This window comes from Candidatus Chloroploca asiatica, from assembly GCF_002532075.1.
Taxonomy (GTDB): Bacteria; Chloroflexota; Chloroflexia; order Chloroflexales; family Chloroflexaceae; genus Chloroploca; species Chloroploca asiatica.
This window is the reverse complement of record NZ_LYXE01000182.1, coordinates 57672-115342: the sequence shown is the minus strand read 5'-3', so window position 1 is coordinate 115342 and position 57671 is coordinate 57672. Positions and strand designations below refer to the sequence as shown.

Here is a 57671-nt window from a genome sequence, read left to right as displayed (position 1 = left end):
CTTGATGAGCCGACCAATGGCCTCGATCCGGCGGGAACGGCCGAGATCCGGCAGTTGATCAGGAGCCTCGCCGCACGCGGGCGGACGATCTTCCTCTGTAGCCACCAACTCCACGAGGTCGAACAGGTCTGCGAGCGCGTGGCGATCCTCAAGGCTGGGCGCTTGCTCGCCGAGGGCCAGGTGGCTGCGTTGCTCCAGCGCGATCAACGCCTCAGGGTACGCATCGAGGGCGACGCAAGCAAGGCGATCGCTCTGCTCAAGGCGCTACCCTGGGTGACGGATGTTGAAACTGCCGCTAACCATCTGATCGTGGTGACGCCCACCAGTCGGGCCGCTGAACTCAATGCCTATCTTGCCTCCGCCGGAGTGCCGGTCGCCGAACTCGCCCCGGAGCTCAGTTCACTCGAGGACTTTTTCCTTGAGGTGACTGGCGAAACATGATGGTACACTATGTTCACTCGTCTCTTTGCTGCTGAATGGCTCAAGCTCTGGCGTCGCCCCCTGGCCTGGGCCATGCTGGCGATCTTTCTCGGGTTGCTTGCGCTTTCGTTGATCCTCTGGACCCTCGTGGTGGCGCTGCACGAGGGGGTGCTTGGCATAAACCTGACGGTGCTGCGTGATGAACAGGTGGCCGAGATCCGGCGACAACTGAGTCTCCCTGGCATCTTTGGCATGGTGCTTGGGCAGGTCAATAGCACCGGTGGCATCCTGGCGATTCTGCTCGCTGCCGGGTCGCTCGGCGGCGATTATAGCTGGGGGACGCTGCGGAGTTTGCTGAGTCGCGCCCCTGATCGCCGGGCCTATCTGCTCGCCAAAACAATGGCCCTGCTACTCGGTCTGCTCATCGGGATCGTGCTCGGTCTGCTCGTCGGCGTGCTGATCGCGCTCATTGCCAGCGCCTGGCTCGGGCTGCCACATACACTGAGCGTACGTGATCTGCTTGTTTTGCCGATCGGCATCGCACGAGCGCTGCTGATCATCCTGCCCTACCTGTTGCTTACCCTTGCCAGTGCCGCGCTGGGGCGCTCCACACTCGCCGGGATTGCGGGCGGCATCGTCTTCCTCATCTTCGACATCGGGGCCGGCTCGCTCACCTCACTCGGTCTTGTCAACCCACTGATCCGCCAGGTCATCAACCTGCTGCTCCAACCCAACATCAACAGCCTGGTGATGCAAAACGGTCAACTCTTTGGCCTCGACCAGTCGTTACTTACGAATGCCCTCGACCCAACCGTGCTCCCTGCCCCCTTCCAGGCCACCCTCGTCGTCATCATCTACAGCCTCCTCTTTGGCTACACGGCCTGGCGCACCATTGCCCGCCGCGACATCACCGGAGCACAATAAGCGACGTATGGATGGGGCGAAGGAGCACGTAGGGCAAAGCTCACCTTCCGAAGTAGACGACCAACAGGGTCACAGCAAAAAAGCTCAACGAGACGCCAAAAAGTTGGTACCAGCGGCGATAAGTCGCCGGGGTACAAGGGTAGGTGATCGGGCGGATGCGCAGGAAGACGAAGCCCATTGTAGCGGCAAATTGCGCAATGAAAAGACCGATCTTGAGAAAAACCCAGGTGTTCCAACCAAGATAGAACTGAGCCAGGGCAAGCCCTGAGATCATCAAACTAAGAAAGACAACATCAACCAGCTTCACCTCGTGGCGAATATAGGCACGCAGGAGTTCGCCATCAGAGGTCAGGCCATCTGGCTTGGTCAGGCGTGGCTCAAAAGTTCGGACGACCAGCAAGGATGCCACAATCGCGCCCATCCAGATGGCAAAGCAGGCGACATGGATCAAGAGCAAAGCGTGATACGCAAAAACGAACATTTGAGCTTATCCTGCCGTATCCATCGCCAGCGCGGCACTAATATCAGATCGCGTCAGGCCTTTGAACTCCTGAATACTAATGCTGCGCAAGAGGCCAATGGCAAGTAGCATCGCAACGGCTTCGAAGCCAAAGATAACCGCATAGCCCATCGCCTCAGAAAGTAGGCCCGTCTCGATGAGTCCGGTATGCAACGCCCCACTGAGGATATTGGCAAAACCGGTTCCGAGGCCTTGCGCCATCCCCCAGAGGCCCATATACAGCCCAGCCTGACCCTCGATGGTCATATCCATCATCATCGAGAGGGCACCGACATCAAAGAAGCCGACGCCAAGACCAATCACCAGCAACGCCGGGGTGATCAGCGCAGCCTGGTGCGTTAGACCAGCGCCAGCAACCGCCAGCAAGCCGATCGCCACCATCAGCCCACCCAGCGTCGCAATGGTCTTTTTGCTGAGCGATGTGTAGGATGAAATGATCCCCATAAGGAAGATGCCAAGCAAGGCCCCACCTCCCCAGGACTGCTGGAAGGCGGCGGTTTCCTTCTGGTTCATCCCAAAGACTTCCGCGCCGAAGGGTTCAAGGATTGCGTCCTGAAGGAAGATGCCCATCACCGCAAGCAGCACGAAAAAGAAGAAGGCCCGCACATGCGGATTCGAACTCATCAGATTACGTGCGATCCGGAAGGTGCTCAGCGGTGAGGCCGACATGTCAGGCTGCGTAGCAAGCAATGTGGCTTGCTCCTCCGGTGTAATGCGGCGCTCCATCCCAATGATACCGAGAAAGGTTGTGATGAAGACCACCGCAGGCGTGAGGTTGTAAAGGCGCTGCATCGCCTCGGGGTCATAGTTGGGCATCATCTGTCCCGCTACCACTGCCGTGATGATTCCGCTCAGGATGATGGCGGCCCAGACCACGGCAACAACCCCGCCACGCTCTTTTTCTGTAGTAACTTCGGCCATCAGGGCATTCGAGGCACTACCATTCATTGCCATCGCAACCCCAAAAAAACCAATCAAGAGGAGGGCCTCGAAGGTCGCCGCCAGGCTCCGCTCGCCAAGACCAACCGCAATTGAGGGAAGCAAGAGAAAGATGAGCGAAGCGCCCATGCCGCTGAGGAAGATGTAGGGCGTGCGCCGATAGCCAAAAAGTGCATAGCGATCAGCAAAACGACCCCAGTAGACCTGAAAGAAGGAGATGAAGTGATGCAAGCCGATCAGTGACGTAACGACAACCGCAAGCGCACCGAGATCGGCAATAGAAACGCGGTTGAAGTTAAACGTCAGCAGGGCGAACATCCAACCTGCTCCAATACGGGCGATCGAGAGGCGGATTGTCTTGAACCAGAAGCGTAGAAACCCCACGGAACCCCTCCATTTCTTGGAGTTTGGGCCGGTGTCCATCCGACCCATGTATGGTAGGTACCCAGCGAAGAACAAGGCATCAGGCAGCCGATGAGTGACTCTTCGGGCATGATGCACTGTTCCTCAATGATAGATTGCAAATAGATCGGAAAAAACCGGTCTCTTGCGAGAACCGGGGCTAGACAACACCCTACAGCCCAAGCGACTACGGGTGCTCAGAGGCATGCACTTTACGCCCTGACATCCAGGCCAGCGGGTCACCGCGAGACTATCGGGGCTGAATAAGTACAGATGACAATAGCGTGGATTATAGCATACTTTTTGCAATGTCCAGTCTGTGTGCTTCGTACGCATTTCCCAGGGCTACGCTGAAAATGGGGGAACCAAGTTCCCCCATTTTCAGCGTAGCCCTGACGCAATTCCCAGGTGCGGTACAATGCTCTAGAGTCAATACCTTGAGTCGTGTGTCATGCTGAGTGCAGCGAAGCATCTCTGCCATCTAAACGCATGAGACCCTTCGCTGCGCTCAGGGTGACAAACTATCGGGAAACTTCCTTGACAGACTATATCAGGAGCCACTTGATGTTTGAGCCTAATGCCGAGCGCTTTACCGCAGAGGAGATCGCGCTGCTCCAGCCCTTTGTAACCAATACCGAGCGTCCCATCTTTTGCTTGCGCAATCTTCCCGAGGTGGTCAAGGGCGCGCTCTTCTCACGCTATAGTCGGAGTACCAAAAGTCTGCGCCGTCTCTTGCTTGATGAGTTTATCAGCGCGCCCGAGTCGGGTTTCCATTTGATCGTCGCCGGGGCCGACAATGACCCCGCGGCGCAACTAGTGGCCGTCAAGCAGGCCGAGGCTTTCTACGAGCGGGTGCTGGTCGGCTACGGTGACGATTCGGTCGCTGAACTCGGTGGTGCCCACCTTGCCTGCGAGGGCGTGAGCAATATCGCTGCGAAGGTGCTTGAAGATAGTCGGCTTGGCCTCTCGCCGCTCGAAAAGTCGACCCGTTATGTCCGCTTCGATCAGCAGGGGCCTGAGGGTTACGCCTACCTGCGCGAGCCAGCCCTGATGGCCTCACCCTATGCCGCACGCTTCACCGACGCGATGGATCATCTGTTCCGCACCTACAGTGCGCTGCTTGCCCCGGTGCAGGCGTGGGTGCAGACCCAGTTTCCTCGTGACCCGGCGACGTCGCAGCGTGCCTACGCCAGCGCGACGCAGGCGAAAGCCTTCGACCTGCTGCGTGGCCTGCTGCCGATGGCGACCCGCACCAATGTGGGGCTCTTTGGCAATGGCCGCGCCTTCGAGTATCTGCTCACCAAGCTTGCCGCCACCCCGTTCGCCGAGACGCAGCAACTCGGCCAGGCGATGCAGGCCGAGCTGGATCTGGTGATTCCGGCCTTTGTGAAGCGCTCTAAAGGCGACCGTGGTCGCGCCTATGCAGACTACATGGCGGCGATCCGCGAGCGCGTCGGCGCCATCGCCGCTCGCATCGATCTCCCTCAAGCATCCCAGGGCGATGTGGCGGTTCGGCTCGTTGACTATGACCCCCAGGCTGAAGCGAAGACCGTGGCGGCGATCCTCTATCCTCACCTGGATCTGCCACTCACGGCCATACAGGAACGAGTTGAGGCAATGCCCGAGGCCGAGCGGGTTGCCCTGATTGAGGCCGCTCTCGGCGAGCGTGCGAGCCGCTTTCATCGTCCCGGACGGGCGTTTGAAGAGCCGTACTACAGCTTTGATATCCTGGCGGACATCGGTGCGTACCGCGATCTTCAGCGCCACCGGGTGCTGACCCAGGAACGCCAGCGCTTCACGGTAGCGCATGGGTTTGTCGTGCCGTCCGAGCTTGAAGCGGTTGGGGTGGCCGCTACGTACCGGGCCGCCTTGCAACAGGCCGCCGAGGTCTGCGTCGCCATGCAAGCCGAGTTTCCGCACGAAGCCCAGTATGCGGTTCCTTTCAGCTTTCGCGTGCGCTGGCGGATCAAATTGAATGTGCGCGAGGCCTATCACCTGATCGAACTGCGGAGCGCACGCCAGGGGCATCCCTCCTATCGGCAGGTCGCCCAGGCGATGTTTCGCGAAATCAGCGCTGTCCACCCGGCGCTTGCCCAAGGCATGCACTTTGTCGATCAGAACGACTATGGCCTAGAGCGGCTCACCGCCGAGCAGCGCCTCGATCAGAAACGCCAGGCGCAGGAGGGGTAGGGTGTTCTTGTCGTCGATACAGGCAGACGTTCGTCAGCCGAGGTTTGATTCTTGGAGAATGTAAACATGAACGAGATTCATGACCACTCTGACCCGCACAACATGAATCGGGACAAGGAGCTATGGGGAGCGTCAAGGAAGCGCTACATTTCCACCTGGCGCAATAAATGGCTAACCGCTGACGCGAAAACCATTGAGGACATGATTAACATGTTGCGAGCCGCAGCCGATGAGCTCGATCAAATGCGAAGGGATGGAGTTGTCCTTGAGGACGAAGGTGGCATCGGCGACGACTACGCACAGCTGGTGACCACAGACCCAAAGGTCGCTGAAAAGTACAATATGGTAGATGAGTCCGAGTATTGGGGCGACGAGGACGACGACGAGGACGACGAGGGCGACGAGGGCGACGAGGACGACGAGGGCGACGAGGACGACGAGGACAAGCGTTAAGCATATACCTACCCAACCTTGTCATGCTGAGCGAAGCATCGCTGCGGATTTATGTTGGCCCACTAATCATGCGGATGAGGCCAGCCCCCCATGCTATAATCTTATGCACAAGAAAGAAGTCGTAGCCATTGTGGGGAGGGATAGTGTTGTGCGTCATTTTCTTCGGCTAGGAGCAGTACTTGCCTTGCTTCTGCTCCTTGCTGTTCCAGCTTTTGCCCAAGGACGCGTGCTCATTACCGATCCAGGCGGGCGCCTGAATCGTGGCGAGGTTGAGCAGGCAGCGCGTCCATTGCTGAATCGCGGGGCTACCGTTGCGGTCTATATTGTGCCCAATGGTGACGCCGACGATTTTACCGAACGCATGATCGATGATGGTGTTGGGCGTCCCGATGGGACGATGCTCAATGCGTTGATCGCGATCTATGTGGCCGAGAACCCACCGTATAGCGAGATCGCCTATGGCGATGATTGGGCCCGTGCGCTTGGGATCAATGAGAATGCTGATGCGATCCGCAGAACTGAACTAAACCCTGGTCTCTCGGCCGGCGATTTTACCGGTGGCGTGGTGAGTGCGCTCGGGGCGATCGAGAATGCGATCGTGAATCCGCCGACACCCGGTGGTGGCACAACCGTCAATTTTGATCCAACGCCAGTTGTGCTCGGTGTTGGTGGTCTCGCCGCTGCTGGGGCCGGGGCTTTTGCGTTTACGCGCCGCCGTCGTACTGCGCAGGCCCGTGCTGCTGCTCAGCAACGGCTGAAGGACGCCCGCGAGGCCGCTAGTCTCAAGATCACCGATCTCGGCCAGCGCTTCCGTAACGCTGACGATAAGGCGAAGTTTGATGCGGTCTCCTATGCCAAAGCGGATGTCAACCGCCTTGCGACGCTCCAAAAAGCCGTGGTAGCCAATTTTGTCAAGGCGCAGCAAACCTTCAAAGAAACCGGTGAACAACTCGATCGTCACGAAAAACCAAGCAATGCGCAGCTTGAAGAGGCTGCCGTGCAATACGATCAGGTGAGTGTCGCCTGCGATACGGTTAGCGATGAACTAGCTGTCGTTGAACAGCTCCGCCGTGACCTCGATGAACAGGCGCGTCTGGCGCAGGAGGAACTCGACCGCGCAAAAAAAGCCTGACCGACGCTACCAACCGTCTTGCGATTCTGGGCGATGCGATTGCCGATCCTGAGGCCGCCCTCGCCCCGATTAGGACAGAGGTTGCACGGGCAACCGCCGCAATGAAGTCGTATCAGGCTCCAGAAGCGACGGCAGCCGCTAGGGTAGCGTCGGAACAAGCGCACGTTTTAATCGCGCTGGTGAACCAGTTCGCCGGTATTCTGGCCGATATGGCCGCTGAACGTACTGCCGCCGAGGCGGTGCTCGCCGCGGGCTATCGCCTCGATCTGATGCACGAGGCGCTCGCGTTGACCGAAACGGCGCTCGGTTCAGCTGCCGATGCGCTCCAATCTCAGCAGTACGATACTGCACGCGATCAATTGGGCATGGCTCAGGCGAAACTCACCCAGGCCGTTGCCTCGGGCAGCGGCGCACCCGCGCTCCGGGCCGCCAATGCTGCCCGTCTCACGGCGATCCAGGCCCGTGGTGAGGCGACCGCCCGCAAGATTGTCGAGGGCCACGAGGCGTTTGATCAGGTGGACGAATTCGCCGAAAGTAGCTGGAGCGATATTCGGGGCAATGGCAGCGAGGCCGAGGCGGCTGCCGACCGCGCCCACGAACACTGGGAACGCGCCCAAGAGCAGAATGCGATGGAGGTGCAGGCGTTTGTGGCGGCTAGCGAGCAACTTGATGCCGCCGATCAGGAACTCACCTATGTCGATCAGTTGATTGAGGCGATCATGACTCGCCTGCAGGATCTCGAAACGGCCCGTGCTTCAGCGCGTGAGTTGCTGGAAGAGGCCGAACGCAGCATCGAGGCGGGCCTCGCCTTTGTCAAGGCCAACGATCCCGATGTTAGCAAAGCCCCCGAGCAACAGTTGCACGAGGCTTCGCAGCACTTTGCCGTGGCGCAGCAAGAGGCTGCCCAGGCGAAACCAGATTGGTTGCGCCTCGCGACCGCCGCCACCACGGCCGATCGCCTGGCTGATGCAGCGCTCGCCGCCGCACGCGGCGAGGCCGAGTCGATGGAGAAACTCCGTCAACAGGTCGAGAAACTCGGGCCACTCGTCAGTGGCGAGATCAATAAGATCGCTCGCTTTATCAATCTGCATGGCAATGATATTCAGCCTGCTACCACCGCGTCTGTCAAAGGCCTGGTGCAACGCTTTGAAAAGGCCCAGCAGGCCCATAAGCAGGCCGGAACCTGGGAAGAAGAACGACGTCGCCAAGCCTTCAAAGAGGCCCTTGAAGCCTATAGTTATGTCCAGTCCGAGAGTGGCGTGGTCTATCAAGCGGCGCTCGCCGATACCGAACGCCTCGAACAGTTGCGTACCGATCTCAATAGCGCCCTGACTGAGGCGCGCACCGCGTTGGAAGAAGCCGAACGCCTGGCGCAACAGGCTGGCAAGCGTGCGCCATCGGGGGCAAAAAAGCAAGTCACGCAGGCCCGTGCCCGTTTTGATAAAATCCGCCTGCCGATTACCGGCGAGGAAGAACTGAAACGAACGATCGAGGAGGCCAAGGCGATTGCCCAAGAAGCCCGGGAAGCTGCCAATGAGATCCGTAAACATACCTCACGCCCCTCGGGTGGCGGTGGTGGTCTTGGCCCTGTGATCATCATGGGCACCGGCCGACGCGGTGGCTGGGGTGGCTCGGGGAGTTGGAGCAGTAGCTCGAGTCGCGGGAGTAGCGGCTGGGGAAGCGGCGGGCGTTCGGGTGGCAGCTTTGGTGGCGGGCGTTCCGGCGGTAGCTTTGGTGGTGGGCGTTCCGGCGGCGGTTGGTAAACACAAGTCGAACGCGGCTGATGAGGGGCAGGGTTGCCCGTATACGTCAGAAGAGCCAAGCAGAGGAGCTTATGGAGACAACGCAGGGGAGCTATGTCAGTGGGACGAGTTCACAGCCGCTGCTCGGTGAGACGATTGGGGCGTGTTTTGATCGCATTGCGGCGCGGTTTCCCGCGAACGAAGCCCTGGTCTGCTGTGCGCAGGGGTTACGGTATACCTATGCTGAGCTCAAAACCGAGGTTGATCGTTGTGCGCGTGGCTTGATGGCGCTCGGCCTGGTCAAAGGTGATCGGGTCGGGATCTGGGCCCCGAATCGCGCCGAATGGGCGATTACCCAGTTTGCGACGGCCAAAGCTGGCCTGATTCTGGTCAATATCAACCCGTCCTACCGTCTCCACGAGCTCGAATATGCCCTGAGTCAGTCCGGGTGTCGGATGATCATCATTGCGCCTCAGTTTCGCACCAGTGACTATGCTGCGATAATGTATGAACTGGTGCCTGAATTGAATGAGGCTTCACCAGGGCAGGTGCAAGCGGCCCGCCTCCCCGAGCTTCAGATGGTCGTGCGCCTCGGTGACCAACGCTCACCTGGGATGCTGACCTGGGCCGATCTGCTGGCTGCCGCTGAGCAGGTTAGGCCCGAAGACCTGCAGATCCGTCAGGGCGAACAGCAGTTTGACGATCCGATCAATATCCAGTACACCTCGGGGACAACTGGCTACCCCAAAGGGGCCACGCTGAGCCATCACAATATCCTCAATAACGGCTATTTTGTCGCCGAATTGATGGGCTTCACCGAGCAAGATCGCCTTGTTATTCCAGTGCCCCTTTACCACTGTTTTGGCATGGTAATGGGCAACCTGGGCTGTCTTACCCACGGGGCGACGATGATCTATCCGAGTGAAGGCTTCGAGCCGCTGGCCGTTTTACAGGCCGTCGAGACCGAGCGGGCGACGGCGCTCTATGGCGTGCCGACGATGTTCATCGCCGAGCTTGAGCATCCCGACTTCAAGCGCTTCGATCTCACCAGCCTGCGCACCGGGGTGATGGCTGGGTCGCCCTGCCCGGTCGAAGTGATGCGCCAGGTGCAGTCGGTGATGCATATGCACGATGTCGAGATCTGCTACGGCATGACCGAGACCAGTCCGGTCAGTACGCAGACCCGCATTGGTGCCCCGCTCGAAAAACAGGTCAGTACCGTGGGGCAGGTCCATCCGCACGTCGAAGTCAAGATCATCGATCCCGGTAGCGGGCGGATCGTGCCGCGTGGGGAGACCGGTGAGCTCTGTACCCGTGGGTATAGTGTGATGCTCGGGTATTGGAACAACGACGAGGCGACGCACAAAGCGCTTGACCGTGCTGGCTGGATGCATACCGGCGATCTGGCGGTCATGGACGAAGAGGGGTATATTAATATTGTCGGGCGCATCAAGGATATGATCATTCGCGGCGGCGAGAATGTCTATCCCCGCGAAATCGAAGAGTTTCTCTATACCCATCCCAAGATCAGCGATGTCCAGGTGATCGGGGTGCCCGACCGTCGCTACGGCGAAGAGATCATGGCCTGGGTGAAACTGAAGCCCGGTGTGACCGCTGATGAAGAAGAGATCCGTGCCTTTTGTCAGGGCCAGATTGCTCACTTCAAGATCCCTCGTTATGTCAAGTTTGTTGAGACCTTTCCGATGACGGTGACCGGCAAGATCCAGAAATTCTTGATGCGACGGCAAAGCATCGAGGAACTCGGCCTTTTCGACGCCGCCGCAATGAAGACAGCATAAGGAACGTTGCATGGCAAAATCTCCGCTGGCAATGGCGCTTGCCAAAGTCATTATCGCTGCGGCCTGGGCCGACGGTGAACTCGCGCTTGATGAGGTCAACAGCCTCAAAAATCTCCTGGCCGAAATGGGCCAGAACGTCGGTTCCGACGAGATGAGTCTGACGATGCAGGACTGGGCGCAGCTCGATATCTACCTCTATTCGCCGATTGGCGCCGAGGAGCGCACCCGCTTGCTCGAAGAACTCGCCGCCAACCTGCGTGGCCCGGCTGATCGTACGCTCGCGCTCGAGGCCCTTGATCGCCTGCTCGCCGCTGATCGGGTTGTCACCGAAGAAGAGCGAACTGTCGGCGATGAGATTCGTCAGGCGGTCATGCGAGCCGATGCCGGCCCGCTCGCCGGGATGGGGGCGCTCTTGCGGCGTACCTTTGGTATCAAAGCCCGTGGCCCCAATCGCGAACAGCATCTCGATGAGTTTCTCAACAATCGTGTCTATTATGGGGTGCGTGTCCGCCTCGGCAAAGCCCCCGAAGAAGACCTGGGCATTCCGCCCGACGAGGCGCGCAAACTAGCGCTTGCCGGGGGCATCCTCGCCACCATTGCCCACGTCGAAACCCCTGTCAGCGAGGCCGAGCGCACGCGGATCGTGACCGCCCTCAAGCATGGCTGGGAGATCAGCCACGAACGCGCCGAGTTGGTCGCCGAGGTCGCCCTCGCTGAAAGCGCCGATGATCAACTTGACCCCTATGTCATGACCTACGAATTTGCCCAGCGTACCACGATTGCCGAGCGTGTCCGCTTTCTTGATGCGCTCTTTGCCGTTGCCGCCGCCGAGGGCGGCATCAGCAGCGAAGAGAGTGCGACGATCAGTCGCCTTACCAACAGCATCCGGCTGGAACAACGCCATTTTGTTGAAGCAAAGCGCAAAGCGCTTGGTGAGGGATAGACGTTGCAGTTCTTTGTGCTTGTTCTTACCACGCTCTGGCTGACGGTGCTGTCCAGTCCTCTGCTCGCATGGCAGCCGTTAGCTCAGGCAACCCCACCGCAGCAGTCCGAGCGTCGTTTTGTCCTGGGTTTATCAGCCCAGGGGCGCCCAATCGAGGCCGTGCAGTTCGGTAACGGGCCGCGCAAGCTCGTGGTGGTCGGCAATACGCATGGCGGACCCGAGGCGAATACCTATCGCCTGACGAATGAATTGATCGCCCATCTTGCCGCCAATCCCGAGCTCGTTCCATCGTCGGTGCGCCTCTTTCTCATTCCTTCGATCAACCCCGATGGGCTTGCGCTCGGCTGGCGGTTTGATGCGGCCGGGGTTGACCTCAACCGCAACATGAATACCAACCTCGACGCTTGCCCCGACAATGATTGGCGCCAAACGGTCTTTGGGGCGTATGGGCTGATCGCCGAGACCGGCGGACCGTATCCCGACTCGCAGGTCGAGGTACGCCTTTTGCGTGCGTTTCTCCTCGATGCAGCCGGGGCGATCTTTCTCCACTCCAATGCCGGCCTGGTCTTTCCCGCCTCGTGTGAACACGCCCCTTCGATCGCGATGGCCGAACGGTACGCCAATGCCGCCGGCTATCTCTACAGCCGCTACTGGCCGCTCTACGCTATCACCGGGGGCATGCACGACTGGGCCGGGAGCATGGGCATTGCCGCGATCACCCCCGAATTGATCACTGGTACCGACAGCGAATTCCCCCAGAATCTCGCAGGTCTGCTGGCGGTGCTAGAAGATCCCGACAATCTGTTGCCGTTACCCGAGGATGGCGAGGTAGCTGGCGAAACGATCCCCGCTCCCATTTACCGCTACTGGCGTGCGCTCGGGGGCGAGGCTCAATTTGGCGTGCCGCAGGGTCCGGCGCGGCAGACTGCCGACCAGATACGGCAGCGCTTTGCCACAGTTGAACTCGTGATCGACAACGAGCAACGTGACACGATCTGGTATGTGCAACCAGCACCCCTTGGCAGCCGTGCCGCCACGAGTCGGGCCTATGGCGGCGCCGACGCCCTTGTGCCCCTGACCGAAGCCGGCGACGCCCTCGTCTTCCCCGAGACAGGCCACCGCCTGCGTGATGCCTTTCGCGCTTTCTGGCAACGCGAAGGGGGCTTGATGGCCTTTGGGTTGCCGCTCTCGGAAGAGTTTCGCACCATTACCGCCGATGGGCAAGCGCGCACGATCCAATACTTTGAACGGGCGATCTTCGCCTACGCCCCGGAAGACGGCAGCGTTCGCCTCGAACCACTCGGCCTGCGTGAAGCAACCCTTGAGCACCTGGCCCTGCCTGCCCGTCACATGCCACGGTAAGTCTCTTCCATAAATATGTCAGGTGTCAGAAGCCAGCAAAGCTGGCTTCTGACACCTGACATATTTTATGATGTCCAGTTGCCCCCAGGGATTTTATGCAGATTCCCGGCCCGAATCTGCGCCAGCATCTGGGTGCCGACAACATAGACCCAGGCGCGAAAGGGGCCGTGCTCGGTCTGTACGTCCATCGTAATACGCTCGTAGAGATTCTGGGTGCCACCCACAACATATCCTTCGAGCCGATCAAGATCCTGGAGCACCAACGCATAGACCGAGGAGCGTAACGTCATCAACGTCCCAAACACCCGTTCCTCAGGGCGGGCGAGATCGGGTTCACACACCAGAAACGGGTACGGTCCTTCGGTAAAGAGCGTCCCCTGATCAAGCCATGCAGGCACTTCCGCAATCGTTTGGCCCACCAAATAGCGCGCATAATTCGACTCGCCCGGCTTGAGCGTCCCATAGACAAAAAAGGGCAATTGCATCACGGCTTTCCTACTATCCCTCGCTCTTCAATCCCAAAATCCCCAACCAGCACACAATGGTCGCTGCCATACCATCGACAATCAGTCATCACCTTGAGTGGACGCACACCCGGTGCGGTAAAGAAATAGTCAATGCGCAGCAAGCCAAACGGCACCTGCAGCATACCTGGCCGCCACGAAGCCCCAAAGCCACGGCCAACCGCCCGATGCACATCAACCAACCCGTGCGCCAGATCGAAATAAGCCTCTTCGCGTTCCGTCACATTCATATCGCCACCAAGGATCAGCGGATCGCCCATTTGCGCCCGGATCTCATCAACAAAACGACGGAGATCAACAATTTGGGCATCACGTGGCCCTTGATTATAACAACGCAGCACCGCACAGTTGGTGCCAAAGGTTCGTGGAGGAATAGGATGCGCATTGACTACGCTCAGCGTATGCTCCTCGATGTCCAGACGCGCCCAAATGATCCGCGGCATATCCCAGTGAGCCTCAGCGAATTGCGGCACCGACGCCTCAACGATGGGGTAGCGGCTAAAGATCGCCATCCCTGGTGCCGTCGCATACGAGCCGATCAAGTGATAAGGATACTGCGTCGTCAGCCACTCGCTCACCACAAAGCCCTCACCGAGCATCTCTTGCACCAGCACGATATCGGGCTCATACGTCTCTAGGCGTGCCTGCAATTGCGCCGCCGATACCCGCCCATAAAAAAGATTCCAGGTCATGATGCGCACCTGTACGCCCGTTGCGGCGGGAGGTGGTGCAGAACCGACATGGAAGGCAGGCGGATAGACGATCAAAAAGACTGCGAGCGCCGCTCCCAGGGCGAACCGGAGGAGTGACAGGCGCACCAGCACCGCCAGCGGCAGCAACAGCAGCAACGGAAGAAACAGAAAATGCGCAAAGACCTGGGTCAACGCCATGAGCCCGGTGCGCTGCGGCGCCACCAGCGCAACCAGGGTCAACCCGATCAGCCCTACTGGGTAGAGCGCCAGCAAACCATCAAGCACACGTTGTCGTTGTTTCTGCCGTTGCACTGCCATCCTCGTCTGACCAATCGGTTTTAGTTCTTGCTACTAGCCCCTATACTATAGCAGATCCTCATCGGCTGAGAAAAAGTCCGCTACGCGGACTTTTTCTCAGCCAGGTAGTCAGGGAATTCTCGTGCAACAAAACCTTCCTCGCAAGCGTCGCATCATCTAGGTTTGAGGAAATAAGGGAGGAATAGCCATGGCTCGTTTGACCATTTTTCACGATATCAACCGGACGCATCGCTCGGGGCGTTTTGAAGAGGAAGATATCTCGACGATCTTTGGGGATGTGCGGTTAAACCTCGTGCGCAAACCGGCTGAGTATGGCGAGCATACCATGCGCGTGTTGACTATCTTTGGGGATGTCCAGTTGCGTCTCTCGGAGGATGTCGGCCTGAAGATCGACGGCTTTGCACTGTTTGGCGATGTCGAGGTCGAACAGATCAGCAGTAACGACCGCGCAAGTGGCGGGGCCGACTACATCAGCGAAAATTACGACACCGCCTCAGTACGCCTCAACCTCAATGTCACCACCATCTTTGGCGACCTCGAAATTATCCGACTGCCCATCGCCAGCGAAGGCCCGGCCCTGTACGAAGGCCAGACGACCCGGTTGCCTGGAGAAGTTGATTAACATTGCTTGCTTCGCACAAAAAAGCCAGCCGAAGCTGGCTTTTTTGTGCGAAGCAAGGCGTCATTACTGCAAACTGGTCACCAGGCCCGTATACTTCTCGACCAGGACGCGGGCCTGTTCTTCGTTGTAGCCTTCGGCGATAACGTGGAAAAAAGGCCCATCGGGGTCAGGCAAGATCAGCACCCACTCGTTGCCGAGATCGATTTTAATGCCATCAACCTGCTCGGCGCGGCGTTCGGCGTACTGCTCATTGAGAATGCGCATCACCTTGCCCTTCGATTCCCAGCGACACGGGACGCGACTCTGGGCCATGTAATAGGGTGGCAACTCGGCGAGCACCGCACTGAGGCGCGCCTCGGTGAGCGTCAACAGTTCCATGAGTTTAACAATCGCGAACATACCGTCGGTAATCGGATAAAACGCAGGGAAGATATAGCCCCCGGTGCCATCGCCAAGCATCAGCAGATTGGGTTGCTGCGAGGCAGTCTGCATCAAGGCCCCCATCGTCGCCCGCGTTCGCAGAATGCGCCCCCCATACCGTTCGGCAATCTTCTCGAAGGCGCGCGGTGCCGTCACTGGCACGGCGACCGTCCCCCCACCGTGGGCCTGCATAGCCATCGCGGTAACAGCCGCCAGGGCGCGCAAGGGATGCAGCCGCACCCCCTTATCATCAACGAGGAAAATCTTCTCGCCGCCACTATCGAGCCGCACCCCCATGCTCGCCCCGACAATCGGCGTAATCTGGGTCAAACGCTGCACCGCTGCCTCAAACTGCGCCGTTGTTTGAAAGACCATCTGCTCATCGGGATTGACATTCAACTCAACCGAGTCAACCCGATAGCGCCGCAGCATTGGCGAGAGAACCATACTGGCGCTGGTATTGGCATAGTCAATGACCAGATGAAAACTCCGCCCGATCATCTCGAGCGCATCAGGCCGCAGCGCCTTGAGAAAAGCAGAGGTATAGGTTGAGGCAATGGCGTCGCCATAGCGAATCCGTCCGATCTCATCAAGATAGGCCCGGCGAAAATCTTCACGAAAGAAGGTATTTTCAATTTTGCGCTCGACGGTTGACGCAATATCGAGGCCATGCTCATCAAAGAACTTGACCTCAACGACCCGGTTATCATAAGGGGAGAGCCGCACATGGATGCCGCCAGAGGCATTGATCGCCCGGGTGTAATAACGCGCCACCGGGATGGGCACGTTTTGCAGGTCACAGACATTAATCCCTGCCGAAGGTAGCCCGGCGACAATCGCCCGTTTGAGCATCCGGGGGGTGTAGTGCGCATCACGGTTGATCGTCACCATCGAACCACGGGTCAAAGTAGCACCAAACGCAGCACCAAGTTTGGCGCATAATTCAGGAGTGATCTCGATATTAACTAGACCGGTCACACCATAGCGCCCAAAGAGCACGCGACGACCCTGGCTGCCCCAGATAATGCTACTGCTTACCGTCGCACCCTCGTCAACCTCTTTGCTCGGCCAGATCTTCACATTGGGCTGGATCACCGCCCCGGCCCCGATCTGCACGCCATCACCAATCACGACCCCTTCAAAGAGCATCGCCCGTTGCCGAATATTGGACTGGCGCAAGACAATCGCGCCCCGCAACTCGGCACGTTCCCCAACATACGAATTGCGCCAGATGATCGAACGATCAATATTGGCCCGTGTGTCAATAATCGTATAATCACGGATCACCGAGGGACCATGAATGATCACCCCGCCCTTGATCTTCGCCCCATGTCCAAGATAGATCGGCCCATGAAGCTGTGCATCAGGGGCTATTTCGGCGTCGCCATCAACCCAGACATCACCACCAATATTGTGCCCGAGACGCGGCAGATTGACTTTACCACCAAGGTAATCGCCACATGCGCGCATATACTCTTCGATCGTGCCAACATCCGTCCAATAGCCCTGCGTCACAAAGCCCTGAATGCGGTCGCCACGCTCGATCATGTGCGGGAAGACATCTTTTGACCAGTCCGATGGTTTGCCGCGTTCGATATAGGCCAGCACCGACGGATCAAGCACATAGACGCCGGTATTGACGGTATCGGAAAAGACTTCACCCCAGCTCGGCTTTTCCAGAAACTGGCGGACATTGCCATCTTCATCAATAATCACTACCCCATAATCAAGTGGGTTGTCAACGCGATACAGCGTGATAGTTGCTTGTGATTTTGTTGTGAAATGATGGTCAATAATCTTCGTTAGATTGAAATCAGTCAACGCATCGCCAGAAATAACCAGAAAAGGCTCGTCAAGCAGATGCTCCGCATGCTTCACGCTCCCAGCCGTACCAAGCGGCATCTCCTCGAGTGAATACGTAATATTCACGCCATAGGCGCTGCCATCGCCATAATAATCCTGAATTGCATTGGCGAGGTATTGAACCGTAATGATAATATCGGTAATGCCGTGGATTTTGAGGAGTTCGATAATATGCTGAATCACCGGACGATCTACCAGTGAGACCATCGGTTTGGGGCGATTAATGGTCAGAGGTCGCAGGCGGGTGCCTTCGCCACCTGCCATGACGACGGCTTTCATGGCTCCTCCACAGGCTATTCCGTTACTCTGCGAGGTTATGCGGACGGCAGGATTGCCGTATCTGAAGTATACACGTTCTTAAGAGGGGCCGCAAGGAGCAGGTACCAGGCCGGGTGTAGGGGCGCCGCAACCCATGGCCCGCCCGGAGCGAGCTGCGCCCCCAGGCAGCGTTGCGTCAAAAACGGGGTATGCTATACTTGCCATCAGAAACACCATCGATCGCCGCTCCCGGCGCGCTTGGCAGCAAGGCGTCGCACTGTGTCCCCGAGGCCGTGCATGGATATCGTTGCCACCTATCTCCGCGATCTCCGTGATATTCGCTCTTCTGGCTCTGCGGTCAAAGAGACGTCGTTTTATCCGGCGCTTAGCACGCTGCTCAATGCGGTCGGCGCTGAGTTGCGTCCGCGGGTGCGCTGTGTCCTTACGCTGAAGAATCGCGGTGCGGGCATCCCTGATGGCGGTCTTTTTACCGCTGATCAGATTGGTCGTCACGCGCCTTCCGATGCTTTTCCCGCGCCGCTGCCTGCCCGTGGGGTGCTTGAGGTGAAGGGGGCCGGCGATGATGTGACGACGATTGCCCGTAGTCCGCAGGTTCAGAAGTACCTCGACGGGTATGGTCAGGTGCTGGTGACGAATTATCGCGATTTTGTGCTCGTTGGGCGCGATGCCCACGGTCGCCCGCTGCCCCAGGAGCGTTATCGCCTCGCGGCGAACGAGGCGGAGTTCTGGGCGCAGGTCGCTGATCCGGTGGCGTTTGCCGCGACCCACCGCGAGCGTTTGGTTGAGTATCTCAAGCGGGTGTTGCTTGCTGCCGCCCCGCTGACGAGCCCCGCCGATGTGGCTTGGTTCCTCGCCTCGTATGCCCGCGATGCCCGGATGCGCGTTGAGCATTCGCAGTTGCCTGCCCTGCGGCAGGTGCGCAAGGCGCTGGAGGAGGCGCTTGGCATTAGCTTCAACGAGCAGCGCGGCGACCATTTCTTTCGCTCGACGCTGATCCAGACGCTCTTTTATGGCGTCTTCTCGGCCTGGGTGCTCTGGCACCACGAGGATCCTGAGCGCAGCGATAGCTTCGATTGGCGTCTGGCGCAGTACTACCTGCACGTCCCGGTGCTCCAGGCGCTCTTTAGCCAGATTTCGACGCCTCAGCGCCTCAGGCCGCTTGGTCTGATGGAGGTGCTGGACTGGACCGGCGCGGCGCTCAATCGGGTCGAGCGGGGCGCGTTTTTCGCTCGCTTCGATACCGGCCACGCCGTGCAGTACTTCTACGAGCCCTTTCTCGAAGCCTTTGACCCCGAGCTACGCAAGGATCTGGGGGTCTGGTATACGCCGCCCGAGGTGGTGCGTTATATGGTCGCCCGCGTTGATGCCGCCCTGCGCGACGAGTTGGGGGTGGCCGATGGTCTGGCTGACCCCAGTGTGATCGTGCTCGACCCTTGCACCGGCACCGGGGCGTATGTCGCCGAGGTGCTGCGCCAGATTGCGGCGACGTTGCGCGCCAGGGGCGAGGATGCGCTGCTGGGCCAGGATGTCAAGCGCGCCGCGCTGAGCCGGGTCTTTGGCTTTGAGTTGCTGCCGGCGCCTTTTGTCGTTGCTCACCTCCAGATTGGCTTGCTGCTGCAGCAACTCGGTGCGCCACTCGCCGACGACGAGCGCGTCGGCGTCTACTTGACCAACGCGCTCACCGGCTGGGAGCCGCCCGACGATCCGAAGCAGGCCGTCCAGTTGCGCTTCCCCGGTCTCCCCGAACTCCAGGACGAGCGCGACCAGGCCGAGCAGATCAAGCGTGGGGCGCCCATCCTGGTCATCCTCGGCAACCCGCCCTACTCTGGCTACGCCGGCATTGCGCGCATCGAAGAGGAGCGCGATCTCTCCCATGCCTATCGCACGACCAAGCGCGCCCCGGCACCGCAGGGCCAGGGGCTCAACGACCTCTATGTGCGCTTCTTTCGCATGGCCGAACGCCAAATCGTCGAAACCAGTCGGCGCGGCGTCGTCTGCTACATCTCGAACTACTCCTGGCTCGACGGACTCTCGTTCACCGGCATGCGCGAGCGCTACCTGGAGGTCTTTGATCGGATTTGGATCGACTCGCTCAACGGCGACAAGTACCGCACCGGCAAGCTGACGCCCGACGGCCAACCCGATCCCAGCGTCTTCTCGACCGACTTCAACCGCGAAGGCATTCAGGTCGGCACGGCGATTGCGCTGATGGTGCGTCGAGGACCGCAGCCCAAAGAGGCAGCGATCGCCTTTCGCAACTTCTGGGGCCGCGAAAAACGCACCGAATTGGACACCGCAGCCACGCAACCAGACACCACCACTGCCTACCAACTGCTTGACCCGCCCGCGCCGCTGGGCTTCCCCTTCCAGCCAGCGCAGGTACAGGCTGATTACCTGGGCTGGCCGCTGCTGCCTAAGTTGTTTCCTGTTTCATCCCCAGGGGTGAATACAAGCCGTGATGCCGACCTAGTCGCTATTGATCGTGAAGTCCTTGAAGCAAAGCTCAACATGTACTTCGATCCATCACGAAGTAATGATTCGCTGCTGACAATGCTGCCATCGATCATGCGCTCATCAGCACGATACAATGCTGCCCAAACCCGCCAGGAGTTGCTACCACTGGGCAAAAATAGTGGCTTTATTGTCCGCTACACCTATCAACCTTTTGATACCCGCTTTGTCTACTGGCATCCAAAGACCAAATTACTGGATGAAAAACGGCCAGATCTCTTTGCTGCGGCTCAGGCAGGGAACAAGTTCCTCATAGCGCGCCAAAAAGCCGAGCGCCAGAATGAAGGTACGCCATTTTTTACCGTCAATAATCTTGCTGATCGTCATCTAACTCGACCTGGAAGCGATTGTTTTCCGTTGAAAATGCAGGGTTGGGGTGCCAAACAGCATAGCTTTCTCGATGATGTTCACGATGAAGCAGAGCGATCCAACCTCTCGGCTCAAGCCATTCAATACCTTGCCGATCTCGGAATTGCCCATCCTCACGCCAGCGATCTCTTATGGATGCACGCCTTAGCCATTGGTTATTCCAAGGAATACCTCGTTGCGAATGCTGATGCACTGCGCCAAGACTGGCCGCGCATCCCGCTGCCAGCCACGAGCGCAGCACTGCTCGCCTCAGCGGAACTCGGGCGACAGATCGCAGCGCTGCTCGACAGCGAACGCCCGGTGCCCGGCGTCACCAGCGGCGCACCCCGTGACGAACTGCGCCCCATCGGCATCCTAAGCATCATCGGAGGCGGGCAGATCAACCCGAGCGCCGGCGACCTCGACCTCACCGCAGGCTGGGGCTACGCCGGACGCGGCGGCATCACCATGCCCGGCAAAGGCCGCGTCGTCGAACGCGCCGCCAACGAGGGCGAAGTCAACCCCGCGCTCGGCAGCGCCGCCGGCGGAACAACGCTCGACATCTACCTGAACGACCGCGTCTACTGGCGCAACATCCCGCCAACCATCTGGGCCTACACCATCGGCGGCTACCAAGTACTCAAAAAATGGCTCAGCTACCGCGAACGCCCGCTACTCGGACGCAGCCTCAGCATCGACGAAGCCCGCGAAGTCCGCGACATCGCCCGGCGCATCGCCGCCATCCTGCTGCTGGAACCCGCGCTCGACGCCAACTACCGCGTAGTGACCGAGGCAACGCATGGGTGGAAGTGAGGCGGAGGCGCGGAGGGGTTTTAACGCAGAGGCGCGGAGGCGCGGAGGCACAGAGGGATGAGGAGGTTTGGGGGAGGTTTCACGCGAATGTAGGGGCGCAGCAGCCCATGGCCCGCCCGTTGGTAAACGGCCCCTCTCATCGCTGCTGCGCCCACGGGCAGCGTTGGTGGCAGTGGCGTCTTGGCGTCAAAAACGGGCTTGTTTCACGCAAAGGCGCGAAGCACCGGGGCGAATGACGGCAAATGGACCGATCCCATACCCACGGCAGGGCGCAGCAGCGATGAAGCGACGTTGTGATGAAGAAGCTGCGTAGGGGCTGCTGCGCCCCTACATGTGCCGGCACCGGGGTGGTTGACGGCGACGGACCAATTCCATGCCCACGGCAACGGGCACCGCAATGGATAACGGCGACGGGGCGCGAATGTAGGGGCGCAGCAGCCCATGGCCTGCCCGTCAACAACAGGCCCCTGTCATCGCTGCTGCGCCCCCAGGCAGCGTTGCGTCAAAAACAGGGTGAATGTGACGCAAAGGCGCAGAGAGATCTGACGCAAAGGCGCGGAGGTTTGGGGTATTATTATACGGAACTTTGCGCCTTGGCGCCTTGGCGTCAAAAACGGGGTGGAGGTGACGCCGCTCCAGGCTTCAGCGGGGTTGCGCTTACCACAGGGAGCGGCACGGAGCTTGTTTGGCTCATCAGGTGACGAACCAGGAACTGACCTGTCGTTCTCCTCAAAAACCTCGGCGTCATTCCCGACCCTGGCTTTATCAGGGCGTTCCGACACATTTCCGGCGGGCAAGGAGCGCGAGTGGCAAGACGAAAACCGTTGTTGTCGTTGTCGTTGTTCGGGTTGTTGTCGTTGCGGTTAACGCACCGGGCGTTGTTGTGAGATGACTCTCACAACCCACCACGTTAGGTGGAATGGCGGTCAGTTCCTTCTGGTCAACATGGGCGCTGCTCGGCTGTTCCGTCGTTGTGCATCGATCGCCAGGAGGCACCTCAGGGAGCATTTCGGGTCTGGGTTGTCCCAGTACGCTTCATCCAGTCGCCGAGCAATGCGCCAATCGCGCTTACTTCACGGCTGACATGTTCATACTGGCGCGACGTTATCAGTTTCAGGTCATGGGCAAGGCGTAGATAGATCCGTAGCTGCTCAAGATGCGTGTCAGCGCGTATTAATATATCGCGTTTGTCACGGCTCTTGCGTGCCTGGATAATCAATTCGTTGAAATCAAAGGCCGCTTGTTGGGTGCGCAAGGCCAGCGCAAAACGGTGTTCACGCGGGTATTTCAGTGTAGTTGGCACAAGCCACAATAACAGATCATACGTTTTCGCAAAGATGGGAATTTCGTTCATCTGTGTCTCGGCCCAAAGTGGGTTTGGCGCAAGATCTGGTTGCGTAAACGGTACGTTTTGCCATGCGCCGCATGGGCGCACCAGCTCTGGATCGATGCACCGGCTTTATCCAGGCTGATCTGACCTTGCGCGTAGGCTACTTGTAACATGCGCAGCCGACGACGGAAACGCACGACACTCGGTCGTTTCAGCCGACGATGGGTGGCAAAGTGGCGAAAGCCAAGAAATGGTACACCACTGCTGGTTGGGAAGACTTGGCATTTGGTATCATGAAGATGAAGGCGTAACCGTTGTGCGGTAAAGGTGCGCAGGATGTCCAGCCACTCTTGCAACACCTTCTTGTCATCGTGAAAGAGCAGAAAATCGTCAGCGTAGCGCAGATAGGCACGACATTTCAACTCGCGCTTGACAAACTGATCTAGTTCGTTTAACACCACATTGGCCCAGAATTGACTGGTCAGATTGCCGATGGGCAGCCCCTGTGGACGCAGTGGGGCAAAGAGATCATCGCCAGGGAACCAGCGCAGTTCGCGTTCACTGTCAAGTACCCCCGCGCCACTGGCAATGATGGCTTCACAGAGCTGCAAGACGTTCTGGTCAGCAATGGTACGTTGTAGAATCGCACTCAAAACAGCATGGTCAATCGTCGGAAAGAATTTCGCAATGTCACATTGCAAGACAAAACGGTGCTGCCGCACAAAATGCGTACAGCGATCAAGCGCACGATGGGTGCCTTTATGCTTACGGCATGCGTATGAGTCGGCGATGAATTTCCGTTCGAAGATCGGCTCAATAACCCTGACGAGCGCGTGATGCACAACCCGGTCGCGGAACGGTGCCGCACTGATTTTCCGCTTTTTTGGCTCAAAGATATAGAAATGATGATAACCACCGGGCTGATAGGTCTGATGCAGCAGTTCGTGTTGCAGGCGCAAGAGGTTGTCTTCGAGCCGTGCCTCGAATTGGGCAACCTGTGGACGATCGCGTTTCGCCCGACGTGCAGCGCGATAGGCTGCATACAGGTTCTCGAAACTATAGATCTGGGTGTAGAAATTGCGATAGGTTTTCATAAAAAATAAAAATTCGCCTCGCGCCTACGGCGCGTTGCAGGGGGATGCTTCGCCCCCCTGCACCCCCAGATCCACCCTCGTTCAGCCTCAACTGGTTACAAAACCCTTTACAGTGTCAAAAAGACAAAAAGACAAAAAGTCAAGAAGACGAAGATGAGGAGAACAAACGGGCAAGACGAAAACCGTAGTTGACGCCGACGTAGAACGGGTCGTACGCGTTGCGGCCAACGCACCGGGCGTCGTCTTTATCGTTGTAGTACGACCCGCCTCGTAGAACATATGCGTCACTTGCCTTTTTACCCTCATTGTAAAGCATTTCTGCCCTAATCTCGCCTTTGAAGGGATACGTGGTGTACGGGGTGCTACACCATTCCCAAACATTGCCTGCCAGTTCTTCCGCCTCACAGTCGGCCCGTCCATGTGGGAAGAGCCCGACAACTGACGTGCTGCCAATCCCGCTTGCATCAATGTTGGCTGGTATGGTGTTAGTTATACGGGGTGCTCCTGCACTTGTCAAGTCTGGCCACACGCCCCAGGGGTAGGTACGCCGCCCATCCGCGCTCGTTCCACCAGGCAAATGCACAGGATAGGCGGCTGCGCGCTCCCATTCGGCTTCTGTGGGCAACCGCACCGTCTCGTGCGCCGGCAATAGGCCGCAGAGGTGCAGCCATTCATTTGCCCACCAGGCAAATGCGGTTGCTGCATACCAGGTGACCGCAACGACTGGGTGGTTCCCTGTGCCAGCCAGATAGCGTGACCCCGGCCAAGTACGAGGTCGAAAACGTTCAGGCTTCTGGTCGTGGCGGTTCAGCCGTGGTTTCAGGCGTTCGGCTGCAACCAGCGCCTCAGCCTCTCCCCGCCCGGCCAGCGCTTCGAGAAAGACAAGATACTGGCGATTGGTCACCGGAAAACGGGCCAGCGCGTAACTCGCGGTGATCGTGCAGTCAAACGCGGGTTTTTCATCATCATATTTCCCTGCGTCATCGCCCATACGAAACGTGCCCGGACTGATCGCAGTTGCCCAGTAGTCTTTGCGTCGCAGATCAAGCCCGGGCCGCTCATTGTCGGCGCCAAAACGGTCAAGCATCATCGCGGCACGGTTGCGCAAGACCGGGTCAGGATGCACTTCTTCGCCAAACGCATAGCTGTGCAACCGCTTGAGCGTCTCACTCCGCAGGGGGGCGAGTTCGACCACGCGATCAACATCGGCATCATAGAGCGCGTCGGCGGCCAGCAGCACCGCATTGATCGCCTCGTCACGCGTTGTCAGCAGGCGCTCGATCAGTTGATGCGCCTTGTCGGTCGGTCCCTCAGTCGCCCAGTTGCCCACCGCCAGCAAGATTGTCTCGCGCCAGCGTCGGTTCGTCCAGTGCTGGTAGAGCTCTTCGATGCTTCGCTCAGGTTCATTATAGGCGAGGGCCGTCAAATACTCTTGCAGCGTATAGTGGGCAAAGCTAAACCCGCCGTCACGCCGCTGCAGCAGGCCACTCTCAAGCGAGAGCGACTCGATCAGGTTGGCAATATAATCGTCGGCCTTTTCGTTATCCCAGGATTTGTTTTTCTTATACACAGGCCGCAAAATAGCTTGCGCCTCGCGCAGGCGTAATTCACGCCGCCCCTCTTCTTGCATCCACGCTGCGATAACCTGAAGCCTGCGCCGAATCCCTTTCACACTCTCTTCGCCACCATAACGGGTCTTGCCCTCGTCATTGCCTGGCAGTCCACCCGTGATCTGTTGCGTGCGCCAGGTCTCCAGCAACAGGTCGATCAAGCGGCTGTAGAGTTCGGCGCGTTCACGTGGCAACCCGACCCCGGTATGAACCAGCAGCGCCATGCTCGTCAGCAAGAGGGGATTTGTCGCCATTTCAAAGAGGCGCGCATTGGCATCAATCAGCCCGCCCAGGTACGCGACGTGATCATTGGCAACCTCGACGGCACGCTGTGAACGTGTCTTTTGCACAGCCCCAAACCAGTTACCAAGCAATTGCTCAATCTCGTCACGCTTGAGCGGGCTCAGATGGCGCTCGTCAAAGCCTGGCAGTTGCAGATCCTCAAACGGGCGACTGGCGACAAGGTAGCGATTCTTGCCACAATCCTGGATCAGATTGGCAATTAAGCGCTGCATATAGGCCCGTTCACGCCGATCCCCAGTCTCATCCAGCCCGTCCAGCATCACCAAACACCCACCCTTCGCAAGCTGATGCGACGGAAAATCAGCGGCCAGGCGCACGCCCCGTTTATCCATCTGGGTCGAGATATAGCCATCAAGCCAATCAAGCAGCAATTTACTCGGTGCGTCCTGTAGTCTAGGCAACGCCTCGCCCTGGGCGCGCTTAAACTTCTCACGCACATAGGTAGCAACAAGCGTCAGGCGAATATAAAACGGCACAAGGGGCGTCGGCGCATGCAGATCAAGCAGTTCAGGTGCCTTGTCCACCCGGCCTTCACGGCAATCACAGGCCAGCACCAGGGCACCATATTGCAGCGTGGTCGTTTTGCCGCTGCCTGCATCACCGATTAGCAGCAAGCGCGTACTTGTTGGCTCAACCAGCACTTCATCAGCAGACTCACCCCGGCGCGCGCGTTCACGTGATTGCGTCTTCGCTTGTTGTTGCAGCAACGCCGGCTCGCTCAACATCCGATAGACACCCTGGCTACGATCCAGCGCCTGGTAGGCCTCTGGACGCACACGATACTCATCCTCAGGGTCAAATTCACCCCGAATAAGCTTGAGGAAGCCCTCGATCTGCCCACGCTCCACCACCCGCAACGGCACATACACATCCTCAAGCAGCAACTGCTCTTGCCGCTCACGTGCCCGAATAGGAATGATGGGCAGATGCTTCAACTCCTCTTCAAGCCAATCAAAATAGGCCGTCAGCCCTGACTGGCGAGCTTTTGCCTGCGCAGCTTTTTGATCTTTAGCTTCAATAGTCTCTTCGCGTCGCTTCAGCCACCGCCCGAGAAAGACCCGATACAAAAAATCGCCGAGGCCCTCACCCGCCTTGCCGACAGCCCGGTACAGGACAAACAAAGCCGCAGCCAGCACCCCCAACCCCACCGCACCCCAGATCCCAAAGCGTTGCAACAACTCAGCCCCGGTCGTCGTGATCTCATCAACCCCAACAAGCTCGGCAGGTGTGCGCGTAGCCGTCGGCACCACCGGCTCACTGGTCACCGTCGGCACCGGCGCTTCGCTCGGTACCTGCGTCTGGGCCATCGCCAGCGTCGCGCCCAGCCCCAGCACGACCAGAACGGAAACCACAACCAGCACCCAACGCAGATCGTGTCGCATAGCGCCTCATGGATAGATAGATGGATAGCCAACCAAGCCTAATCATACCGCAATACCCCACCACCATCCACCGCAGGCAACGTTGCGCCCAGGGCGATTGCATCATACGAAACCGGATACAAAAAGACGCGCTATCAGGGCACCCGCAAGGGGTGCCCCTACACCGGATCCGGCCCCCGGCCTGTACTGTCAGGGCACCCGCAAGGGGTGCCCCTACACCGGATCCGGCCCCCGGCCTGTACTGTCAGGGCACCCGCAAGGGGTGCCCCTACACCGGATCCGGCCCCCGGCCTGTACTGTCAGGGCACCCGCAAGGGGTGCCCCTACACCGGATCCGGCCCCCGGCCTGTAGGGGCACCCCTCTCAAAGGGTTTCACCTGTTCTGGGAAGGGCTTCCCAATGCAGTAAAACGCCTCATGGGTGCGTGCCAACATATATACCGCATTGGGACGAGTTAAACCGGGGCTGTGTCTCACGAAAAGCGGTCGTTTGACCCTACTTAGTGAAACCCTTTGAAGGGGCACCCCTTGCGGGTGCCCTTGCGGGTGCCCTGGCGGATGCATACACGGAAGATACAATCGCCCTGACGTTGCGCCTTTGCGTCTTTGCGTCAAAAACGGGGGTGTGTCACGCGAAGGCGCGAAGCACCGGGGGGGATTGTCGGCGACAGGGATGGATGGGGCCGATCCTTGGCAAAGACGCTGCCACGGATATGTTTCACGCGTCGTCACCAATCCATTTGTCGTAGCCATCTTCAAGCATGTGATACCGACCGTGCGCCCACTGGTAAAAATGCTGCCAGTTCACCATGGGCTGCTCGCCATCAATATGCACCACAACGCCCGCTTCGACCGCCCGGCGTATCGCTCGGAGTTTTTCGACGAGGATCCCCCAGTTATTCGGGTATCCCATCGATGATCGCTCCTCATATAATGCATCAAGTTCACGGATATATTCATCTGAAAGCGCGTAATCCTGCCTGGGAATGGAGATCTCGAGGCCACTTTTCGCCATGGCGAGCGCGAAATGCTCGTTGCTTTCAAGCATGGTCGCGATGAAGGCTTCTTCAAAACCAAAGAATGGGGTTGCCCATCCTTGTTGTTTTGCCCAGGTGCGTAAGGCTTGCGCAGGCGGCCACGTGATGTGCATGTGGCCGTGACGATGCGCTGCCTGGGCAAAATCCCAATCTTCCGCGGTGGCCGCCCGGAGTGCCCAGTTCGGTAGCTCTTTGTTCATCTTACGTCACCCTTCCTTGAATCTACCCCACCGGGTAATCATACCGCACTTTGCGCCTTTGCGCCTTTGCGTCACACCCCGGGCTTCCGGTCGTGTTGCGGACAACAACACGGCATGGTATACTCACCTCGATATTCATGGGGACGTGGCGGAATTGGCAGACGCGCATGACTTAGGATCATGTGCCGCAAGGCGTGCGGGTTCAACTCCCGCTGTCCCCACCATAGCAAACCTGGGCCACTGCGCCTCTGGGGTGGCTTGCAGATGTTGATCGTGGGGCGAAGGAGGGTTGCAGGCAAGCCAGGTGCAACCCTCCTTCGCCCCTCACTATCTCAGGTGCAATCACATGACGATTCTTGTCACCGGCGGGGCCGGTTTCATCGGGAGCCACGTGGTCGATGCGTTGTTGCAACGTGGTGAGCAGGTTGTCTGTCTCGATAATTTTGTGCCCTACTACGATCCCGCCCGCAAGCGCCACAATCTCCAGTGGGCCAGCCAACAGCCTAACTTTACCCTGGTCGAAGCCGATCTCCGTGATGCAACGGCACTCGCGGCGCTCTTTGCGCGCTATGCACCCTCGCGGATCGTCCATTTGGCCGCGCTCCCTGGGCCACGCCCTTCGATTGAGAATCCGCCCCTTTACGAGCAGGTCAATGTCGGGGGAACGGTCAATCTGTTGCAACTTGCGTGTCGCTACCAGGTCAAGAATCTTGTGCTCGCGTCAACCTCGTCGGTCTATGGCAAGACCGAGAAGATCCCGTTTGTCGAGAGCGATGCAACCGATCGCCCCCTTTCACCCTATGCGGCAACGAAAAAAGCCGCCGAGGTGCTGGCCTATACGTTCCATAGCCTCTATGGGTTGCCGGTCTCGGTTGTGCGCTTTTTTACCGTCTATGGGCCGCGGGGTCGTCCCGATATGACACCTTATCTTTTTGTCGAGAAGATGGTGCGCCAGCAACCCTTCGTGCTCTTCAATGGTGGGGTGCAGCTCTTTCGCGATTATACGTATATTGATGATATCGTTGGCGGCATCCTGGCTGCGCTCGACCGGCCGCATCCCTACGAGATCTTCAATCTCGGCAATGCGAGCCCCGTCGAGATGCAGCAGTTTGTGCGCTTGCTCGAAACAATTACTGGCTTGCAAGCGCAGATCGAGGTGCGCCCGTTGCCCGCGACCGAGCCGCCCCTGACCTTTGCCGACACGAGCAAGGCCGCTTGCCTGCTTGGCTATGCCAGTAGCACGAGCGTCGAGACCGGACTCGAACGCTTTTGGCACTGGTATCGTGAGGTTGTCCTTTAGGAAGGCTCTATGCAGATCTTCGTTACTGGCGGGGCCGGTTTCATTGGCTCACATCTCGTCAAGCTTCTTGTCCAGCAGGGCCATACGGTGCATGTCTTTGACGATCTGAGCAGTGGTCGTTCCGAGCGGATCAGCGGGTATGGCGAGGCCGTCCAGTTTACACGAGGCGATGTCCGCGATGCCGAGGCGGTCACAGCGGCGATGCACGGGGCTGACCTGGTTTTTCACCTCGCCGCGATGGTCTCGGTGGTCGAGTCGGTCGAACATCCGCCCCAGGCCTATGCGACCAATGTGCTGGGAACAGTGCATGTGATCGAAGCGGCCCGTCGTCACGGGGTGCAACGGGTGGTGCAGGCTTCGACCTGTGCCGTCTATGGCAATACCGAGCAGTTGCCGGTGAGCGAGCAAACCCCGGTGCAGCCGCTCTCACCGTATGCCAGTACCAAGCTCGCCGCCGAACAGGTCGGTCAGTTGTACCACCATCTCTATGGGCTAGCGACCGTCGCGCTGCGCTTTTTCAATGTCTATGGGCCGGGGCAAGATCCGGCCTCACCCTATGCGGCCGTGGTGCCCCGCTTTGTCGCTGCGCTTCGGGCTGGCGAGCAGCCACGTATCTTTGGCGATGGTTTGCAATCACGCGATTTCGTTTTTGTCGGCGATGTCGTGCAGGCGCTCTGGACGGCGGCACGCAGTGATCATGTGGCCGGGGGCGTCTTTAATATTGGCACCGGACGCCAGGCGAGTGTGCGTGAACTGGCTTCGTTGATCGGCGCTGCATTGCAGGTCAAGGTCGAGCCGATCTTGTTGCCGCCACGTCCCGGCGAAGTGCGCCACTCGCGGGCCGATGTAACGCTCTTCGCGGAACGCACGGGCTACCATGCGACCACCACGCTGGCCGAGGGCCTCAACGCAACAGTCGTTGCAATGCTTTGATCGGCAAGGGTAGCGGCATCATCACGATGGCGCGGTTGAAGCCAAGGTTCGCCCAGGTTTCGAGCGTTGCGTCCGGTGCTTCAGCCAGATCATGCCAGTACGCATAGATCGACAGGTCAAAGTCAGCCCGGCTGCGCCCCACGTCGGCCAGCGTTGCCTCGAGAATTGTCAGCAACTGCGAAAAATTGTCGCGGAAGCGCCATTGCAGGTTGAGCCCGCCCGCGTACCGTGCGGCCAGGCGGGTCAACGCTGGGCTGCGTCCGCCCACAATAATGCGCGGCGGCGTATCGAGCCGGGGCGACGCAATGGCACCACTTAATTGATAGTGTTGCCCGGCAAAATCCACCGGCTCGCCCGTCCAGAGCGCCGGAATGATCTGGAGGGCCTCTTCGAGACGGCCCGTCCGGCTCGCCCGATCACCCTGGTCAATGCCAAACGGAATTTGTTCGGCGGCAAGACCACCCGCGCCGAGGCCGAGTTCGAGGCGGCCAGCGGCGAGCTCGTGAAGCGTCGCGGCTACCTTTGCCAGGCGCGCCGGGTGGCGGTTGGTATTATTGGCGACCAGCGGCCCGAGGCGGATCGAGCGCGTCGCTTCGGCCAGCCCGGCGAGCGTCGTCCAGCCCTCGAGTACCGCCTCACGCGGATCATTCCACGATACATAGTGATCCCAGACCCAGAGCGAATCGCAGCCAAGCGACTCGGCGGCCAGGGCTGCCGAACGGAGTTCTACGTACCGGACACCAAACGTGGGAAGACAAAAGCCCAGAGGTAACATATGCGCTCCTTGCGTACGTGTATGTGTTATACTCATCAATGCTGTGCTACGTCTAGCCGCAGCGGTATTCGCGCATCCAGCGAAAGGTAACAAAGGTAACGAAGGAAACTTATGAGTCAGTCACGTTCCAAAAACTCTGCCCCTCAACGACCGGCGAATCGCCTGCCCGGTGTCTTCTCGGCAGTTATTGTGGTTCTTGTCCTCATTTTGGTTGGCGCGGTTCTGCTCAACCGTTCTGGTGGCGGGGCCGCTTCAGTCGCACCCACGGCTGAACCCTCTGTTCCTGGCGAGGTTCAGGCAACGCTGCCAACGGCTACCACCTACACCTTCAGTGCGCCGCCACCCTTGACCATCGATCCTGCCGGCAATTATCTGGCGACGATCATTACGCCACGTGGTGCAATTGTGGTTGAACTCTTGCCCGATATTGCGCCGCAGACGGTCAATAACTTTGTCTTTCTAGCCCGCAATGACTTCTATAATGGACTGACCTGGCACCGTGTTTTGCCTGGCTTTATGGCCCAGGGCGGCGACCCTTCGGGTGATGGGACAGGTGGCCCGGGGTATAGCATTCCCGCTGAATTCACCGATCAGATTCTCTTTGATCAGCCAGGGCTTCTTGCCATGGCTCGCTCGGCTGATCCCAATAGTGCTGGCTCGCAGTTCTTTATCACGACCGGTGCTGCGCCACACCTTAATAGTCAGTATACAATCTTTGGGCGCGTCATTGAAGGCCAGGAGATCGTCAATGGCATTCCGCTCCGTGACCCGCAGAACCCTGCCGACCTCAGCCGGCCCGGTGAGATGATCCTCGGGGTAACGATTAGCGAAGAGTGAGCCGATGCTCCCGATCCCTCCGTTAACAACGATCAGCGTCTTTCGCCGCAACTATGGGTTGCGGTATACGGATTTGCCCGTGGATCACCGTGACGAGCACGACGTGCTGATTGATTGTACCGGCAACTATACCCGTCCCACGCATTATGATCTCCGCCCTGGTGATCTCGTGCGCTGGAAACATGAAGAACGTTTTATGGAAGCCGTCATTCAAGCTGTCTCGCGTGAGCCTGAAGCCGTGCGGGTGCGCCTTATAGGGGCGCACCTGTTGCCCGAAGATTTCTTTCCGTATTAGGATGTGTTTGAGTAGCTTGCGGGAGGTAGGAGCTTGCAGCGCACGTATCATCGTTGGTACAGTCCGTCACTTGGGCGTGACATGGAACTGGTCGTATTTGGGCATGGTGGGGCACCGGTCATTGTCTTTCCGACCTCACACGGGCGTTTCTATGAGTTCGAAGATCGTCAGATGGTCGCTGCGCTTGAGTATCAGATCAACGCAGGTTGGTTTCAACTCTTCTGTGTTGATAGTGTTTTTGGGGAGAGTTGGTACAATTATGCGGTTGATACTGATGCGCGGATGTGGCGCGAAGAGCAGTACGAACACTATTTGTTGACCGAGTTGCTGCCGTTGATTCGTGCGCTGAATCCGAATCATTTCTTGATCGCCACCGGATGTTCGTTTGGGGCGACCGAAGCCGTCATTTTTGCCCTGCGTCACCCTGGCGTGGTCAATCGCGTCATTGGCATGAGTGGGCTCTATGACCTGCGTCGCTTCTTTAGCCACTATACCCAGGGCCTCTATTTTCATAATCCGGTTGATTTTGTGCCGAATATCGGTGATAGCTGGACACTGGATCGCCTGCGCTCGACTGAGATTATCCTGGTGACCGGGCGCGACGACCCCAATGCCTGGTCGAACGAATTGCTCTCAAGGCAACTCTGGGAGCGCGGCATCGGCAATGCGCTCCGGCTCTGGGATGGCTGGTGCCACGACTGGCCGTACTGGATGCAGATGATCAATCGGTATATTGGTGGTCATCCCTAAAGGAACGCCTATGCCTTCCCCTTCCCAACTCGCCCAACTGCACGCGGCAGTGACAGCACGACGTGAGACCTTGATCGGTTTTTTACGTGAACTCTGTGCCATTCCAAGCATGGAAAGTCAGATCGGGCCTGTGGGTGAACGGGTGGCCGCTGAAATGCGCGCCCTCGGCTTCGCAGACGTGCGTTTTGATGTGATGGGCAACATCCTCGGGCGCATGGGGCACGGGCCAACCGTGATTGTCTATGATAGCCACCTTGATACGGTTGGTATCGGCGACCCGAACGCATGGCAATGGGATCCTTTTGAGGGCAAGATCGAGGACGGCGTGCTCTATGCACGCGGGGCCTGCGACGAGAAGGGTTCGACCCCTGGGATGATCTATGGCATTGCCCTGGGGGTGGAACTCGGCCTCATTGATCCTGACCGCTTTACCATGTACTACTTTGGCAACATGGAAGAGTGGTGCGACGGCATTGCCCCCAATAGCTTTGTCGAAGTTGACCCCAAGATCCGCCCTGATTTTGTTGTCATCGGCGAGCCAACCTGTATGCAGGTCTACCGCGGCCACAAAGGGCGACTCGAACTAAAGATCACCGCGCGCGGCAAGAGTGCCCACGCCGCCTCGAACCACCTTGGCGACAACGCGATCTACAAGTTGCTCCCGATCATCCAGGCGATCAGCACCCTCGAACCTGAACTCGGCGATCACCCCTTCCTCGGGCACGGCAAAATCACCGTCAGCGACATGCACGTCAAAACCCCTTCGCTCAACGCCGTCCCCGACGAAGCAACGATCTTCATTGACCGGCGCATGACCTTTGGCGAAACCAAAGCGATGGTCGTTGCGCAGCTCGAAGCGCTGATCCCTGCCGAGCAGCGCGACAGCATCGTCATCGAAGAACTCTTCTATGACGAGCCGAGCTACACCGGTTTTGTTTTTCCCGTCGACAAATATTTCCCGGCGTGGGCGATCGAAGAAGAACATCCCCTGGTACAGGCCGGCCTACACGCCCGCGAAGCCATTGGGTTGCCCGCCGCACCGGCAGGCAAATGGAACTTTAGCACCAACGGCATCTACTGGGCGGGCAAGGCCGGCATTCCCTCGATCGGCTTTGGCCCTGGTGACGAAGTTACGGCCCATACCACCAACGATAGCGTCAGCCTCGATGAAGTGGTGCAGGCAACGGCCTTTTATGCTCTGTTGCCAGCTTTGCTCTAAGACCAATACCTTGCATATAAGGCGGTTGTTTTGGCGCAAAGGCGCGAAGGTTTGATGGATCTGAATGTACAGCTTTGCGCCTTTGCGTCTTTGCGTCAACCAATCAGGCTTCTTGGCAAGGTCTCAGCAGGCGACAGCCGCAGATCCAGGAGAATGACAAGCAATGCAAACGAACCTACGCGGACGCGACCTGATCACGACTCAGGAATGGACGAAAGACGAAATTGATACGATCATCGAGCTGGCGATGGATCTCAAGCGCGCCCGGGCTGTCGGGCGCGAGCATAGCTACCTGCGCGACAAAGTGCTCGGGATGCTCTTCTTCTTTAGCAGCACCCGCACCCGGGCGAGTTTCGAGGCGGGCATTGCCCAGCTCGGCGGCCACGGGGCTTTCATTGATAGCGTCACCACGCAGATCAGCCACGGCGATACGGCCCGTGAAATCGGCGAGATCTATGGGCGCTACTTCGATGGCATTGCGATTCGCCAGTGTGACTGGGGCGTTGGCAATGCCTATATCCGTGAGGTCGCCGCAGCAAGTCGAGTTCCGGTCTTGAATATGCAGTGCGATATCTATCACCCCTTTCAGATCCTGGCCGATCTGCTGACGATCATCGAGAAAAAAGGCGATCCACGCGGCAAGACGATTGCCGTCAGTTGGGCCTATGCCAGTAGCTACCAGAAGCCGCTCAGCGTGCCCCAGGATCTCATCCTGCTGATGGGCCGGTATGGGATGAATGTGCGCCTTGTGCATCCGCCTGAGTATGCGCTCATGCCTGAGATTGTCGACCAGGCCCGTGAAAATGCGCGACGGGCTGGCGGAAGCTTCCAAATCATGGACAATATGGATGATGGCTTTGCCGGAGCCGATATTGTCTACCCCAAGAGCTGGGGGTGCTGGCTGACGACCGAAGATACTGCGACCAGTGCGACGATTGGGCACAAGTATACCGACTGGATCGCCGACGAACGACGGATGGCCCTCGCCCAATCCGATGCGATCTATATGCACTGCCTCCCCGCCGACCGCAATATTGAGGTTACCGATGCGCTACTTGATGGGCCACAATCGGTGGTGTATGACGAGGCTGAAAATCGCCTGCATGTGCAGAAAGCCGTGATGGCCCTGACAATGCGCTAGCCGAAGGGATCTCGTTATGGCCGATCTTACCGTTGAAGTCTGCGGCCTCCGCTTTCGCAATCCGGTCTTGCCGGCGGCAGGGCCAAATGTGCGCGATGGGCGCATGCTGACCGAAGCAGCGCACGGTGGCGCGGGCGGGCTCGTTGCCAAGACGATCTCGGTTGATGCGGCCCCCGTGCCGATGCCGCATATGGCCGAAGTACGCGGCAGCATGCTCAATACCGAGCTCTGGTCGGAAATGCCCCCCGAACGCTGGCTCTCCTATGAATACGCGGTGGCCCGTCGCGCCGCCGACGAGGCGGGGATTCCGTTGATCCTGAGCCTCGGCTATAGTGGCGAGGAGATCGCCCAGCTTGCGCCGCTGGTGCGCCCCTGGGCCGACGCGGTTGAGCTTTCGACCCACTATCTCGGCGAGGATGCCACGCCGATGATCCAGGCGATTGCCGCCGCCAAAGCCGCCCTTGATGTCCCTGTTTTTGTAAAGATGAGCCCGCTTGGGCGCGAGATGCGGGCGGCCGCACGGGCGGCCCAGGACGCCGGGGCCGACGCGATTGTGGCGACCAATTCGCTTGGCCCGGCCTTCGGGCTCGATATCGAGACGGGCTACCCCTTGCTGGGGGGCAGCGATGGCTACGGCTGGCTCTCGGGGCCAGCGATCAAGCCTCTGTCGGTGCGCTGTGTCTATGACATTGCGCAAGCGGTTGACCTGCCAATTATTGGTGTTGGAGGCGTCAATCGTGGTGAAGACGCAGTCGAATTCCTCATGGCCGGCGCGAGTCTCGTGCAGGTCTGTACCGCCGCCATCATCCGTGGCTCGACCGTCTATGGCAAAATTGCGAGCCAACTTGGCGACTGGCTTGACCAGCACGGCTATCCATCACCTCATGCTATTCGCGGCCTGGCGATTAAAAAAACTGTTCCGTAGGGTGTGAACGACGTGTGCTGATGATGTGACGCAAAGACGCAAAGGCGCAATGTCTGGCGTCTGTGAACGGACGTGTGCTGGCATTCCCGGGAGCGAGGGCGTCCCGCCCTCGAACACACCCACAGGGCGGCGCAAGACCGGAAACCGTCATCGTTCCTTTGCTGGCTTGCTTACCAGCGAAGCAGTGGGGGGTGAGGGCAGTCGCTCTCACCAAGAATACGCGTGAGGGCGACTGCCCTGACATTGTGGAGGAGCCAGACAATGGCCGATCTTTCGGTTGAACTCTGTGGGCTCACCTTTCGCACGCCAATTATGCCCGGTTCGGGGCCGAATGTGGCCGATGGGACACTATTGCGGGCTGCTGCCGAGGGTGGGGCAGGTGCGCTCGTAACCCATACCGTTTCGACGTTGCCAGCCCCCGCGTTAACGCCCTACCGCGAGGTGCGCGGCGGGATGCTCAATAATCAACTCTGGTCAGCCCACCCCGTTGAACGCTGGATTGATCGTGACTACGGTGAGGCCCGTGAGGCCGCGCACGCGGCTGGCATTCCGCTCATCATCAACATCGGGTATACTACCGCCGAAATCACCGCGCTGACCCCAAAAGTCGCTCGTTTTGCCGATGCGCTTGAGCTGTCACTCCACTATGCACGTACCTCGGGCGATCTGATGACCGATCCGGCTACGGCAGCCTATGCCGCTGCGCATCAACCCGCCGATTATCTGAGCCGCAGCCCCGAGATGCTCTTTGAGACGATCCGTATGGCAAAACGCCTTGCCCCGCTCCCCCTCTTCGTCAAACTCCCCATCCTCGGCAACGAACTGGTGGCCGTGGCACGGGCATGCGAAGAAGCAGGAGCTGATGCCATTGTCGCCGTCAATGCCTTTGGCCCATGTATGAGCATTGATATTGAGACTGCCGAGCCGGTGCTGACTGGCGACGGGATGGGTTGGTTGTCAGGGCAGGCGCTCAAGCCGCTCGCTTTACGTTGCATCTTTGATCTTGCCCGCGCCGTCTCGCTGCCCATCATCGGCTGTGGCGGGGTCAGTCGCCCCGAAGATGCGGTTGAAATGCTGATGGCTGGCGCCAGTGCCGTACAAGTCTGCACGGCTGCACTCCAGCGCGGGCCAATGATCTATGGCAACCTCGCTGCTGGCGTTGAGGCTTGGCTTGATCAACGTGGCTATGCCTCGGTGCAAGCCATTGTCGGCCTCGGGGTGAAGCGCTGGCGCACCCTCGTTGCCCATCGCCAGAGCATGCCTGTGCTCTACCAAGAGGAGGAGTGCATTGGCTGTAAGCTCTGTGAACGTAGCTGTCATTATGATGCTATCTATATGGTTGATAAACTTGCCGAATTCAACCCTGAACGGTGTTTTGGCTGTGGCCTCTGTGTGACACGCTGCCCAACCGATGCGCTGTTGATGCCGCAGGTGACCCAGAGCGGGGTGCTGCATCCGCTGTTAGGCACGTCGGTGGAAGCCGGACGCGGTGGCGCTGGACATATCGTTGAAACCACAGGGAGACAGGTATGACCCTCTCGCTGCGCGTCCCTGCCCATCTGTTTGCCGAAGAGGATGACACGCTGCTTGCCACTGGCATCGCCGTGATCTGGGCCGATCCCGCTGGTTGGGGTGGCTGCTTTGAGCCTGAGACACCCGTTGAGGCGCTGCGCGAGGCGCTTGCCGCCGCCCCACGCCGGGTGCGCCTCGCCACTGATGACGGACGCATGCTCACCGCCACCCTCAACCTCTCCACCTTCCTCGCCGACGGCGTCCATCCTATCAACATCGCAGGCCACGGAACCTTTGATAGCGCAGGGTTTCACGCCTTTTCCGAGGCAGCGTTGGAACATGAGTAGTTTGTGAACGACATTTCCCGGTCGCGCCGCCGACCACGAATGGGGGCCACGAAGAAACGAAGAGCGCACCGCCCCGCCCCTCTTCGTGTATTCGTGATCAGTCTTCGTGGTCGGCGGTGCGGGCAGAAAACGTTAGTCACAGACGCATGAGGAGTGTGTACCCTACGTTTTCTGGGGTCGTTCGCCGTCCACGAATGGGGGCTACGAATGAACGAAGAGCGCACCGCCCATATTCGTGGTCGGCGGTGCGGGCAGAAAACGTTAGTCACAGACGCATGAGGAGTCTGGGAACGAAACTCCCTGATGATTTGACGCAAAGGCGCAAGCAAGGAGAAATCGATGGATCCAGCGACAACCTATACCCTGATCGTCAATGGTCGCCCGTGCGAGGTTGCGGTCACGCCCAAAACCACGTTGATGCAGGTGCTCCGTGAGCAGCTGCATCTGACGGGAACCAAAGATGGCTGCTCCACCGGGCATTGTGGCAGTTGCATGGTGCTGAAAGATGGCGAGCCGGTACGCTCGTGTCTGGTGCCGATGAGACGTGCTGACAACGCAACGATTACGACGATTGAGGGGGTGCGCCAGCCCGATGGCAGCCTCCACCCCGTGCAGCAAGCCTATCTTGACCAGGGGGCGACCCAGTGTGGTTTCTGTACACCTGGCTTTATTATGTCAAGTATAGCGCTGCTCGCACAGAAGCCTGAGCCAACCCTCGAGGAGATCTACGCGGCGCATCGCTGGAACGTCTGTCGTTGCACGGGCTACAATGCGATTATTCGTGCCGTGCAACAGGTTGCGGGGCAGCCCTTGCCGCCGCCACCGCCCGTCAAAGCACCGCTGCAGGTGGTGAGCCAGTATGTGCCACGCCCTGATGGTGAAGCGAAAGTGGATGGCACTGGCCGCTATGCTGCCGATCTTTTTGTCGAGGGCATGTTGCATGCGAAAACGCTGCGGAGTAGCGAAGCCCATGCGCGGATCGTGCAGATCGATGTAACTGCCGCCCGCAATCTGCCCGGGGTCGTGGCCGTTTTGACTGCCGACGATATCCCAGGGCGCAAAGACTGCGGTGTCCACGAAATCGACTGGCCGGTGCTCTGTTACGACAAAGTGCGCTATGTTGGCGATGCGCTTGCGCTGGTGATCGCCGAGAGCGAGGCGGTCGCCGAAGCCGCCCTTGGCCTGATCGACGTGACCTATGAACCCTTGCCGCTTGTCACTGGCCCCAAAGAGGCCGCCGCCCCCGGCGCACCGCAGATCCACGAGGGCCGCGCACAAGGCAATGTCCTGGCGCACTACAACCTTGAACTCGGCGATGTCGAGGCCGGCTTTGTCGCCGCCGATCTCATCGTCGAGCGCGAATATCGTACCCAGACCGTCGAACACGCTTTTATCGAACCCGAGGCGGGCCTGGCGGCGCCCGATGCCAATGGGCGCATCACCGTCTACGGTGGTGGACAGATCCCCTTCAACGATCGCAAACAGATCGCGGCGACGCTCAATCTTCCCGAAGAACGCATCCGCGTGGTCAATTGTCTGATCGGCGGGGCCTTCGGCGGCAAAGAGGACGTCTCGGTACAGATCCTGGCGGCGCTGGGCGCACAGGCCACCGGTCGCCCAGTAAAAATGGTCTTTAGCCGCGAAGAGTCGTTACGGGTGCATCCCAAACGCCACGCCACGATCATCAGGATGAAGACCGGGGCAAAACATGACGGCACCCTGGTCGCGCACGAGGTCGAGATCTATGGCGACGGCGGCGCCTACGCGAGCCTCAGCGGGCACGTGATGCTGCGCGCCACGACGCACGCCGCCGGCCCCTATGAAGTCGCGAACGCACGCGTCAACACCTATGCGATGTACACCAACAACGTGCCCTCGGGAGCCTTCCGAGGCTTTGGGGTCACGCAAAGCGGCTTTGCCATGGAGTGCCAACTCGATGTGCTGGCCGAAGAACTCGGCCTCGCGCCACTTGAGATCAGGCGCAAAAACATCCTAGCCTATGGCAAACAGACCCTGGCCGGCCAGGTGCTCACCGAAAGCTGTGGCCTCGGTGAATGCCTGGAACTCGTCGCCGCCGAGGTCGCGCGGCGACCTGTCGTGGCAAGCGACGGTGACAAACGGCGTGCGTGGGGCTTGGCTTGTGCCTACAAGAACACCGGTTATGGCAGCGGCGCTTACGATGCCGCCGGGGCCGAAGTCGAACTCTTTGCCGACGGACGCGCCATTGTACGGGCGGGCGCAGCGGAAATCGGGCAAGGTTTGCCGACCGTGCTGGCCCAGATTGCCGCCGAAGAACTCGGTGTACCGTATAACCAGGTTGAGGTCTTGCTCGCCGACACCGACCTGACGCCCGACGGCCAGGCGACCACCGCCTCACGCCAGACCTACGTGACGGGCAATGCGGTGCGTCACGCATGTCAAGAACTACGCACCCTGTTGCGCGGGACTGCCGCCGAGATGCTTGATGCCGCCCCTGACAGCCTGATCTTTGCCGAAGGATGCGTACGCAGCAGCACAAGTAGCGCCCCGTTGAGTGAAGTTGTGCGCGTCGCCCGGCACGAAGGGCGCACCCCCAAAGTCGCCTACCAATACGTAGCCCCCAAGGTCGCCCAGTACCAGCATGTCGCCTTTGGCTTCGCCGCCCAGGCCGTGCTTGTTGAAGTTGACATCAAGACCGGCGAAACCCGGGTTCTGGACGTGATTGCGGCCAGCGACGTTGGGCGCGCAATCAACCCATTGGGCTTGCAAGGCCAGATCGAAGGCAGCATCTCGATGGGTCTGGGCATGGCCTTGCAAGAGAACTTCATCATGGAAGCAGGCCAGGTCAAAACCGACACCCTGCACAAATGCAAACTCCCCCAGATCAACCAGACCCCGAACGTGACCCTCTTCTTTGTGGAAGACGAAACCCAGGAAGGCCCGTACGGAGCCAAAGGCGTCGGCGAACTCAACTCGATCCCGACCGCGCCAGCGATCATCAACGCCATCTACAACGCCACCGGCATCCGCTGCTACAGCCTGCCTGCGCACAAAACCTGGCTGAAAGCAGCGTTAGCGGCAACACCTTGCCCATAAGGTTGCCCCGTGTTGCCGCAAAGGCGCAAAGGCGCAAAGCCCTGTGCTGCGCTGGAACACCAACCAGCTACCCTGGCTTTTTTCTTAGCGAAGCAGCGGGTTGATCATCAGGAACAAGCATATGCTCATTACAAATGCGACTGTCGTGACATGCGATGCCGATCAGCGGGTGATTCCTGCTGGTGCGGTCTATTATGAAGATGATCTGATCGTGGCGGTGGGTGCGACGGCTGAGCTTGAGGCGGCCTATCCTGCGGCTGAGCGGCTTGATGCCCATGGCAAGCTGGTGATGCCGGGGATGATCTGTGCGCATACCCATTTTTATGGGGCGTTTGCCCGTGGTATGGCGATTCCAGGGCCAGCCCCGGCCAATTTTATGCAGGTGCTCGCGCAGCTCTGGTGGAAGCTGGATCGGGCGTTGACGCTCGAAGATTGCCAGTATAGTGCGCTCGTTGCTCTAGTCGATGCGATCCGCCACGGCACAACGACGCTGATCGATCACCACGCCAGCCCGTCGGCGATTGATGGTTCGCTCGATGCGCTGGCCGAGGCGGTGACAGCGTCGGGGCTGCGGGTGGCGCTCTGTTATGAGGTGACTGATCGCAATGGACCAGAGGGCAGCGCCGCCGGGTTGGCCGAGAATGTGCGCTTTCTGCGCCGCTTGCGCGAACGACCCGATCCAAAGCTTGGGGCCGCGCTGGGTTTGCACGCTTCGTTTACCCTGGATGAGGCAACGCTCACCCGCTGTGCCGAGGCAGCACACGAGCTTGAGGCGTGTGTGCATATTCATCTCGGTGAAGATCCGGCGGATCAGGCCGATAGCCTGGCGCGTTGTGGCAAACGGGTCGCCGCCCGCCTCGATGACTATGGCTTGCTTGGGCCAAAGACCTTGGCTGCTCACGCCATCCACGTTGATCAGGGCGAACTCGAATTGTTGCAGGCTACCGGCACAATGCTGAGCCATCAGCCGCGGAGCAATATGAATAACGCGGTTGGCACCGCCGCCATCGAACAGATGCTGGCAATGGGGTTGACCGTCGGACTTGGCAATGATGGCTTCACAAACAACATGTTCACCGAAATCCACGCCGCCTATTTGCTGCACCGCGCCAGTAGCGGCGATCCGCGCACCTTGCCAGGGGATCGCCTGCTGCAGATGGCCGTGGCGCATAACGCCCAGATTGCCGCACGCTTCTTCCCACAGGCGGTCGGCGTACTGGCACCGGGGGCCGCCGCCGATCTAATCTTGCTCGACTACTACCCCTATACACCGCTCACCAGTGGCAACTACCCGTGGCAGATCGTCTTTGGCCTTGACGGCAGCCAGGTGACCCACACCATCTGTGGCGGTCAGATGCTGATGCGTGACCGTGAGCTTCTTACCCTGGACGAAATTGCTATTGCCGCCCATGCCCAACGCCTCGCCCCGGCGATCTGGGCGCGGGTCGCATCCCTATAACAGTTACAGTGTGCGCCCAGGCCAGCTATGCTGGCCTGGGCGCACACTGTAACTGGTGCGTCAACTAACGGAGTTCATACGTCAACTGCACCTGCGCCGTGATCACCTGCTCGCCGGGTTGCACCGGGACTGGAGCACCAAGAGCTTCGCCGCGGGCACTCATCGCCATGTCGAGCATCGGGAAGGGCGAGGCCGAGCCGACATTCTCGGTGATGACCAGCACCGTTCCGAGAGTCGCACCGCTGGTACGCGCCATCTGATCAGCCCGGTCGCGCCCATCAAGGATGGCCGCATCACGGGCCTGGGCTTGAGCGCTCTTGAGATCGCTCAGACCAAAGTTGATCCCGTAGATTCGATTGGCCCCTGACTGCACAACCTGATCGAGCAGCGTGCCGGCATTATCCAGATCGCGGATCGTCACCATCACCATGTTGCTGACTTGATACCCGGTCACCGCACGGGCATTGGTATCATAGGTTGGCGAAATCGAGAAGCCGCTCGTCTGCAGATCTTTGTCCTCAATGCCAAGCTGCTTCATCTGATCGATGATCGCCTGGGCCTGCGCCGTATTCTGCGCCAGGGCCTCCTGGGTTGTTGGGGCGCTGGTCTCGACCCCAATATTGACGGTTGCCATATCGGGGGCCACCCGGATTTCACCATTGCCAATCACTGTAATCTGGCGCATCCCGGCAACCCCGGCTTGCGCCTGGGCTGGGGCTGGCTGTTGCAGACTCATCGCGGCAAAGGCTCCGCCGGCAATGGCCAGGACCAGCACAGCCCCGAGTAAAACCCCAATCAGGGTTGTTGAACGTGTTTGCATGATCGATTCTCCTCATTTATGTTGAGGGCTGTCGCCCTATAAACTTACGCTTATGCTGGGACAAACAACCAGTTTTGCTAGTTGTTGGCCCCAGTTGAGGCACGGCACCGCCGTCGGTCGGGGCACGGCACCGCCGTCGGTCGGGGCACGGCACCGCCGTCGGTCGGGGTACGGCGCCGCCGTCGGTCGGGGCACGGCGCCGCCGTGCCCCTACCGGGTGGGTGCAACGGTTGGCGGTTCGCCGACGGGATTTTCACAAAGCCGGAAGGCATCACGGCTATCGACGCGGTAATCGTAGAAAACACCGGCTACATCAAAGACAACGTGGTAGCCCTCAACAAGCGCCTGGGTATACATCATGCCTGGCTCGGGGCAGCCCAGTGAGCCATCCGGCCAGACGACAGCTTCATCGCGGACAACAACAATCTCGTCGCGCTCAGCCCCCGTCCGTGCGATCACATCGGCCAGCAGGCGCTCGAGCAACTCGGCGGGGGCTTCACCCGTCACCGGCGGGGCCGTTGGTGGCACAGGGACTGGTGTTGCGCGTGGTTGTGGTGGCAGCGTTGCCTCGGGGACAGGCAGGGCCTCAGGGATGGGTGTACCTGTCGCTGGTTCAGGCGCAACGATTGTTGGCACGCCCGGTGCTGTACCGGCATCGAGACTCCCACATGCCGTGAGCACAAACAGGGCGATAAGCATCAGACTAAATAAACGCATAGCAGACCTCCCTTTCCTATGCTTCTCTTCATAGGGTAGGACGTTGTGCCACCGCGATTCGTTCCGCCTTCATTCGCGAAAAAAAGTCAGCTACGCTGACTTTTTTTCGCGAATGAAGGCTTCCTCAACGTATCTTTTTGCCCCTACGAGCGGTAGATCACTTGAGAGGTAGAAAGAGGTGTTATGCTGATCCGCCTTGTGATAGCTTGGTTGCTAGGCATTGTTGTTGCTGACATCCTAACCCCGTCACTCGTGTTGATGGGGAGCATTGCCGGGTGTGCGTTGCTCTGCGTGGGTCTGTTGCACCGGCAGCCGAACCTGCGCCTGATGGCTTTGCTGGCCCTGGTGGGGAGCCTGGGCGGGCTTCGCTACCAGACGGCCATACCACCCCCTGGAGCGGATCATGTTGCGATGCTGATTGGCCGTGGTGAGCAGACGATGATCGGCTGGGTTGCCGCTGATCCGCGGCGCAGCGATGATGGGCAACGGCTTGTCTTGCAGGTAGAGGCAGTCCGCGTAGGAAACGAGGCTCGCCGGGCACAGGGCCTGGTGCAACTTACGGTGGCACCGTATCCTGCCTACCGCTATGGGCAACGCCTGCTCGTCACCGGAACGCTGCAACAACCACGGCTTGCCGAACGTCCAGGAAGCTTCGATTACCGCGCCTATCTGGCGCACCGGGGCATCTTTGCGATCCTCAACCAACCAGCGAAGCTTACCGTGCTCGAGGGTGACGCAGGGTTGCCCCCACTGCGCATGCTGTTGCAATTTCGCGAGCATTGCCGCCAGTTGATGATCCGCATGCTGCCTGAGCCACAGGCGGCCATCGGAGTCGGCATTCTGCTAGGCATTCAATCGAGCATCCCGGACGAGACCTACACCACCTTTTCGGTGACCGGCACCAGCCACATTCTCGTCGTCTCGGGCTGGAACTTCACGATTGTTGCCACGTTGCTTGCAGGCGTCGCCACACGACTCCGTCTGGGGCGTGGTTCATCGCTGGGGTTAGCCCTGAGCGTGATGTGGATCTACGCCTTTTTCACGGGTGCCTCAGCGGCGGTCTTACGAGCCGCCGTCATGGCAAGCCTGGCAGCAATTGGGCGAGCTGCGGATCGTGAGCGCGAACCGTGGCACCTGCTGGCTGGCGGGTGTGGTCTGCTTACCATCGCCGACCCGCATGCCCTCTGGGATGTTGGCTTTCAACTCTCAGCGCTGGCGACGGCGAGCCTCTTTGCTTTTGCCCGCCCCATCGAGCAGCGCCTTAGCCGTCACCGACCCTTTCGATGGGCCGTCTTCGCCCCAATCAGCGAAGCTTTCACCGCGACCATGGCAGCACAAGTCCTGACCTTACCCTTGATCCTCTACCAATTTGGCAACCTGAGCCTCGTCGCCCCGCTCGCCAACATTCTGCTCGTGCCGATCGTGCCGTATGCGATGGCCGCCTGCACCCTGGCCCTGCTCGCCGGATTGATCTGGCTCCCGCTGGGGCAACTCCTTGGCCCGCTCGCGTGGCTCCCGGTCGCGTGGTTGACCGAAGGTGCGCGGGTGCTTGCCATGCCCGCGTGGGCGGCGACCCAGATCCCACCTTTTCCACTCTGGATCATGCTCGGCTACTATGGGCTCATTCTTGCAGGTTGGCGGCGTCGCCTAAGTAGCGTGCCTTGAGCGGGTTTATCAACCCGAACGGCCAGCAATGCTGGCCGTTCGGGTTAAGACACTGTCAAGTGCCTGCGAACCTTGTCTAACACGCGAAGCAGATGAGCGCCTAATCTGGCACGGGATAGGCCCCATCGCCGCGACGCAAGGGATCAATGAAATGATCGCGGAGGCGGATCCCAAGTAACTCAATCGCTGTAGCCAGAAACGCGGGCACATTGACCGTACCCATCAAGATCACATCTTCGAGCAGCAGCGTCTCTTCATCGAGGAAACGAAGCACATGGCGAGGATCATTCCGCGAGAAGAGTTGGCTAAAGAAATCGGCCCCGCGCTCACGCCCGGTATCAAGTACCTTGAGCAAGACACTATCCATCGCCGCATGGCGATTCCAGGCGCGTTCGCGGTAGAAAGGCTGCCCCGTCAAGGCCATACTCGCGGCAATCCGGGCCGACTGGCGCTGGATGCGTTGGAAGGTATACCCGGTCGAAGCCTTGGTTTGCCCTCCGGCGGTGCCAATATTGAGCACATGGGGGCTAGGGCGGCGCACCAAGGGCGCATCACTCATCGGAATAACCCCGAATTCGCAATGCTCAATCGCATAACTGGTCAGGCCAAGGCGTTCACTGATATAGTGTTTGAGTTGACGGTCATACTCCTCTTGTGGCACCAGGGTAGGCGAAAAATAGGTAAACTCAACGAGGGCCGTATAGGGATCAAAAGGCAGCACATAGACAAAGCGCACATCGTGCTCTTGCGGTACACGGAAATCCATAAACGTTGGCGCTGCTGGCTCAAAAGCCGGCGCAGGCGTCCGAATGACCCACCCCTTGAAATGCTGAAGCCAATAGGTATAACCGGGTAGTTGGGGTTGCGGGCGCATAATGCTATTGAAGGCCCAATTCCCGTGATAGGGTTGACCATCAACCCAGACCGTCACCCCATCGGGCTGATCTTCAATCCGATCCACCGATCCGTGAATACGGGTAATCTGTGGCTGGGTTTGCAGCCACTGCTCGAGGAACTGATAAAAATCGAGCCCCTGGATCATCTTGTAGCGATAAGGCGCAATAGCGAGACGCTGCGAATGCGTCTCACTATGAAACCAGAGATGTTCCCAACTGCGGAACACCACCGGCTCGAAGGCACCGTCCCCCACCTCCCAGAAGCACCAGGTACGGTCGTTGCGAACCTTGACCTCGCGATCAACCAGAAGGATACGGTGATTATGCAAACCTGCTTTACCAAGGTGGTACGCCAGGCTCAGGCCTGACGCACCACCGCCAGCGATAATAGAGTCAAAACGTTGCACAGAAGAAGCCTCATTTCAGCATCATGTCTTATCCGCCTTTACTTAGTGTAGCAAGAAATTCGATATTCGTCTTGGTTTTGGACATCCGGGTCAGCATCAACTCAGTGCCTTCGTTATCACCGAGCATACTTACCATCCGGCGCAGCGTCCAGACCTGGCGGAGAGCATCGGGCGGCAGCAACAACTCTTCGCGGCGCGTACTCGAGCGCTGAATATCGAGTGCGGGGAAGATCCGTTTCTCGGCGAGCTTGCGGTCGAGGTGCAGCTCCATATTGCCGGTGCCTTTAAACTCTTCGTAGATGACATCGTCCATGCGACTACCGGTATCGACCAGACAGGTGGCAATAATCGTCAGCGAGCCACCATCCTCGATATTACGTGCGGCCCCAAAGAAGCGTTTGGGCGGATAGAGCGCGACCGGATCGATACCACCAGAGAGGGTGCGACCACTGGGGGGCATATCGAGGTTATAGGCTCGGGCGAGGCGGGTAATCGAGTCCATCAAAATCACGACATCCTGGCCGCCTTCGACGAGGCGTTTTGCCCGTTCGAGGGTCATCTCGGCGACCTTGGTATGATCCTCAACTGGCTCATCAAACGTCGAAGAGATCACATCGCCCTTGACCGAGCGACGCATATCAGTCACCTCTTCGGGGCGTTCGCCGATGAGGAGCACCATCAAATGGCAATCGGCATAATTGGTCGAGATGCCATTCGCGATCGCCTTGAGCAACATCGTCTTGCCGGCTTTGGGGGGTGACACAATCAAGCCACGTTGACCGCGCCCAATCGGGGCAATCAGGTCAACCAGGCGTGTTTGCAACAAATTCGGCTCGGTTTCAAGCTTCATCTGCTGATTGGGGAAGATGGGGGTCAACTGATCAAACAGGGGGCGTTTGCGCGCTGTCTCAGGATCAACGCCATTGATCAATTCAACCCGGAGGAGCGAATAGAAGCGCTCACTCTCTTTGGGAGGGCGAATCTGGCCCCAGATGCGATCGCCGGTACGCAGCCCAAAGCGCCGAATCTGTGATTGCGAGACATAGACATCATCCGCGCCCGGCAGCATCCGTTCGCCACGCAGAAAGCCAAAGCCATCGGACACAACATCAAGAATACCATCACTAAACGTATTGCCCTGCTCTTCTGATTGAGCCTGGAGCAACTTGAAGATAAGATCCTGCTTTTTGAGACCGCTATAGCCTGTAATATCAAGCTTGCGCGCCATTTCACGCAGATCATGCAGCGTTTTCAGCTCTAATTCACCAACGTTCACGATCGTGCTCTCCTTGGAGTTGGTCACATGCATCACATAGATTGGGCAGGAAGAAGATCGGGCGAGGATGTCGCACCACACACGAAGAAACGCACAGGCACCGTGGCGTGAGAGCGCGCCGCGTCACCTGCGGGTGCGCCAGAGGCACAGGGGCGATAGACCCCAGCGAACAGAGTGGAGACACAAAGGCTCAAGAGCCGTAGTATGGCTCTACACATACACGTAACCAGCTACAGAGGTTATCTGATTGCACACAAAAGCCAAGGGAATAAGGGAACCAATGGGGGACAATCGAGGCTGCCAGTTTACCAGGATTCTCCCGGTGCATAGACAGAACAACAGAACAAGCATCGGGCAGTCTGATTTCTGGGCATAGTATAGCATAGGTGTGAACATTGCGCAATAGGATATTGCGTCATTTGGGCTCGTTTGCGCAACACAGTGCGGATGTTTTAAGCGACGGATTCGCCGCTTAAAACATCCGCACCGCGTTGTGTAACCACCCATCGCCTTCGCTATCATAGTGTTCGGGATGGGGATCAGGCGGGGGCTGAATCAGCCGGGCAAAGGGGTGCATGTGCTTGTTATGCGTCCATTGCCATTGAATGGCAACTTGAATAAATTGCCAAGGCGGCATAGTGGCAATCAGTTGCAGATTTTCGAGCGGGGTGGCTTCTTCATCCAGGAAACGCAAGATCCGTTGAATCGGGTTACGCTCGAACATGGTAGTAAAGACCGGTTTCAGTTCTTCACCATAGTGATCCATCATTTCGAGCATAATAGTATCGAGGATGCGATAGCGGCGGGCATCTTCAGGCACATCAAAGGGATGCCCATAGTAGATGAGGGACTGGATAATCGCGGCAGTGTCTTGCTGAATGCGCACAAAGGCATACCCGGTCGTTGGCTTGACACGCCCACCTTTGGTGCCAATGGTCATCACACGTTCACCAATGCGCCGCGGGAAGGGCTGATCGGTTGCAGGAATGACTCCCTGTTCTTCGGCGACAATCTGGTAGGCAGTGACATCCAGGACATGCGCCAGGTATTCATGCAAGGCCTCTGCATAGGCCTGATTGCTAAAGCGCTGATCAGAGAAGACGGTGAATTCGACCAGCGCACGACGCGGCGAGAAGGGCAAGACGTAGAAGAAACGCGTTTCACCCGCCTGTGGGGTGCGGAAGTCCATTAACGTCGCTGCTTCGGGCCGAAAGACATCGGTCGCCGTCTCGATCTCCCAGCCCTTGAAATGGAGCTGGAGGTACTGGTAGCGCTCATCATTCAGGCGTTCATTCGGGCGGAAAATGCTATCAAAAACCCATGTGCCTGTGTAGGTCTGATCGCCAACAATGACCTGCGCAACCCGGGGGCCATCAATGATCTGCTCGACCTTGCCTTGCAGCAACGTCACATGCGGGCAAGCGTGCAACGCGGCATGAACAAACTGATAAAAATCGATGCCGCGGATCATCTGATAGCGATAGTTGTGCAAGTCAAGGACCTGACCACGTTCGTCATCAGCCAGATGCAACTGTTCCCACGACCGATAGACAATCGGTTCAAACGGGGTGGGTTGGTCGGTCCAGAAGGCCCAGGTACGGTCATTGTCCTGCTTGTTGCCCTTGTCAATGACCAGGATCGAGTAGTCACGGAGGGAACTATTGATCAACTGGTACGCGAGACTCAATCCGGCCGCTCCACCACCCGCAATAATGAAATCATAGTGCGTCATAGGCGTAACGCTCCTCACACGTTCTGCTCTGATCGCCACAAGGCTATGATACTATATGGGCACCCCTCTATACCGTGAGTCTTAGGGCCGATTAGTGACCAGGTGAGTCGTCTTAGACGCAATACCTTGCAAATAAGGCAGGGTTTTTGACGCAAAGGCGCCAAGGCGCGAAGGCGTAACGGGGCACCCGCAAGGGGTGCCCGTACACCGGATTCGGCCTCGCCCCGGTACGGGCACCCCTTGCGGGTGCCCTTGCGGGTGCCTTGGCGGGGTGCATACACGGAAGATGCAATCGCCCTGCCTACAGAGAACAGGTAAAACCCCTACACAGAACAGGCGAAACCAGGGTACAATAAAGATATGGGACAGAATGGAGAGAAAAATGACCTTGAATAATGCAAGCTTTCCCATTGTTGAGGCTCGTAATCTGAATGGGCGCACGCTCACGCTGCCCTCCGGTTTTGGTGGTGAGCGCAACCTGGTGCTCGTTGCCTTTCAGCGTTGGCATCAGGGCCAGGTTGATTCCTGGTTTCCTTATCTTGATCAGCAAATGGCCGCTTACCCGGATTTGCGTGTCTACGAGTTGCCAATTATTAGCAACTTTTATAACCTTGCCCGTCCCTTTATTGATGGAGGCATGGCTTCCACGATTGCCAATGCAGCCGTCCGTGACCGTACACTGACGATCTATACCGATGTCAATCGGATTCGTTCGGCGCTGCAGATCAAGTCAACAGCGTCAATTACGCTGTTGCTGGTTGACCGCGAGGGCACGATTTTCTGGCGCGAGAGTGGGGCGTATAGCCCGGCTCGTGCTACGTTACTCGAGCGTGCCTTAGGGTAGGCTTTCTTTTGCTGAAAAAGCCAGCAAAGCTGGCTTTTTCAGCAAAAATGATGGGGGGTATGAGAGCAAGCATCCCTACCACAATGCGACGCGTGCGATAGCGATGTCGGCATGAAACTGACGCCCGTAGGCGACGATGCCGAGGCGGGTCAGGGCACCGGGGTTGAGGGGCGTTTCGAGCCATTTGGGGGCAAAGGCGGTGAAGGGCAGGTCCACCAGGTGCCACTCTGCGACGGCGCGAAACTCGGCCCAGTAGAATTGCTGTGGCCGACGGCAGGCACTGGTGCGCAGGTGAACCCGGTAGGTTTCGCCGTTACCCCATACGCTCAGGCGTAGGCCCGTATATGCCTGTGCATCGAGCGGGTGCCCTGTTGCGTCAAGGGGCAAGGCCATCTGCACAAAGCCACCCTGGTTTTCGAGGCGAACTTCGCCGCGTAAGCGGAGACAGCGCTGCCCTTCGATGGTGTCAATGGTGATCTCTTCCCGTGAGATGCCACCCATGACGCGATCACTAAACCCGCGCCACTGGTCGGGGGCCGCCGGATCGTGCAGGTCGCTGATGAGGTAGGGGGGTGGTGGCAAGAGCTTCCTCCTTTGTTGTGCTACTGCTCCATTATAGATCAACAGTGCGCTGGGTGGGCCGAAGCACGCGCTGGGTGGGCCGAAGCACGCGCTATGCATGCTGGCCCGTTGACGCGCGCCTGGCGGGGCAGGGCAATTGCATCTTCCGTGTATGCACCCCGCCAGGGCACCCGCAAGGGGTGCCCGTACACCGGGTTCGGCCCCCGGCCTGTAGGGGCACCCCTTGCGGGTACCCTGATAGAGCGTCTTTTTGTATCCGGTTTCGTATGATGCAATCGCCCTAGGCTGGGGGGCGCGTGCTTCGGCCTTACGGGGCGTTAGGTCACACCCAGCGGTTTTTGAGTCATGTGGTATACTCGTCTTTTACTCTTTTTTAACCTGCCTCGTTCGGCATGAAACATTTTTCTTTCTCTCATCAATTCTGGTTGATGTCCCTGCTCTATGTGGTGATCGCCATTGGGATGACCTGGCCGCTGGCGTTGCACCTCGATAGTGCGCTCACCGAGAATGCTGATACGCTGCAGCAAACCTGGATTCTGGCCTGGAATGCGCATGCCCTGGCGCATGATCCGTTGCAGGTCTGGCATGCGCCAATTTTTTATCCTTATCCCTCGACGGCGGCGTACCACGACCATCATTTGATCCTTTCGCTGCTGGCCGCTCCGGTGATCTGGCTGAGCAATAATCCTGTGCTGGCGCATAATCTGCTGGTGTTGCTGAGTTTTGTGGTAGCCGGGTGGGGTGGGTACACGTTGAGCCGCGCCCTTGGGGCGCAGCCCGGGGTTGCGTTTGTCGGTGGCCTTATTTTTGCCTTTTCGACCTATCGCTTCGCCCATATTATGCAACTGAATTTGTTGCAGAGTGGCTGGATGGCTCTTGCGATGGCGGCGTTGGTGCGCTTTTTGCAGCCCGAGGAAGCCGGTGGGGGAAGTTGGCGCGATGCGTTGAGGGTCGGGTTCTGGTCAGGGTTGCAAGCGGCAAATGCGTTTTACTATGGCTTTTTTCTGGCCCCTTTGATCCTTGGGTATATAGGGCTCTGGGTGCTTGCTGCGCTCTGGGCACAGGTGCGGACGGGCACGGCGTTCCCGTGGAGGTATCTCGGTCGGCTCAGCGCCGGGGGCGTGCTTGCGCTGCTTGTGTGTGTGCCCTTCTTGCTGCCCTATCTCGCAATCTATCGTACTCTGGGGATCGTCCGCACCATCCGTGAGCTTGATCACTGGTCAGCCCCCTTGTCGGCCTTTTTTGCTGTTCTGCCCGAGAACTGGCTCTATGGGCGCACCGGGTTGTTGCCGCAGGCACCGCACGAACTCGCGCTCTTTGCGGGTTTTGTCACCCTCGGGCTTGCCTTGCTGAGCCCCTTGCTCGTACGGCGTTCGTGGCAGACGGGCTTCTGGTGGCTGACGTTGGTCGTCGCGGTCTTGCTCAGTTTTGGCACTGGGTTGCGCTGGGAACGTGGCGATCCGCCTTTGCCGGTGCCGACACCCTACCCGTTGTTGTACCAGATGATCCCCGGGTTTGGTGCGATGCGCGTACCGTCGCGCTGGGGGTTGATCGCGTTGCTTGCGCTTGCACCACTTGCTGCACTAAGCCTGGGGCGCCTGATCGCACGACGACCATCCAGGCAACAGCTTGGCTTGGTTACGCTCTGTAGTGTGCTGATCCTTGGCGAGCACGGGGTGGCCCCGTTGACGCTTCGCGAGCAAGCGCTCGGGCGGCTTGATCCGCTCTATGCAACCCTGGGGACACCAGAGTATGCGGATGTGCAGGTGATGATCGAGTTGCCCGTTGGTGCGCTAGCGCGTGGCGATGACCTGCAACGCACGACCGAGCGCCATTTTGCCTCGCTGTTGCATTGGAAGAAGTTGCCCATTGCCTATGGCGCGCTGATTCCCTTTGGGACGCTCGATCTTTTGCGAAGCCTGCAGAGCTTACCGAACCCGCAGATTGTTGATTATCTGCGCTTGCTTGGTGTGGATACGCTTGTGATCCATGCCGACCAGTACAACCCAGAGGCGTTCGCCGCGTTGACAAGCGGGCTCGAAGCACAGCCTGAGGTGACGCTGCGTGGGCAGATCGGTGCAGCCTTGCTCTATCGGCTCACCCCTGATCCACGGCGGAGCCTTCCCCTCGATGCGACTCGGCCCCCGCCCCATCTGCTGATCAGCAACGACGAACGCATGCCAGGGCTGGCGGTACTCAGTCTAAGCCGGGCCTGGCAAGAGGCCGGGAGTACTCTCTATGGGCCGGGGCGGCTCCGCTACTATGGAAGTTTCGCGCCGCTTCCGGTTGGCATGATCCCTTCGTATGCGTTGCTTGCCAGTGCCGAAGATCCTGAACGCTACGGCTATCGGGCGACCAATCAGGTGTGGCGTGCGCACGGATTGACGTTGTATGCGGCTGATCCAACCGTGGTGGCAAACCTGGAACTGGGAGTGGTTGCGTCCGGCATGTTTCACCCCACCTATCCGAACCAGGTAACGATCAAGGTGGAGGAGAACCGGATCCAACTCGGCACAGTGACGGTGCCCCGTCGCACTGCCGAACCAATGATGGTCGAGCTCGACATTGCAGCGCAACGGGACGGCGAACTCACCGGGGGCAACGCGATCCTCAAGTATGCGTCGGGGCTGAGTCGGCTTCGTTTGCCACTTACCCCCGGGTTGACGGCCTTGCACCTTGCCCCTGATGCGGTGTTCCTGCGCGTACGCCTGCTGCATGATCAGCAACCGGCAACCGTTCAGAGCATCCCAGGGCGAGTACTTACCAGTACTGGCGCTTTTGTCGGTTCCTCGCTCATCATCGAGAAGACCGCAAGTGGCACCGCCACCCTTGGGTTGCGCATCCGTGGAGCGGCGGCCTACGATGATCGCCCGATCCGCCTGGTCGAGGGCGCTCTGCCGGTGAATGATGGGCGGGTGCGGTTTGAGGTTGATCTGCTCAACCCTCAGGCTGCCTGGATGACTGAGCGTGGGAAACCTGAGGATGGTCGGTACATCGCGTATCTGGTGAACCCTGACGACCCCGATGACCAGGGGCTTCCTGTAGCGCAATTTCAGCTTGTGGGAGGGGTGCTACAGCAGGCGCAGATTGTCGTCTTGCCCTTAACGGGGGTGATTGCCCAGTAGGTGACAACTGCGTTCAGCAGAATCGTGCAATCCAGGGTACAATCTAGGCAAGGCAGAATGGGCAAAAGGGAGGCAGGGAATGAAAATCCTCCAGGATCTTTCGATGTTGATCAATGCGACCATGCCGGTCTATGCGGGCGACGCACCGGTGTGCCTTGAACCGCACTGCACCATTGCTGCCGACGGTGTCAATATTACGGCGATCAAGAACGCAACCACCCACTTCGGGACGCATATCGATCTGCCACGGCACATTTTTGCCGATGGGGCGAGCCTCGATGACGTGCCCCTCGCCGATCTGTGTGGGCCTGTGCAGATTATCGCAATTGAGCATCCAACCACGATTAGCGTTGAGGAGGTTGCCCGTCATCGCTTCAAACCCGGCGAGATGGTACTCTTCCGTACCCGCAATACCAGGGATGGCTTGCTTGAGCGCTCTGCGTTTTGTCATGATTATGTCTATTTAACCCCCGAGGCTGCGACCTACCTGGTGCAGCAGAAAGTCCGGCTTGTGGGCATTGATTATCTATCGGTCGACCCTCCGCATACGCCGGCCCTGCCTGCGCATCATATCTTGCTGGGGCATGGCGTTCTGATCCTCGAAGGTGTCGTCTTGACTGATGTGCAACCGGGACATTCAACGCTTCTCTGCCTACCGCTCAAATTGCAAGGTGTTGATGGCGCACCGGTACGAGCAGTTTTAGTTGAGGGGTAACAGCGCATCACCCAGCGTCATCGTGGACAAAGAGGAGAATCTTATGAGCAACACCATTTCTACTTCAACCCCTCGCCACCTTGCAAAGACACCAACGGGCATCGATGGGATTGATGAAATCACGACTGGAGGTCTACCGGAGGGGCGTCCGACACTCGTTGCTGGTAGCGCAGGATGCGGCAAAACGCTTCTGGCAATGGAATTTCTCGTACGTGGGGCCACCCTCTACAACGAACCAGGGGTCTTTGTGACCTTTGAAGAGACCCCGGATGAACTGATGAACAATGTGGCCTCGCTAGGTTTTGATCTCGACGATCTGCGCGAGCGTGGCTTGCTGTGGATTGAACATATCTACCTAGAGCGGAGTGAAATTGAGGAGGTCGGGGCCTATACGCTTGATGGGCTCTTCATTCGACTTGGGTATGCCTTTGACCGCATTGGGGCCAAACGCGTAGCGCTCGACACCCTGGAAGTGCTGTTCAGCGGGCTCCGCGACGAAGCGCTGATCCGCGCCGAGTTGCGCCGCCTCTTTCGCTGGCTCAAAGAGCGCGGCGTAACTGCGGTGGTCACCGCCGAACGCGGCGACGGCACGATCACCCGTCACGGGCTCGAGGAATATGTCGCGGATTGTGTCATCGTGCTTGATCACCGCGTCACCGCGCAGCTCTCGACCCGCCGGATCCGCATTGTCAAATATCGCGGCACAATGCATGGCACGAATGAATATCCTTTTTTGATTGATCAACATGGGTTCACCGTCTTTCCCATCACGGCGCTCGGGCTTGACTATGATGTAGGCACCGAGCGGATCAGCACGGGTGTGGACGGGTTGGACGAGATGCTCGGGGGGAGTGGTTATTATAAAGGGAGTACGGTCTTGATTTCGGGGACGGCCGGGACGGGGAAGACGAGTCTCTCGTCAGCGTTTGCGGCAGCGGCATGTGCCCGTGGCGAACATACGCTCTTTGTTGCGTTTGAAGAGTCGCCCGCGCAGATCATGCGCAATGTACGCTCGATTGGGATCGATCTGAAGCCTGCGTTTACCGAGAAATATTTGCATTTCCACGCCGTACGCCCGACACTCGCTGGCCTAGAATTGCATCTTGCGACGATTACCGACCAGATCGCCCGCATCAAACCGTCTGTCGTCATTATTGATCCGATCACCAGCCTGATCTCCCAGGGCTTCAACAGCGAAATACGCGCCCTCTTCACCCGGCTCATTGATTTCTGCAAACAACACGGCATCACGCTCTTGCTGACTAGCCTGAGTGGGATGGGACAGGATCCCGAAGGAACCGATATCGGCGTTTCGTCGCTGGTGGATACGTGGTTGCTCGTGCGTAACCTAGAGATGCACGGGAAACGCAATCGTGGGTTGTATATCCTGAAATCACGGGGTATGGAGCATTCCAATCAAATTCGCAAACTCGTCCTTTCGTCGGAGGGCATCAGTCTGATCGAAATACCTTCTGCCAGCCTGCAGCTAACATCATAAGGAGGATCGATGAGTGAGCAAAATGTCTCCAAGCCGCTACCGGATCTTCCCACCGACAAGAGTGAATTCTGGATCCTTCGGCTCTATGTCGCGGGGCATGCGATGCGCTCACTGACGGCGATTGCCAATTTGCAGGCCCTTTGCGAAGAGCATCTGCCTGACCGGTATCATATCGAGGTGATCGATGTGATCGAGGATCCTGAGCGGGCCAGTACGGATCAGATCCTGGCCTTGCCAACCCTAATTCGTGCGTTGCCACCGCCCGTCCGGAAAATCATCGGCGATCTTTCGAATACCGAGCGGGTACTCGTGGGGCTTGAAATTGCGCAACACTCACATTGACGTGCATACGCGTCAAGGTGGGGGTGAGGGCCACTACCTTTTGACGCAATGGCGCAATGGCGCAACGTTTGGAGCGGGACGGTGGTCTGGGTTCCCGCGTGTGCGGGAATGACAGGGGGGGTGCGAGGATCCTTTGCAAAGACGGGAGGTTGACGATGTCGAGACTCCACGCTCTTGTTGTTTGCTGCGTAAGTATTGGCTTGCTTGTGCTGACCGGTACCCATGTGCGGGCCGCACCGTTCGCCCAGGCGCTTCCCACGTTCACTTCCACCCCAACGCCATCATTTACCCCTTCACCAGATACGGTGCCGAC

At 58.8% G+C, this 57671-nt stretch carries 46 protein-coding genes and 1 tRNA gene (2 of these 47 cut by a window edge); 31 read left to right on the top strand and 16 right to left on the bottom strand.

Annotation, left to right across the window (positions count from 1 at the left end; genetic code table 11):
• Together A9Q02_RS21725 and A9Q02_RS21720 are read left to right on the top strand one after the other, a co-directional pair.
• A protein-coding gene (locus tag A9Q02_RS21725) for an ABC transporter ATP-binding protein (protein ID WP_097655170.1) crosses the window boundary here: on the top strand, nucleotides 1–441 show its end. Its footprint begins 477 nt before the window's first position; only the last 441 of its 918 coding nucleotides appear in the window; its start codon lies off the left edge, out of view; it ends in the stop codon at nucleotides 439–441.
• Between the two features lie 9 nt (nucleotides 442–450).
• Nucleotides 451–1344, top strand: a complete 894-nt coding sequence (locus tag A9Q02_RS21720) for an ABC transporter permease subunit (RefSeq protein WP_097655169.1) — start codon at nucleotides 451–453, stop codon at nucleotides 1342–1344.
• 40 nt (nucleotides 1345–1384) lie between these two features.
• Here the strand turns inward: A9Q02_RS21720 and A9Q02_RS21715 are convergent, their stop codons facing one another.
• Nucleotides 1385–1825, bottom strand: a complete 441-nt coding sequence (locus tag A9Q02_RS21715) for a hypothetical protein (RefSeq protein WP_097655168.1) — start codon at nucleotides 1823–1825, stop codon at nucleotides 1385–1387.
• 6 nt (nucleotides 1826–1831) lie between these two features.
• Nucleotides 1832–3187 (bottom strand): BCD family MFS transporter, encoded by a 1356-nt coding sequence (locus A9Q02_RS21710; RefSeq protein ID WP_097655167.1) that lies wholly within the window; start codon nucleotides 3185–3187, stop codon nucleotides 1832–1834.
• A 582-nt stretch (nucleotides 3188–3769) separates the two neighbouring features.
• Here A9Q02_RS21710 and A9Q02_RS21705 point away from each other — a divergent pair.
• The 7 genes from A9Q02_RS21705 to A9Q02_RS21675 all read left to right on the top strand — a co-directional run bounded on the left by A9Q02_RS21705 (nucleotide 3770) and on the right by A9Q02_RS21675 (nucleotide 12826).
• On the top strand, nucleotides 3770–5395 hold the full coding sequence (locus A9Q02_RS21705; protein WP_097655166.1) for an FAD-dependent thymidylate synthase: 1626 nt from the start codon (nucleotides 3770–3772) through the stop codon (nucleotides 5393–5395).
• A 66-nt stretch (nucleotides 5396–5461) separates the two neighbouring features.
• Entirely contained in the window at nucleotides 5462–5848 is a 387-nt protein-coding gene (locus A9Q02_RS21700; protein WP_097655165.1) for a hypothetical protein, read from the top strand.
• Between the two features lie 148 nt (nucleotides 5849–5996).
• Nucleotides 5997–6980, top strand: a complete 984-nt coding sequence (locus A9Q02_RS21695) for a TPM domain-containing protein (RefSeq protein WP_141509124.1) — start codon at nucleotides 5997–5999, stop codon at nucleotides 6978–6980.
• 101 nt (nucleotides 6981–7081) lie between these two features.
• Nucleotides 7082–8743 (top strand): hypothetical protein, encoded by a 1662-nt coding sequence (locus tag A9Q02_RS21690; protein ID WP_097655163.1) that lies wholly within the window; start codon nucleotides 7082–7084, stop codon nucleotides 8741–8743.
• A 71-nt stretch (nucleotides 8744–8814) separates the two neighbouring features.
• Nucleotides 8815–10521 (top strand): AMP-binding protein, encoded by a 1707-nt coding sequence (locus A9Q02_RS21685; RefSeq protein ID WP_097655162.1) that lies wholly within the window; start codon nucleotides 8815–8817, stop codon nucleotides 10519–10521.
• Between the two features lie 10 nt (nucleotides 10522–10531).
• A complete protein-coding gene (locus tag A9Q02_RS21680) occupies nucleotides 10532–11464 on the top strand; it encodes a tellurite resistance TerB family protein (protein WP_245860805.1) in 933 nt (310 codons plus the stop codon).
• 15 nt (nucleotides 11465–11479) lie between these two features.
• A complete protein-coding gene (locus A9Q02_RS21675) occupies nucleotides 11480–12826 on the top strand; it encodes a M14 family metallopeptidase (protein WP_245860804.1) in 1347 nt (448 codons plus the stop codon).
• 65 nt (nucleotides 12827–12891) lie between these two features.
• Here the strand turns inward: A9Q02_RS21675 and A9Q02_RS21670 are convergent, their stop codons facing one another.
• Together A9Q02_RS21670 and A9Q02_RS21665 are read right to left on the bottom strand one after the other, a co-directional pair.
• Nucleotides 12892–13311 carry a gamma-glutamylcyclotransferase family protein gene (locus tag A9Q02_RS21670; RefSeq protein ID WP_097655161.1) on the bottom strand — a complete coding sequence of 140 codons (420 nt, stop codon included), beginning with the start codon at nucleotides 13309–13311 and terminating at the stop codon, nucleotides 12892–12894.
• On the bottom strand, nucleotides 13311–14354 hold the full coding sequence (locus A9Q02_RS21665) for an endonuclease/exonuclease/phosphatase family protein (protein WP_141509123.1): 1044 nt from the start codon (nucleotides 14352–14354) through the stop codon (nucleotides 13311–13313). Before A9Q02_RS21665 ends, A9Q02_RS21670 begins: the two co-directional genes overlap by 1 nt.
• 193 nt (nucleotides 14355–14547) lie before the next feature.
• On the opposite strand from A9Q02_RS21665, the gene A9Q02_RS21660 reads away from it, so the two are divergent.
• Nucleotides 14548–14982 carry a LiaF domain-containing protein gene (locus tag A9Q02_RS21660; RefSeq protein WP_097655159.1) on the top strand — a complete coding sequence of 145 codons (435 nt, stop codon included), beginning with the start codon at nucleotides 14548–14550 and terminating at the stop codon, nucleotides 14980–14982.
• A 63-nt stretch (nucleotides 14983–15045) separates the two neighbouring features.
• Here the strand turns inward: A9Q02_RS21660 and A9Q02_RS21655 are convergent, their stop codons facing one another.
• On the bottom strand, nucleotides 15046–17544 hold the full coding sequence (locus tag A9Q02_RS21655) for a mannose-1-phosphate guanyltransferase (protein WP_097655158.1): 2499 nt from the start codon (nucleotides 17542–17544) through the stop codon (nucleotides 15046–15048).
• Between the two features lie 276 nt (nucleotides 17545–17820).
• On the opposite strand from A9Q02_RS21655, the gene A9Q02_RS21650 reads away from it, so the two are divergent.
• Nucleotides 17821–21216, top strand: a complete 3396-nt coding sequence (locus A9Q02_RS21650; RefSeq protein ID WP_097655157.1) for a type ISP restriction/modification enzyme — start codon at nucleotides 17821–17823, stop codon at nucleotides 21214–21216.
• 997 nt (nucleotides 21217–22213) lie between these two features.
• On the opposite strand, the gene avd is transcribed toward A9Q02_RS21650, so the two are convergent.
• The 4 genes from avd to A9Q02_RS21630 all read right to left on the bottom strand — a co-directional run bounded on the left by avd (nucleotide 22214) and on the right by A9Q02_RS21630 (nucleotide 28171).
• Entirely contained in the window at nucleotides 22214–22570 is a 357-nt protein-coding gene (gene avd / locus A9Q02_RS21645) for a diversity-generating retroelement protein Avd (protein WP_097655156.1), read from the bottom strand.
• Nucleotides 22567–23640 carry a reverse transcriptase/maturase family protein gene (locus A9Q02_RS21640; RefSeq protein WP_097655155.1) on the bottom strand — a complete coding sequence of 358 codons (1074 nt, stop codon included), beginning with the start codon at nucleotides 23638–23640 and terminating at the stop codon, nucleotides 22567–22569. The genes avd and A9Q02_RS21640 overlap by 4 nt, the downstream gene beginning before the upstream one ends.
• A gap of 139 nt (nucleotides 23641–23779) precedes the next feature.
• Nucleotides 23780–26935 (bottom strand): NACHT domain-containing protein, encoded by a 3156-nt coding sequence (locus A9Q02_RS21635; protein WP_097655154.1) that lies wholly within the window; start codon nucleotides 26933–26935, stop codon nucleotides 23780–23782.
• 717 nt (nucleotides 26936–27652) lie between these two features.
• Complete coding sequence (locus tag A9Q02_RS21630; RefSeq protein ID WP_097655153.1) at nucleotides 27653–28171, bottom strand: hypothetical protein; 519 nt, start codon at nucleotides 28169–28171, stop codon at nucleotides 27653–27655.
• Between the two features lie 139 nt (nucleotides 28172–28310).
• Between A9Q02_RS21630 and A9Q02_RS21625 the strand changes: the two genes are divergently transcribed.
• From A9Q02_RS21625 to A9Q02_RS21615, 3 genes are all read left to right on the top strand, one after another.
• Nucleotides 28311–28395, top strand: a tRNA-Leu gene (locus A9Q02_RS21625).
• A gap of 122 nt (nucleotides 28396–28517) precedes the next feature.
• Entirely contained in the window at nucleotides 28518–29471 is a 954-nt protein-coding gene (locus A9Q02_RS21620) for an NAD-dependent epimerase/dehydratase family protein (RefSeq protein ID WP_097655152.1), read from the top strand.
• Nucleotides 29472–29480: 9 nt separating this feature from the next.
• Nucleotides 29481–30404, top strand: a complete 924-nt coding sequence (locus A9Q02_RS21615) for an NAD-dependent epimerase/dehydratase family protein (protein WP_097655151.1) — start codon at nucleotides 29481–29483, stop codon at nucleotides 30402–30404.
• Here the strand turns inward: A9Q02_RS21615 and A9Q02_RS21610 are convergent.
• Complete coding sequence (locus A9Q02_RS21610; RefSeq protein WP_172451253.1) at nucleotides 30376–31179, bottom strand: LLM class flavin-dependent oxidoreductase; 804 nt, start codon at nucleotides 31177–31179, stop codon at nucleotides 30376–30378. The genes A9Q02_RS21615 and A9Q02_RS21610 overlap by 29 nt on opposite strands.
• A gap of 111 nt (nucleotides 31180–31290) precedes the next feature.
• Here A9Q02_RS21610 and A9Q02_RS21605 point away from each other — a divergent pair, with 111 nt between their 5' ends.
• The 10 genes from A9Q02_RS21605 to ssnA all read left to right on the top strand — a co-directional run bounded on the left by A9Q02_RS21605 (nucleotide 31291) and on the right by ssnA (nucleotide 42739).
• Nucleotides 31291–32016 (top strand): peptidylprolyl isomerase, encoded by a 726-nt coding sequence (locus A9Q02_RS21605; RefSeq protein WP_097655149.1) that lies wholly within the window; start codon nucleotides 31291–31293, stop codon nucleotides 32014–32016.
• Nucleotides 32017–32020: 4 nt separating this feature from the next.
• Nucleotides 32021–32311, top strand: a complete 291-nt coding sequence (locus A9Q02_RS21600; RefSeq protein WP_097655148.1) for a hypothetical protein — start codon at nucleotides 32021–32023, stop codon at nucleotides 32309–32311.
• Nucleotides 32312–32344: 33 nt separating this feature from the next.
• A complete protein-coding gene (locus tag A9Q02_RS21595; protein WP_097655147.1) occupies nucleotides 32345–33061 on the top strand; it encodes an esterase family protein in 717 nt (238 codons plus the stop codon).
• A 10-nt stretch (nucleotides 33062–33071) separates the two neighbouring features.
• Nucleotides 33072–34280, top strand: a complete 1209-nt coding sequence (locus A9Q02_RS21590; RefSeq protein ID WP_097655146.1) for a YgeY family selenium metabolism-linked hydrolase — start codon at nucleotides 33072–33074, stop codon at nucleotides 34278–34280.
• A 163-nt stretch (nucleotides 34281–34443) separates the two neighbouring features.
• A complete protein-coding gene (locus A9Q02_RS21585; protein ID WP_097655145.1) occupies nucleotides 34444–35421 on the top strand; it encodes an ornithine carbamoyltransferase in 978 nt (325 codons plus the stop codon).
• A gap of 16 nt (nucleotides 35422–35437) precedes the next feature.
• A complete protein-coding gene (locus A9Q02_RS21580; protein ID WP_097655144.1) occupies nucleotides 35438–36346 on the top strand; it encodes a dihydroorotate dehydrogenase in 909 nt (302 codons plus the stop codon).
• A gap of 261 nt (nucleotides 36347–36607) precedes the next feature.
• Nucleotides 36608–37879 carry a 4Fe-4S binding protein gene (locus A9Q02_RS21575; RefSeq protein WP_097655143.1) on the top strand — a complete coding sequence of 424 codons (1272 nt, stop codon included), beginning with the start codon at nucleotides 36608–36610 and terminating at the stop codon, nucleotides 37877–37879.
• The gene (locus A9Q02_RS21570) at nucleotides 37876–38205 is read left to right on the top strand and encodes a hypothetical protein (protein ID WP_097655142.1); all 330 of its coding nucleotides are present in this window, start codon (nucleotides 37876–37878) and stop codon (nucleotides 38203–38205) included. Before A9Q02_RS21575 ends, A9Q02_RS21570 begins: the two co-directional genes overlap by 4 nt.
• Before the next feature lie 339 nt (nucleotides 38206–38544).
• Entirely contained in the window at nucleotides 38545–41280 is a 2736-nt protein-coding gene (locus tag A9Q02_RS21565; protein WP_097655141.1) for a molybdopterin-dependent oxidoreductase, read from the top strand.
• A 121-nt stretch (nucleotides 41281–41401) separates the two neighbouring features.
• Nucleotides 41402–42739 (top strand): putative aminohydrolase SsnA, encoded by a 1338-nt coding sequence (gene ssnA, locus A9Q02_RS21560; protein WP_097655140.1) that lies wholly within the window; start codon nucleotides 41402–41404, stop codon nucleotides 42737–42739.
• A gap of 64 nt (nucleotides 42740–42803) precedes the next feature.
• On the opposite strand, the gene A9Q02_RS21555 is transcribed toward ssnA, so the two are convergent.
• Together A9Q02_RS21555 and A9Q02_RS21550 are read right to left on the bottom strand one after the other, a co-directional pair.
• On the bottom strand, nucleotides 42804–43559 hold the full coding sequence (locus A9Q02_RS21555) for an SIMPL domain-containing protein (RefSeq protein ID WP_097655139.1): 756 nt from the start codon (nucleotides 43557–43559) through the stop codon (nucleotides 42804–42806).
• 210 nt (nucleotides 43560–43769) lie between these two features.
• Nucleotides 43770–44276 (bottom strand): hypothetical protein, encoded by a 507-nt coding sequence (locus tag A9Q02_RS21550; protein ID WP_097655138.1) that lies wholly within the window; start codon nucleotides 44274–44276, stop codon nucleotides 43770–43772.
• A 183-nt stretch (nucleotides 44277–44459) separates the two neighbouring features.
• Here A9Q02_RS21550 and A9Q02_RS21545 point away from each other — a divergent pair, with 183 nt between their 5' ends.
• Nucleotides 44460–45941 (top strand): ComEC/Rec2 family competence protein, encoded by a 1482-nt coding sequence (locus A9Q02_RS21545; protein WP_097655137.1) that lies wholly within the window; start codon nucleotides 44460–44462, stop codon nucleotides 45939–45941.
• Between the two features lie 100 nt (nucleotides 45942–46041).
• Here A9Q02_RS21545 and A9Q02_RS21540 read toward each other — a convergent pair whose 3' ends face one another.
• The 3 genes from A9Q02_RS21540 to A9Q02_RS21530 all read right to left on the bottom strand — a co-directional run bounded on the left by A9Q02_RS21540 (nucleotide 46042) and on the right by A9Q02_RS21530 (nucleotide 50252).
• Nucleotides 46042–47244 carry a lycopene cyclase family protein gene (locus tag A9Q02_RS21540; protein WP_097655136.1) on the bottom strand — a complete coding sequence of 401 codons (1203 nt, stop codon included), beginning with the start codon at nucleotides 47242–47244 and terminating at the stop codon, nucleotides 46042–46044.
• A gap of 28 nt (nucleotides 47245–47272) precedes the next feature.
• Entirely contained in the window at nucleotides 47273–48520 is a 1248-nt protein-coding gene (gene rho / locus A9Q02_RS21535; RefSeq protein ID WP_097655135.1) for a transcription termination factor Rho, read from the bottom strand.
• Between the two features lie 472 nt (nucleotides 48521–48992).
• Nucleotides 48993–50252 carry a lycopene cyclase family protein gene (locus A9Q02_RS21530; protein ID WP_097655134.1) on the bottom strand — a complete coding sequence of 420 codons (1260 nt, stop codon included), beginning with the start codon at nucleotides 50250–50252 and terminating at the stop codon, nucleotides 48993–48995.
• A gap of 382 nt (nucleotides 50253–50634) precedes the next feature.
• Here A9Q02_RS21530 and A9Q02_RS21525 point away from each other — a divergent pair, with 382 nt between their 5' ends.
• Complete coding sequence (locus A9Q02_RS21525; RefSeq protein ID WP_097655133.1) at nucleotides 50635–51096, top strand: TlpA family protein disulfide reductase; 462 nt, start codon at nucleotides 50635–50637, stop codon at nucleotides 51094–51096.
• 75 nt (nucleotides 51097–51171) lie between these two features.
• Here the strand turns inward: A9Q02_RS21525 and A9Q02_RS21520 are convergent, their stop codons facing one another.
• Nucleotides 51172–51678, bottom strand: coding sequence for a CIA30 family protein (locus A9Q02_RS21520; protein WP_216361577.1), 507 nt, complete (start codon nucleotides 51676–51678; stop codon nucleotides 51172–51174).
• Between the two features lie 428 nt (nucleotides 51679–52106).
• On the opposite strand from A9Q02_RS21520, the gene A9Q02_RS21515 reads away from it, so the two are divergent.
• The 5 genes from A9Q02_RS21515 to A9Q02_RS21495 all read left to right on the top strand — a co-directional run.
• Nucleotides 52107–54803 carry a hypothetical protein gene (locus A9Q02_RS21515; RefSeq protein ID WP_097655131.1) on the top strand — a complete coding sequence of 899 codons (2697 nt, stop codon included), beginning with the start codon at nucleotides 52107–52109 and terminating at the stop codon, nucleotides 54801–54803.
• Between the two features lie 79 nt (nucleotides 54804–54882).
• On the top strand, nucleotides 54883–55518 hold the full coding sequence (locus A9Q02_RS21510) for a cyclase family protein (RefSeq protein ID WP_097655130.1): 636 nt from the start codon (nucleotides 54883–54885) through the stop codon (nucleotides 55516–55518).
• A gap of 43 nt (nucleotides 55519–55561) precedes the next feature.
• Nucleotides 55562–57016, top strand: a complete 1455-nt coding sequence (gene kaiC / locus A9Q02_RS21505) for a circadian clock protein KaiC (protein ID WP_097655129.1) — start codon at nucleotides 55562–55564, stop codon at nucleotides 57014–57016.
• Between the two features lie 9 nt (nucleotides 57017–57025).
• Entirely contained in the window at nucleotides 57026–57358 is a 333-nt protein-coding gene (locus tag A9Q02_RS21500) for a circadian clock KaiB family protein (RefSeq protein WP_097655128.1), read from the top strand.
• Between the two features lie 155 nt (nucleotides 57359–57513).
• Nucleotides 57514–57671, top strand: partial view of a hypothetical protein gene (locus tag A9Q02_RS21495; RefSeq protein WP_097655127.1) — the 5' portion only. The gene runs 1276 nt beyond the window's last position; the window shows 158 of its 1434 coding nt (coding positions 1–158); its start codon is at nucleotides 57514–57516; its stop codon lies beyond the right edge, outside the window.

What these genes read in the sequence shown, in the direction of transcription:
- A9Q02_RS21635 (WP_097655154.1), bottom strand. Translation starts at nt 26,935, where the DNA reads ATGCGACACGATCTGCGTTGGGTGCTGGTTGTGGTTTCCGTTCTGGTC.
- ssnA (WP_097655140.1), top strand. Translation starts at nt 41,402, where the DNA reads ATGCTCATTACAAATGCGACTGTCGTGACATGCGATGCCGATCAGCGG.
- avd (WP_097655156.1), bottom strand. Translation starts at nt 22,570, where the DNA reads ATGAACGAAATTCCCATCTTTGCGAAAACGTATGATCTGTTATTGTGG.
- A9Q02_RS21690 (WP_097655163.1), top strand. Translation starts at nt 7,082, where the DNA reads ATGAAGTCGTATCAGGCTCCAGAAGCGACGGCAGCCGCTAGGGTAGCG.
- A9Q02_RS21565 (WP_097655141.1), top strand. Translation starts at nt 38,545, where the DNA reads ATGGATCCAGCGACAACCTATACCCTGATCGTCAATGGTCGCCCGTGC.
- A9Q02_RS21720 (WP_097655169.1), top strand. Translation starts at nt 451, where the DNA reads ATGTTCACTCGTCTCTTTGCTGCTGAATGGCTCAAGCTCTGGCGTCGC.
- A9Q02_RS21685 (WP_097655162.1), top strand. Translation starts at nt 8,815, where the DNA reads ATGGAGACAACGCAGGGGAGCTATGTCAGTGGGACGAGTTCACAGCCG.
- A9Q02_RS21655 (WP_097655158.1), bottom strand. Translation starts at nt 17,544, where the DNA reads ATGAAAGCCGTCGTCATGGCAGGTGGCGAAGGCACCCGCCTGCGACCT.
- A9Q02_RS21680 (WP_245860805.1), top strand. Translation starts at nt 10,532, where the DNA reads ATGGCAAAATCTCCGCTGGCAATGGCGCTTGCCAAAGTCATTATCGCT.
- A9Q02_RS21650 (WP_097655157.1), top strand. Translation starts at nt 17,821, where the DNA reads ATGGATATCGTTGCCACCTATCTCCGCGATCTCCGTGATATTCGCTCT.
- A9Q02_RS21550 (WP_097655138.1), bottom strand. Translation starts at nt 44,276, where the DNA reads ATGCGTTTATTTAGTCTGATGCTTATCGCCCTGTTTGTGCTCACGGCA.
- A9Q02_RS21705 (WP_097655166.1), top strand. Translation starts at nt 3,770, where the DNA reads ATGTTTGAGCCTAATGCCGAGCGCTTTACCGCAGAGGAGATCGCGCTG.
- A9Q02_RS21590 (WP_097655146.1), top strand. Translation starts at nt 33,072, where the DNA reads ATGCCTTCCCCTTCCCAACTCGCCCAACTGCACGCGGCAGTGACAGCA.
- A9Q02_RS21600 (WP_097655148.1), top strand. Translation starts at nt 32,021, where the DNA reads ATGCTCCCGATCCCTCCGTTAACAACGATCAGCGTCTTTCGCCGCAAC.
- A9Q02_RS21570 (WP_097655142.1), top strand. Translation starts at nt 37,876, where the DNA reads ATGACCCTCTCGCTGCGCGTCCCTGCCCATCTGTTTGCCGAAGAGGAT.
- A9Q02_RS21580 (WP_097655144.1), top strand. Translation starts at nt 35,438, where the DNA reads ATGGCCGATCTTACCGTTGAAGTCTGCGGCCTCCGCTTTCGCAATCCG.
- A9Q02_RS21660 (WP_097655159.1), top strand. Translation starts at nt 14,548, where the DNA reads ATGGCTCGTTTGACCATTTTTCACGATATCAACCGGACGCATCGCTCG.
- A9Q02_RS21530 (WP_097655134.1), bottom strand. Translation starts at nt 50,252, where the DNA reads ATGACGCACTATGATTTCATTATTGCGGGTGGTGGAGCGGCCGGATTG.
- A9Q02_RS21500 (WP_097655128.1), top strand. Translation starts at nt 57,026, where the DNA reads ATGAGTGAGCAAAATGTCTCCAAGCCGCTACCGGATCTTCCCACCGAC.
- A9Q02_RS21615 (WP_097655151.1), top strand. Translation starts at nt 29,481, where the DNA reads ATGCAGATCTTCGTTACTGGCGGGGCCGGTTTCATTGGCTCACATCTC.
- A9Q02_RS21585 (WP_097655145.1), top strand. Translation starts at nt 34,444, where the DNA reads ATGCAAACGAACCTACGCGGACGCGACCTGATCACGACTCAGGAATGG.
- A9Q02_RS21620 (WP_097655152.1), top strand. Translation starts at nt 28,518, where the DNA reads ATGACGATTCTTGTCACCGGCGGGGCCGGTTTCATCGGGAGCCACGTG.
- A9Q02_RS21545 (WP_097655137.1), top strand. Translation starts at nt 44,460, where the DNA reads ATGCTGATCCGCCTTGTGATAGCTTGGTTGCTAGGCATTGTTGTTGCT.
- A9Q02_RS21575 (WP_097655143.1), top strand. Translation starts at nt 36,608, where the DNA reads ATGGCCGATCTTTCGGTTGAACTCTGTGGGCTCACCTTTCGCACGCCA.
- A9Q02_RS21515 (WP_097655131.1), top strand. Translation starts at nt 52,107, where the DNA reads ATGTCCCTGCTCTATGTGGTGATCGCCATTGGGATGACCTGGCCGCTG.
- A9Q02_RS21715 (WP_097655168.1), bottom strand. Translation starts at nt 1,825, where the DNA reads ATGTTCGTTTTTGCGTATCACGCTTTGCTCTTGATCCATGTCGCCTGC.
- A9Q02_RS21605 (WP_097655149.1), top strand. Translation starts at nt 31,291, where the DNA reads ATGAGTCAGTCACGTTCCAAAAACTCTGCCCCTCAACGACCGGCGAAT.
- A9Q02_RS21630 (WP_097655153.1), bottom strand. Translation starts at nt 28,171, where the DNA reads ATGAACAAAGAGCTACCGAACTGGGCACTCCGGGCGGCCACCGCGGAA.
- A9Q02_RS21640 (WP_097655155.1), bottom strand. Translation starts at nt 23,640, where the DNA reads ATGAAAACCTATCGCAATTTCTACACCCAGATCTATAGTTTCGAGAAC.
- A9Q02_RS21670 (WP_097655161.1), bottom strand. Translation starts at nt 13,311, where the DNA reads ATGCAATTGCCCTTTTTTGTCTATGGGACGCTCAAGCCGGGCGAGTCG.
- kaiC (WP_097655129.1), top strand. Translation starts at nt 55,562, where the DNA reads ATGAGCAACACCATTTCTACTTCAACCCCTCGCCACCTTGCAAAGACA.
- A9Q02_RS21510 (WP_097655130.1), top strand. Translation starts at nt 54,883, where the DNA reads ATGAAAATCCTCCAGGATCTTTCGATGTTGATCAATGCGACCATGCCG.
- A9Q02_RS21555 (WP_097655139.1), bottom strand. Translation starts at nt 43,559, where the DNA reads ATGCAAACACGTTCAACAACCCTGATTGGGGTTTTACTCGGGGCTGTG.
- A9Q02_RS21610 (WP_172451253.1), bottom strand. Translation starts at nt 31,179, where the DNA reads ATGTTACCTCTGGGCTTTTGTCTTCCCACGTTTGGTGTCCGGTACGTA.
- A9Q02_RS21700 (WP_097655165.1), top strand. Translation starts at nt 5,462, where the DNA reads ATGAACGAGATTCATGACCACTCTGACCCGCACAACATGAATCGGGAC.
- A9Q02_RS21525 (WP_097655133.1), top strand. Translation starts at nt 50,635, where the DNA reads ATGACCTTGAATAATGCAAGCTTTCCCATTGTTGAGGCTCGTAATCTG.